The organism is Amycolatopsis sp. NBRC 101858 (genome assembly GCF_030269325.1).
GTDB lineage: Bacteria > Actinomycetota > Actinomycetes > Mycobacteriales > Pseudonocardiaceae > Amycolatopsis > Amycolatopsis ponsaeliensis.
In genome coordinates this window covers 744,828-800,177 of the sequence record NZ_BSTD01000001.1, presented here as the reverse complement: position 1 = coordinate 800,177, position 55,350 = coordinate 744,828, and the positions used below count along the sequence as shown (strand labels likewise).

General features: G+C 70.4%; 57 protein-coding genes, 1 tRNA gene and 1 pseudogene (2 of these 59 running past the window's edge). 39 read left to right on the top strand and 20 right to left on the bottom strand.

The genetic code is table 11. The annotated features are described in order from the left end of the window. Positions 1-569, bottom strand: partial view of an MBL fold metallo-hydrolase gene (locus tag QSK39_RS03810; RefSeq protein WP_285476266.1) — the 5' portion only. Its footprint begins 187 nt before the window's first position; 569 of the gene's 756 nt are visible here — the first part of the coding sequence; its start codon is at positions 567-569; the stop codon falls past the left edge of the window. 16 nt (positions 570-585) lie between these two features. Next, complete coding sequence (locus tag QSK39_RS03805; protein WP_285476265.1) at positions 586-1,371, bottom strand: alpha/beta fold hydrolase; 786 nt, start codon at positions 1,369-1,371, stop codon at positions 586-588. Between the two features lie 92 nt (positions 1,372-1,463). Here QSK39_RS03805 and QSK39_RS03800 point away from each other — a divergent pair, with 92 nt between their 5' ends. After that, positions 1,464-1,886 carry a MarR family winged helix-turn-helix transcriptional regulator gene (locus QSK39_RS03800; protein ID WP_285476264.1) on the top strand — a complete coding sequence of 141 codons (423 nt, stop codon included), beginning with the start codon at positions 1,464-1,466 and terminating at the stop codon, positions 1,884-1,886. A 335-nt stretch (positions 1,887-2,221) separates the two neighbouring features. Here QSK39_RS03800 and fxsT read toward each other — a convergent pair whose 3' ends face one another. Then, complete coding sequence (fxsT, locus tag QSK39_RS03795) at positions 2,222-4,414, bottom strand: FxSxx-COOH system tetratricopeptide repeat protein (protein ID WP_285476263.1); 2,193 nt, start codon at positions 4,412-4,414, stop codon at positions 2,222-2,224. A gap of 466 nt (positions 4,415-4,880) precedes the next feature. Further along, a tRNA-Arg gene (locus QSK39_RS03790) sits at positions 4,881-4,953 on the bottom strand. Between the two features lie 151 nt (positions 4,954-5,104). Here QSK39_RS03790 and QSK39_RS03785 point away from each other — a divergent pair. Further along, the gene (locus QSK39_RS03785) at positions 5,105-6,205 is read left to right on the top strand and encodes an epoxide hydrolase family protein (RefSeq protein ID WP_285476262.1); all 1,101 of its coding nucleotides are present in this window, start codon (positions 5,105-5,107) and stop codon (positions 6,203-6,205) included. On the opposite strand, the gene QSK39_RS03780 is transcribed toward QSK39_RS03785, so the two are convergent. After that, complete coding sequence (locus QSK39_RS03780) at positions 6,202-7,026, bottom strand: SDR family oxidoreductase (RefSeq protein WP_285476261.1); 825 nt, start codon at positions 7,024-7,026, stop codon at positions 6,202-6,204. The genes QSK39_RS03785 and QSK39_RS03780 overlap by 4 nt on opposite strands. A 105-nt stretch (positions 7,027-7,131) precedes the next feature. Here QSK39_RS03780 and QSK39_RS03775 point away from each other — a divergent pair, with 105 nt between their 5' ends. Continuing rightward, positions 7,132-7,551: a MarR family winged helix-turn-helix transcriptional regulator gene (locus QSK39_RS03775; protein WP_284744237.1), complete on the top strand. Its 420-nt coding sequence runs from the start codon at positions 7,132-7,134 to the stop codon at positions 7,549-7,551. Positions 7,552-7,705: 154 nt separating this feature from the next. Next, positions 7,706-8,626 (top strand): cation diffusion facilitator family transporter, encoded by a 921-nt coding sequence (locus QSK39_RS03770; protein WP_285476260.1) that lies wholly within the window; start codon positions 7,706-7,708, stop codon positions 8,624-8,626. Position 8,627: 1 nt separating this feature from the next. On the opposite strand, the gene QSK39_RS03765 is transcribed toward QSK39_RS03770, so the two are convergent. Continuing rightward, positions 8,628-9,350 (bottom strand): DUF305 domain-containing protein, encoded by a 723-nt coding sequence (locus tag QSK39_RS03765; protein WP_285476259.1) that lies wholly within the window; start codon positions 9,348-9,350, stop codon positions 8,628-8,630. Continuing rightward, a complete protein-coding gene (locus QSK39_RS03760; protein ID WP_285476258.1) occupies positions 9,347-10,171 on the bottom strand; it encodes a thioredoxin-like domain-containing protein in 825 nt (274 codons plus the stop codon). The genes QSK39_RS03765 and QSK39_RS03760 overlap by 4 nt, the downstream gene beginning before the upstream one ends. Positions 10,172-10,367: 196 nt before the next feature. Here QSK39_RS03760 and argS point away from each other — a divergent pair, with 196 nt between their 5' ends. The 8 genes from argS to prfA all read left to right on the top strand — a co-directional run bounded on the left by argS (position 10,368) and on the right by prfA (position 20,632). After that, entirely contained in the window at positions 10,368-12,029 is a 1,662-nt protein-coding gene (gene argS / locus QSK39_RS03755) for an arginine--tRNA ligase (protein ID WP_285476257.1), read from the top strand. Between the two features lie 3 nt (positions 12,030-12,032). Further along, positions 12,033-13,463, top strand: coding sequence for a diaminopimelate decarboxylase (gene lysA, locus QSK39_RS03750; RefSeq protein ID WP_285476256.1), 1,431 nt, complete (start codon positions 12,033-12,035; stop codon positions 13,461-13,463). 5 nt (positions 13,464-13,468) lie between these two features. Next, on the top strand, positions 13,469-14,782 hold the full coding sequence (locus QSK39_RS03745; protein WP_502873241.1) for a homoserine dehydrogenase: 1,314 nt from the start codon (positions 13,469-13,471) through the stop codon (positions 14,780-14,782). Then, a complete protein-coding gene (gene thrC, locus QSK39_RS03740; RefSeq protein WP_285476255.1) occupies positions 14,779-15,840 on the top strand; it encodes a threonine synthase in 1,062 nt (353 codons plus the stop codon). Before QSK39_RS03745 ends, thrC begins: the two co-directional genes overlap by 4 nt. After that, entirely contained in the window at positions 15,837-16,724 is an 888-nt protein-coding gene (gene thrB, locus QSK39_RS03735) for a homoserine kinase (RefSeq protein ID WP_285476254.1), read from the top strand. Before thrC ends, thrB begins: the two co-directional genes overlap by 4 nt. Positions 16,725-17,123: 399 nt before the next feature. Further along, positions 17,124-19,076 (top strand): transcription termination factor Rho, encoded by a 1,953-nt coding sequence (gene rho / locus QSK39_RS03730; protein ID WP_285476253.1) that lies wholly within the window; start codon positions 17,124-17,126, stop codon positions 19,074-19,076. A 182-nt stretch (positions 19,077-19,258) separates the two neighbouring features. Next, positions 19,259-19,489 carry a 50S ribosomal protein L31 gene (gene rpmE / locus QSK39_RS03725; protein WP_284744227.1) on the top strand — a complete coding sequence of 77 codons (231 nt, stop codon included), beginning with the start codon at positions 19,259-19,261 and terminating at the stop codon, positions 19,487-19,489. A gap of 72 nt (positions 19,490-19,561) precedes the next feature. Beyond that, a complete protein-coding gene (gene prfA / locus QSK39_RS03720) occupies positions 19,562-20,632 on the top strand; it encodes a peptide chain release factor 1 (RefSeq protein ID WP_285476252.1) in 1,071 nt (356 codons plus the stop codon). Here the strand turns inward: prfA and QSK39_RS03715 are convergent, their stop codons facing one another. Then, the gene (locus QSK39_RS03715; RefSeq protein WP_285476251.1) at positions 20,633-21,289 is read right to left on the bottom strand and encodes a TetR/AcrR family transcriptional regulator; all 657 of its coding nucleotides are present in this window, start codon (positions 21,287-21,289) and stop codon (positions 20,633-20,635) included. A 116-nt stretch (positions 21,290-21,405) separates the two neighbouring features. On the opposite strand from QSK39_RS03715, the gene QSK39_RS03710 reads away from it, so the two are divergent. Continuing rightward, positions 21,406-22,524, top strand: a complete 1,119-nt coding sequence (locus QSK39_RS03710) for a serine hydrolase domain-containing protein (RefSeq protein ID WP_285476250.1) — start codon at positions 21,406-21,408, stop codon at positions 22,522-22,524. Continuing rightward, the gene (locus QSK39_RS03705) at positions 22,521-22,943 is read left to right on the top strand and encodes a hypothetical protein (RefSeq protein WP_285476249.1); all 423 of its coding nucleotides are present in this window, start codon (positions 22,521-22,523) and stop codon (positions 22,941-22,943) included. Before QSK39_RS03710 ends, QSK39_RS03705 begins: the two co-directional genes overlap by 4 nt. A 158-nt stretch (positions 22,944-23,101) precedes the next feature. Here the strand turns inward: QSK39_RS03705 and wsfD are convergent, their stop codons facing one another. From wsfD to QSK39_RS03680, 5 genes and pseudogenes are all read right to left on the bottom strand, one after another. Continuing rightward, complete coding sequence (wsfD, locus tag QSK39_RS03700; protein ID WP_285476248.1) at positions 23,102-24,565, bottom strand: glycan biosynthesis hexose transferase WsfD; 1,464 nt, start codon at positions 24,563-24,565, stop codon at positions 23,102-23,104. Positions 24,566-24,583: 18 nt separating this feature from the next. Beyond that, a complete protein-coding gene (locus QSK39_RS03695; protein WP_284744222.1) occupies positions 24,584-25,015 on the bottom strand; it encodes a GtrA family protein in 432 nt (143 codons plus the stop codon). Continuing rightward, entirely contained in the window at positions 25,012-26,004 is a 993-nt protein-coding gene (locus QSK39_RS03690; protein ID WP_285476247.1) for a glycosyltransferase family 2 protein, read from the bottom strand. The genes QSK39_RS03695 and QSK39_RS03690 overlap by 4 nt, the downstream gene beginning before the upstream one ends. A 32-nt stretch (positions 26,005-26,036) precedes the next feature. Continuing rightward, complete coding sequence (locus QSK39_RS03685; RefSeq protein ID WP_285476246.1) at positions 26,037-26,825, bottom strand: TIGR03619 family F420-dependent LLM class oxidoreductase; 789 nt, start codon at positions 26,823-26,825, stop codon at positions 26,037-26,039. Further along, positions 26,825-27,430, bottom strand: a pseudogene (locus QSK39_RS03680) (alpha/beta fold hydrolase); the annotation flags it as partial. The gene QSK39_RS03685 and the pseudogene QSK39_RS03680, both read right to left, overlap by 1 nt. A gap of 117 nt (positions 27,431-27,547) precedes the next feature. On the opposite strand from QSK39_RS03680, the gene QSK39_RS03675 reads away from it, so the two are divergent. Both QSK39_RS03675 and prmC read left to right on the top strand, forming a co-directional pair. Further along, complete coding sequence (locus tag QSK39_RS03675; RefSeq protein ID WP_285476245.1) at positions 27,548-27,895, top strand: MerR family transcriptional regulator; 348 nt, start codon at positions 27,548-27,550, stop codon at positions 27,893-27,895. A gap of 96 nt (positions 27,896-27,991) precedes the next feature. Further along, positions 27,992-28,858 (top strand): peptide chain release factor N(5)-glutamine methyltransferase, encoded by an 867-nt coding sequence (gene prmC / locus QSK39_RS03670; RefSeq protein ID WP_285476244.1) that lies wholly within the window; start codon positions 27,992-27,994, stop codon positions 28,856-28,858. A gap of 46 nt (positions 28,859-28,904) precedes the next feature. Here prmC and QSK39_RS03665 read toward each other — a convergent pair whose 3' ends face one another. Further along, positions 28,905-30,878, bottom strand: coding sequence for a M6 family metalloprotease domain-containing protein (locus QSK39_RS03665; RefSeq protein WP_285476243.1), 1,974 nt, complete (start codon positions 30,876-30,878; stop codon positions 28,905-28,907). A gap of 192 nt (positions 30,879-31,070) precedes the next feature. On the opposite strand from QSK39_RS03665, the gene QSK39_RS03660 reads away from it, so the two are divergent. The 14 genes from QSK39_RS03660 to aroA all read left to right on the top strand — a co-directional run bounded on the left by QSK39_RS03660 (position 31,071) and on the right by aroA (position 43,145). Beyond that, positions 31,071-31,721 (top strand): L-threonylcarbamoyladenylate synthase, encoded by a 651-nt coding sequence (locus tag QSK39_RS03660; RefSeq protein WP_285476242.1) that lies wholly within the window; start codon positions 31,071-31,073, stop codon positions 31,719-31,721. Between the two features lie 74 nt (positions 31,722-31,795). After that, positions 31,796-32,953, top strand: a complete 1,158-nt coding sequence (locus tag QSK39_RS03655) for a glycosyltransferase family 4 protein (protein ID WP_285476241.1) — start codon at positions 31,796-31,798, stop codon at positions 32,951-32,953. A 48-nt stretch (positions 32,954-33,001) separates the two neighbouring features. Then, positions 33,002-33,445, top strand: coding sequence for a Cg1360 family ATP-synthase-associated protein (locus QSK39_RS03650; protein ID WP_285476240.1), 444 nt, complete (start codon positions 33,002-33,004; stop codon positions 33,443-33,445). A gap of 532 nt (positions 33,446-33,977) precedes the next feature. Further along, positions 33,978-34,778 (top strand): F0F1 ATP synthase subunit A, encoded by an 801-nt coding sequence (gene atpB / locus QSK39_RS03645; RefSeq protein ID WP_285476239.1) that lies wholly within the window; start codon positions 33,978-33,980, stop codon positions 34,776-34,778. Positions 34,779-34,833: 55 nt separating this feature from the next. Then, entirely contained in the window at positions 34,834-35,091 is a 258-nt protein-coding gene (locus tag QSK39_RS03640) for an ATP synthase subunit C-like protein (RefSeq protein WP_285476238.1), read from the top strand. A gap of 30 nt (positions 35,092-35,121) precedes the next feature. Continuing rightward, positions 35,122-35,679: a F0F1 ATP synthase subunit B gene (locus QSK39_RS03635; RefSeq protein WP_285476237.1), complete on the top strand. Its 558-nt coding sequence runs from the start codon at positions 35,122-35,124 to the stop codon at positions 35,677-35,679. Between the two features lie 6 nt (positions 35,680-35,685). After that, positions 35,686-36,510: a F0F1 ATP synthase subunit delta gene (locus QSK39_RS03630; RefSeq protein WP_285476236.1), complete on the top strand. Its 825-nt coding sequence runs from the start codon at positions 35,686-35,688 to the stop codon at positions 36,508-36,510. Positions 36,511-36,567: 57 nt separating this feature from the next. Further along, on the top strand, positions 36,568-38,205 hold the full coding sequence (gene atpA / locus QSK39_RS03625) for a F0F1 ATP synthase subunit alpha (protein WP_285476235.1): 1,638 nt from the start codon (positions 36,568-36,570) through the stop codon (positions 38,203-38,205). A gap of 11 nt (positions 38,206-38,216) precedes the next feature. Further along, complete coding sequence (locus tag QSK39_RS03620; RefSeq protein ID WP_285476234.1) at positions 38,217-39,155, top strand: F0F1 ATP synthase subunit gamma; 939 nt, start codon at positions 38,217-38,219, stop codon at positions 39,153-39,155. Next, positions 39,155-40,582, top strand: a complete 1,428-nt coding sequence (atpD, locus tag QSK39_RS03615; protein ID WP_285476233.1) for a F0F1 ATP synthase subunit beta — start codon at positions 39,155-39,157, stop codon at positions 40,580-40,582. The genes QSK39_RS03620 and atpD overlap by 1 nt, the downstream gene beginning before the upstream one ends. Before the next feature lie 114 nt (positions 40,583-40,696). Then, entirely contained in the window at positions 40,697-41,062 is a 366-nt protein-coding gene (locus tag QSK39_RS03610; protein ID WP_284744205.1) for a F0F1 ATP synthase subunit epsilon, read from the top strand. A 25-nt stretch (positions 41,063-41,087) separates the two neighbouring features. After that, on the top strand, positions 41,088-41,522 hold the full coding sequence (locus QSK39_RS03605) for a DUF2550 domain-containing protein (protein ID WP_285476232.1): 435 nt from the start codon (positions 41,088-41,090) through the stop codon (positions 41,520-41,522). Between the two features lie 53 nt (positions 41,523-41,575). Then, positions 41,576-41,896 (top strand): putative quinol monooxygenase, encoded by a 321-nt coding sequence (locus QSK39_RS03600; RefSeq protein ID WP_285476231.1) that lies wholly within the window; start codon positions 41,576-41,578, stop codon positions 41,894-41,896. A 10-nt stretch (positions 41,897-41,906) separates the two neighbouring features. After that, positions 41,907-43,145 carry a 3-phosphoshikimate 1-carboxyvinyltransferase gene (aroA, locus tag QSK39_RS03595; RefSeq protein ID WP_285476230.1) on the top strand — a complete coding sequence of 413 codons (1,239 nt, stop codon included), beginning with the start codon at positions 41,907-41,909 and terminating at the stop codon, positions 43,143-43,145. On the opposite strand, the gene QSK39_RS03590 is transcribed toward aroA, so the two are convergent. Then, complete coding sequence (locus QSK39_RS03590; RefSeq protein WP_285476229.1) at positions 43,142-43,717, bottom strand: cob(I)yrinic acid a,c-diamide adenosyltransferase; 576 nt, start codon at positions 43,715-43,717, stop codon at positions 43,142-43,144. The two genes, aroA and QSK39_RS03590, sit on opposite strands and share 4 nt — an antisense overlap. Before the next feature lie 61 nt (positions 43,718-43,778). Between QSK39_RS03590 and murA the strand changes: the two genes are divergently transcribed. Then, entirely contained in the window at positions 43,779-45,053 is a 1,275-nt protein-coding gene (murA, locus tag QSK39_RS03585; RefSeq protein WP_285476228.1) for a UDP-N-acetylglucosamine 1-carboxyvinyltransferase, read from the top strand. 1 nt (position 45,054) lies between these two features. On the opposite strand, the gene QSK39_RS03580 is transcribed toward murA, so the two are convergent. Continuing rightward, a complete protein-coding gene (locus QSK39_RS03580) occupies positions 45,055-45,648 on the bottom strand; it encodes a TetR/AcrR family transcriptional regulator (RefSeq protein ID WP_285476227.1) in 594 nt (197 codons plus the stop codon). Positions 45,649-45,742: 94 nt separating this feature from the next. On the opposite strand from QSK39_RS03580, the gene QSK39_RS03575 reads away from it, so the two are divergent. From QSK39_RS03575 to QSK39_RS03565, 3 genes are read left to right on the top strand one after another with little or no spacing between them, the layout of a single operon-like run. After that, on the top strand, positions 45,743-46,168 hold the full coding sequence (locus QSK39_RS03575; RefSeq protein WP_502873240.1) for a nuclear transport factor 2 family protein: 426 nt from the start codon (positions 45,743-45,745) through the stop codon (positions 46,166-46,168). Beyond that, positions 46,161-46,979, top strand: coding sequence for an NAD(P)H-binding protein (locus QSK39_RS03570; protein WP_285476226.1), 819 nt, complete (start codon positions 46,161-46,163; stop codon positions 46,977-46,979). Before QSK39_RS03575 ends, QSK39_RS03570 begins: the two co-directional genes overlap by 8 nt. Beyond that, the gene (locus QSK39_RS03565) at positions 46,976-48,166 is read left to right on the top strand and encodes an alpha/beta hydrolase family protein (protein ID WP_285476225.1); all 1,191 of its coding nucleotides are present in this window, start codon (positions 46,976-46,978) and stop codon (positions 48,164-48,166) included. The genes QSK39_RS03570 and QSK39_RS03565 overlap by 4 nt, the downstream gene beginning before the upstream one ends. On the opposite strand, the gene QSK39_RS03560 is transcribed toward QSK39_RS03565, so the two are convergent. Genes QSK39_RS03560 through QSK39_RS03550 form a run of 3 tightly spaced genes read right to left on the bottom strand, consistent with a single transcriptional unit; the run spans position 48,163 to position 50,081 of the window. After that, a complete protein-coding gene (locus QSK39_RS03560; protein WP_285476224.1) occupies positions 48,163-48,777 on the bottom strand; it encodes a LysE family translocator in 615 nt (204 codons plus the stop codon). The two genes, QSK39_RS03565 and QSK39_RS03560, sit on opposite strands and share 4 nt — an antisense overlap. Positions 48,778-48,834: 57 nt before the next feature. Then, positions 48,835-49,458: a LysE family translocator gene (locus QSK39_RS03555; protein WP_285476223.1), complete on the bottom strand. Its 624-nt coding sequence runs from the start codon at positions 49,456-49,458 to the stop codon at positions 48,835-48,837. Further along, entirely contained in the window at positions 49,458-50,081 is a 624-nt protein-coding gene (locus tag QSK39_RS03550) for a LysE family translocator (RefSeq protein ID WP_285476222.1), read from the bottom strand. The genes QSK39_RS03555 and QSK39_RS03550 overlap by 1 nt, the downstream gene beginning before the upstream one ends. Positions 50,082-50,429: 348 nt before the next feature. Between QSK39_RS03550 and QSK39_RS03545 the strand changes: the two genes are divergently transcribed. The 4 genes from QSK39_RS03545 (at position 50,430) to QSK39_RS03530 (ending at position 54,281) form a co-directional block, all read left to right on the top strand. Next, complete coding sequence (locus tag QSK39_RS03545) at positions 50,430-50,948, top strand: PH domain-containing protein (RefSeq protein WP_285476221.1); 519 nt, start codon at positions 50,430-50,432, stop codon at positions 50,946-50,948. 36 nt (positions 50,949-50,984) lie between these two features. Then, entirely contained in the window at positions 50,985-51,521 is a 537-nt protein-coding gene (locus QSK39_RS03540; protein WP_285476220.1) for a PH domain-containing protein, read from the top strand. A 63-nt stretch (positions 51,522-51,584) separates the two neighbouring features. Continuing rightward, positions 51,585-52,181 (top strand): hypothetical protein, encoded by a 597-nt coding sequence (locus QSK39_RS03535; protein WP_285476219.1) that lies wholly within the window; start codon positions 51,585-51,587, stop codon positions 52,179-52,181. 84 nt (positions 52,182-52,265) lie between these two features. Next, complete coding sequence (locus tag QSK39_RS03530; RefSeq protein ID WP_285476218.1) at positions 52,266-54,281, top strand: ethylmalonyl-CoA mutase; 2,016 nt, start codon at positions 52,266-52,268, stop codon at positions 54,279-54,281. On the opposite strand, the gene QSK39_RS03525 is transcribed toward QSK39_RS03530, so the two are convergent. Then, the gene (locus QSK39_RS03525) at positions 54,274-54,828 is read right to left on the bottom strand and encodes a cysteine hydrolase family protein (RefSeq protein WP_285476217.1); all 555 of its coding nucleotides are present in this window, start codon (positions 54,826-54,828) and stop codon (positions 54,274-54,276) included. The genes QSK39_RS03530 and QSK39_RS03525 overlap by 8 nt on opposite strands. Positions 54,829-54,899: 71 nt before the next feature. On the opposite strand from QSK39_RS03525, the gene QSK39_RS03520 reads away from it, so the two are divergent. After that, positions 54,900-55,350, top strand: partial view of a GlxA family transcriptional regulator gene (locus QSK39_RS03520; protein WP_285476216.1) — the start only. It continues 512 nt past the right edge of the window; 451 of the gene's 963 nt are visible here — the first part of the coding sequence; it begins with the start codon at positions 54,900-54,902; its stop codon lies off the right edge, out of view.

Here is a 55,350-nt window from a genome sequence, read left to right as displayed (position 1 = left end):
AGCCCGGCTGCTTCCTCGGCGTCCATGACCACCTGCGCGAGGTTCATCGGCCGGATGCACAGGCCGTTCGTCGGCAGGATGGCCAGGTCGACCGGGCCGAACCGGTCCGGGATGGTGTCGAGCTCCGGGACGCGCAGCGAGTCGCCGCCGAAGAAGACCGTGCGGCCCCCGGACTGGAGGACGAAGGTGACTTCGTGGACGCCGTGCTTGCCCGGGGTGGCGGTCACGGTGAGGTCGCCGACCTCGGCGGCTTCCCAGGCTTCGACGACGCGGATGTCGCGGAAACCCTTGTCCCGCGCGAGGGTCGCGACCGTGCCGGGGCCGATCAGCGGGGTGGTGAGGTCGAAGCCGCCGGTGACGAGGGCGTCGAGGTCGCAGTGGTCGTAGTGCTCGTGGCTGATGACGACCGCGTCGAGGCGGCCGAGGGCTTCGACGGTCGTGGTGACCGGTTCGCCCTGGTAGTAGGTCGCGGCCTGGGTGAACCACGGGTCGGTCAGGACGCGGATCCCGCCGATCTCGATCAGCTGGCAGGCGTGCCCGATCCGGGTCACGGTCAACGAGGTGCTCATGCCGGTCTCCTGGGGGTCAGTTGCCGAGGTCGAGCAGTGCGCCCAGCAGCTCTTCGGGCGTCTCGACCTGCGGCAGGTGGCCGGTGCGGGGGAGCAGGGTGAACGTCGCGAGCGGGATCGCGGCGGCGTAGGCCTTCCCGTAGCCGGGGTCGACGATGCCGTCGCTTTCGCCCCAGAGCACGTGGACCGGGATGTCGATGGCGCCGAGCCGGCCGGCGAGCGTCGGGTCGGCCATGGCCGGGCCGGTGTAGCCGATCAGGGCCTGGACGTCCGGGCTGGGCCCGGTGCCGCCGCCCGGCGGGACGGGCGCCTTGCTCGGGTCGTGGTAGGAGTGCGCGCGGAGCTCGGCGGGAGAGAGGCCGCTGACGTCGGTCAGCGGGTGGCCGTCGACCTCGATGCCGACCCCGTCGATGATCACCGCGCCGCTGACCCGCGGGCTCTTCCGCAGGGCGATTTCGGCGGCCAGCCAGCCGCCGAAGGAGTTGCCGATCACGGTGACGTCGGTGAGGTCGAGCTCGTCCAGCAGCGCGACGTACGCCTGCGCCAGTTCGGTGACGCCGGTCAGGCTGTCGTCCTTCGGCGTGCCGCCGAACCCGGGGTGGGTGGGCAGCAGCACCCGGGAGTGCGTGCGCTCGGCGAGCAGATCGGCGAAGCCGGCCATGGTGGCGACGCCGCCACCGCCGTGCAGGAGCAGGAACGGGCGGGTGCGGTCGCGGTCCTGGAGGGTCACCTCGACCGGGCCGAGGGTGCGGGTTTCAGTGCGGGTGGGCCGGAGGGAGCCGGCCGCGGGGAGAGTCGTCATGGGTCCTTCTCGGTCGTGAACTCGGTACCTAAGGAACCTTATATAAGGTTACTTAGATAAGCAAGCTGTCTCCGGTCGGTTAGGGTGTGCGCATGAAGTACCGCCCCGGTGATGTCTCGTTGGCCGTGAAGCGCCTGCAGTACCGCCACCACCGCGCGCTGAGCCGTGCCTTGGCGCCGCTGGGGCTGTCACTGGTGCAGTGGGACACGCTGCGGCACCTGCACCGCGAGCCGGAAGCGTCGCTGCATGACTTGGCGGTGCTGACGTTCCAGACCGACCAGTCCTTCGGTTCGCTGGCCACGCGAATGGCCGAGCGGGGTCTGATCGAACGGGTGCCGGGACCGGGCCGCGCGGTACGGCACCGGCTCACCGAAGAGGGGGCGCGCTTGCGCGCCGAGGGGCAGGGCTTGGTGGACGCCGTGGCCGAGTCTTCGTTCAGCGATCTGTCGGCGGCGGAGGTCGACCAGCTGGGCGAGCTGCTCGACCGGGCGCTCGGCCCCGACCCGACTGTTTGAGAGACCGACGTGACGGGTTCATGACTGCCCGCAACGCATTCGGCCCCTACCGCGTTCTCGTTGGTAGGGGCCGGTTTTGCGTTTTCTGAAGAGGGTGCCCTCGGCAGGATTCGAACCTGCGACACCTGCCTCCGGAGGGTTGCAGGCCGAGTGACCCAGTCCTGAGGTCTGACCTGCCAAAACATGGCCTCTCGGTCGCAAGCGGCGCTGCGGTTGAGAACGCATTGGGAAGTCGCTGCTGCTCCGTCGTGCCATCGGCTGCTGTTTGGCAGGCGAAGTAGGCCGTGATGAGCTCGACCTTCGCCGTGCTGCTGGGTGAGCTTCAGGCGGCCGCTCTAGACGCCGTTGCCGCGACGAGCTTCGGTGAGATTGCCGCGGACCGTGTCCGTTATAGGGTGAGCAGGCCCCAGCACTCGCTCGCATGCGGCGAGGTTCTGTTCGTGGAGGGTGATTGCCTCATCCAGCCGTCCCGCCGACCGGTAGGCGCTGGCGAGGTTGTTCCGTGAGGTAAGGGTGTCCGGGTGCTCGGCTCCGAGTACTCGTTCTCGATCGGCGAGGTTCTGTTTGTTCAGGGTGATCGCTTCGTCCAGCCGTCCCGCGGAGTCGTAGGCGCTGGCGAGGTTGTTCCGTGAGATAAGGGTGTCCGGGTGCTCGGCTCCAAGCACTCGTTCTCGATCGGCGAGGTTCTGTTCGTGCAGGGTGATCGCTTCGTCCAGCCGTCCCGCGGTGTCATAGACGCCGGCGAGGTTGTTCCGTGAGATAAGGGTGTCCGGGTGCTCGGCTCCAAGCACTCGTTCTCGATCGGCGAGGTTCTGTTCGTGCAGGGTGATCGCTTCGTCCAGCCGTCCCGCGGTCTCATAGGTGCTGGCGAGGTTGTTCCGTGAGATCAGCGTGTGCGGGTGCTCGGCTCCCCGCACCCGTTCGCTTACGGCGACGTTCTGTTCGAGCAGGGTGATCGCCTCTTCTAGCCGTCTCACCGACCGATAGGCGTAGGCGAGATCGCTCTGCGAGGTCAGGGTGTGCGGGTGCTCGGCTCCCAGCATCCGCTCCCAATCGGCGAGTGTCTGCTCGAACAAGGGTATGGCGCGGGTCAGGTCACCGGCGTGCTCCAGCAGCCCGGCGATCCACTTGGCCTGAGTGAGCAGGAGCGGCGACGGATCGTCGGTGTGGCCGCGTACAGCGTCGAGGTGGGCGGTGAGTTCGTCCAGCTCACCGCGGCGCAGCGCGACCTGGTGACGGGGGAAACGGCTGGTGAGTGCGTCCAACAGCTGAGTCGCCGTCTCCAGCGCGGCCGCCTGGTCATCACCAGGAGCTCTGCTGGCCTCGTACCGGACCACTAACGCAGTGAGCCGGTGTACCGCGACGACTCGGCGGTCTTCGCCGTAGGAGCCCGCTTGGGCATCACCGCCGAGAGTGACCAGCGAAGCCTCGAGCAGGGCATTGATGGTCGGCCACACGCCACCGTGCAAGCCAAGGTGCTGCTCAGCCTGCACCAGCTGGTCCCGGCTGACTCCGTCGGGCGATAGCAGCGACAGCACGCGCAGCAGCCGGGCGGTGTCCCCGCTGGGGTCGGCCCTGGCGAGCCCGGCCAGGCTGAGCTGGGTTGCCTTCAACACCCCAGGGTGATCGGCCCCGGCCTGTTGACGCAATGTCTCATCCAGGTCTTGACGCCGCAAGAGTTCCGCGTACTCGGTGTAGGACATCTCGGTCCGTGCGATGAACGCTGCCGCCTGAGCCAGCCCCAGCGGTAGCCAGCCCAACTGCTCACCTAACCGCGCCCCATCGCCGACGGGGTCCAGTCCGGTTGCGCGGGCCAGGAATGCCGCTCCCTCGGTGGGGGTGAACATGCTGACCTCGACCACGGCGATCCCGCCCATTGTGGTGAACTCTCGCCTGTTGGTGGTGATCAGCACCTTCGTCGACCCGGTCGTCGGGAGGTACTTGCGCAGTGCGTCCGGATCGTCGACGTTGTCGAAGACCAGCAGTCGCCGGGCCTGGCCGTCCCGCTCCAGCCATCGGCATACCGCCGTCGCGGCCTGTTCCGGCGCTGTCTCCGTCACTCCCTGCAGGTCGAGATAGGCCGCTAGCGCCGCTAGTTCGGGGACCGGTCCGGATTCGGTGTTGATCCAGGCGACCAGGTCGTAGCCCTGATTGAGGCACCAGCGGGCGTACGCTGCAGCCAGCTGAGACTTACCTGCACCCCGTGCCCCCGGCAACGCGACCAGCGCGGCCCGGCCCCTCCGACCCAGCGCCTCCCGCACTGCCTTTTCCTCCTGCAGCCGTGGCTGCCACTGCCACGCCTGGCGCGGGAGCGCCCCGAACACCTGTGACTGCACCCCGACTGAACCCAACTGCGCCCGGACCCGTTCAGCCCGGTGCCGCACCGCCTCCAGTGCCAGCGCCCCGACTGCTAGTACCCCCAGCGCGGCGAACACGCTCGGACGCCACCACCACTGCTCCACCTCAATCAGGTTCGTGGCCAGGTTGCCCACCAGCGCAAGAACCAGACCCAACAGCGCCAGTGTCACCGGTGACGGCACCCACCGTCGCCCATTACCCATAACCAGCCTCCGGACAGCCGAGACATAACCCCTTCACTGCGGGTCCGTGACCAAGGTCGAACACCACAGACGTGGCGTTACGGTCAGATCCATGCTCAACACGGTGAGCACGCAAACCTGCGAGGGCGTGAACCCAGCACGCTTTCCAAGTCTGCCCACGCTGTTCAGCTCGGTTGGCCTGCTGTTCGAGGTGTATGCCGCGTTCCTTGAGGGGGGAGGAGGGCAACCGAGCCCGGATCGAGAAGGTCCTTAGCCACAGGCCGCAGGGCGGCTCGGAGGGCTGATCGACGGCGCACGGCCCGTTCCCGTGGGAACGCATTGGGAAGAGACACCCGTGTTTGGCCGTGAATGGCCGTAGCCAGCCGGAGGACGGGAAGAACCGCTTCAAGCGTGAAAGCGCTGGTGAGGAGCGGTTTTCCCGCTCCCGTGGGAGTGCCCTCGGCAGGATTCGAACCTGCGACACCTGCCTCCGGAGGGCAGTGCTCTATCCCCTGAGCTACGAGGGCCCATCGCTGGGCGACTCCGAAAGCTTAGCGCATCCCGCGGCCCCCTCGCGGGCAGGTGGCCCCAGTAACGGATCCGCTGGTCAGCGCTATAAAAGTTGATCCTTTCACCGGGACGTCGCTAGCGTGGGAGGCCCACCTGAAGGAGCCCGAAATGGTCAAGCCGTTCCAGGTGTCTCTCGATGAGGCCGATGTTGCGGACCTGCGGGAGCGGCTTCGGCGGACTCGGTGGCCCGAGGCCGAGACCGTCGGGGACTGGTCGCAGGGTGTTCCGCTCTCCTACGTGCGGGAACTCTGCCGGGACTGGGGTGAGGAGTACGACTTCGGGTTCGCCGCGCGGCTCAACGCCTTCCCGCAGTTCCGGGCCGAGGTCGACGGGGTCGGGCTGCACTTCGTGCACCTGCGGTCGCCCGAGGCCGATGCGCTGCCGCTCGTGCTCACCCATGGGTGGCCCGGGTCCGTTCTCGAATTCCTCGACGTCTTCGGGCCGCTCGCCGATCCCGCGAAGTACGGCGGCGATCCCGCCGATGCCTTCCACGTCGTCGCTCCGTCGCTGCCCGGGTACGGGTGGAGCGACAAACCCGCGCTGAAGATCGCGCGGGTCGCCGAGCTCTTCGACCTGCTCATGCAGCAGCTCGGCTACGACCGCTACGGCGCTCAGGGCGGTGACTGGGGTGCCGCCGTCACGAACGCCCTCGCGCGGTCCGGGCGGGTCGCCGGGGTGCACGTCAACTTCGCGCCCGTGCGGCTGGACCTGGACGATCCGACGCCCGCGGAGCGGCGGGCCCGCGCCGACCTCGAAGAGTTCCGGCGCTCCGGGGCCGGCTACTCCGCGCAGCAGGGCACCCGGCCGCAGACGCTCGGCTACGGCCTCACCGACTCGCCCGCCGGCCAGGCCGCCTGGATCGTCGAGAAGTTCTGGGCCTGGACCGACAACAAGGGCCACCCGGAGGACGCCGTCGACCGGCAGAAGATCCTCGACGACATCTCCGCCTACTGGTTCACCGCGACGGCGGCGTCGTCGGCTCGGATGTACTGGGAGAACAACGACCGCGACCTGTCCACAGTGGACGTTCCAGCCGGGGTTTCGGTGTTCCCCAAGGAGATCGTGCGGCCGTCACGGCGGCAGGCCGAGCAGCGCTACACCGACCTGCGGTGGTTCGAGGAGCTGCCCGTCGGCGGGCACTTCGCCGCACTCGAACAGCCGGAACTGTTCGTCGAGCAGGTCCGCGGCTTCTTCCGGCTGGTGCGCTAGGCGAGCCAGCCGGTCGTCAGCCGCTGCACGGCCGAACCGTCGCGGTCGGCGAACTTGAGCCCGACGAACTCCTCGGCCTGCTTCGACGTCTGGATGCGGAACGCCGGCGCGTCGGCCGTCATCGCGTCCAGGATCACTTCGGCGACCTCGTCGGACGTCTGGGCGCCCTCGAACGACTTCGTGACGTTCGCGATGTACTTCTGCAGGGACTCCGCGTAGGGGCCGGCTTCGGCGAAGAGCTGCTCGCCGACGCCGATGTTGTTCACGAACTCCGTCGCGACCGCGCCCGGCTCGACGACGCACACCGTGACGCCCTGGGCCGCGGCGACCGGCGCGAGGGACTCCATCAGCCCTTCGACGGCGAACTTCGCCGCGCAGTAGGCCTCGTTGAAGGGCTGGCCGACGGCGCCGCCGATGCTGGTCACCGTGATCACGCGGCCGCCGCTCGCGCGCAACGCCGGCAGCGCGGCCTTCGTCGTCTCGGCGACGCCGAAGAAGTTGACCTCCATGGTCTCGCGCACCGCCGAGACCGGCTCCTGCTCCAGCGTGCCGACGTGCCCCGCGCCGGCGTTGTTGACCAGCACGTCGAGCCGGCCGTAGTCGGCGAGGACACCCTCGACCGCCGCGCGCACGGACGCGGGATCGGTGACGTCCAGCGGGCGGATGTCCAGGTCCACGCCGGCTTCGCGCAGGCCGTCGGCGCGGGCGGGATCGCGCAGCGTGGCGACCGTCCGGAAGCCCGCGCGAGCCGCGCGGACCGCGGTGGCGAGGCCGATCCCGGTGGACGTGCCGGTGATCAGGGCGACGCGCTCGTTGCTCATTTCGGACCTCGATGTGATTCAGAGAGATGATGGTTAATGCAGTGAACTAAAATGACTATAGGCATGGATGGTTCATGCAGTCAACTATCGGCTTACACTCACCGGATGAGCGCTGACCCGATCACCGACGACGTCGTCGCCCTGCTCGCGCGGATCGTCGACCGGTTCGTCGACTCCTACGAGTCCGCGGCGGCCGCCCAGGGGCTGACGACGGTGCAGGCCAAGGTGCTCGGCGCGCTCCGGGAGCCGCTGCCGATGCACCGGATCGCCGAGAAGCTGAACTCGGAGCGCTCGAACGTGACGGGGATCATCGACCGGCTCGAGGCCCGCGGCCTGGTGGAGCGCCGGCCGGACGGCCGCGACCGGCGGATCAAGAACATCGTGGCCACGCCTGCGGGTGCCGTGCTGGCGCGGAACTTCCAGCGGGCACTGGGTTTCGCGGCCGAACCGCTCGCGGCGCTCGGGCCGGACGACCGCGTGCAGCTGCGCGACCTGCTGAAGCGGATGGTCGACGCCGAAGCGTGACGAGTCCGCCTGGCGGGAAACCCCTCCTGGTGGATTGGTCGCGATCGAGGCGCGGAGTAGCTTTCGGGTGGGTGAACTTAGGCTGCCCTCTGTTGCACATATGCGCATCCGACTATATGTTTGGCCTCGACGGTGAACCGCGAACGGAGGCGGAATGGGACACGGCCACGGACACGGGCAGGCGGTCGCGCCGGCGAGCGCGTCGGGCCGGTACGTGCGGAGCCTGACCATCGCCCTGGGCATCGGCGCGGGCTTCATGGTGCTCGAGTTCATCGTCGGCTTCACGACCGGCTCGCTGGCCCTGATCTCCGACGCGGCGCACATGTTCACCGATGTCCTCGGGGTCGGCATGGCGCTCGCCGCGATCATCCTGGCGCGGCGCACGGGCCCCACGGTCAGCCGCACTTTCGGCCTCTACCGCGCGGAAGTGCTGGCCGCGCTGGCCAACGCGGTCCTGCTGTTCGGTGTCGCGGGGTACGTCCTCGTCGAGGCCGTCGGCCGGATCAGCGACCCGCCCGCGGTGCCCGGCCTGCCGGTGCTGCTGGCCGCCACGGCCGGCCTCGCCGCCAACATCGTGTCGTTCGCCGTGCTGCGGTCGGGGGCGAAGGAGAGCCTCAACGTCCGGGGTGCCTACCTCGAGGTGCTGGCCGACCTGATCGGCTCGGTCGGCGTGCTGCTCAGCGGCGCGCTCACGCTGCTGACGGGCTGGCGCTACGCCGACCCGATCATCGGTGTCGCGATCGGGCTGTTCGTGCTGCCCCGCACGTGGACACTGGCCCGGCGCGCGCTGCGCATCCTGTTCCAGCACGCGCCCCACGGCGTCGACGTCGGCGCGATCAACGCCGAGCTGGCCGCGCTGCCGGGGGTCGCGGACGTGCACGACCTGCACGTCTGGACGCTGACGTCGGGGATGGAGGTGGCCTCGGCGCACTTGACGCTGGCGCCGCCGGCGCAGCAATCGGACGTTTTGACGGAGGCTCAGAACCTGCTGGCTTCGCGGTACGCGATCGAGCACGCGACGCTGCAGGTGGAAGCGCCGCACTGCGCGCGGCGGTGCCAGGAACTCAGCTGGTAGCTCAGGCCGGCAGCGGCTGGGCGCCCCGGCCCGAAAGCATCAGCTTGATCTGGTCCATCTCCGCGCCCTGCGACGCCAGGATGCTGTTGACCAGCGCCTTCAGCGCGGGCAAGGACGAATGCGCCGCCGCGTACTGGGCCATCGACGTGCCGCCCTGGTGGTGGCGGAGCATCAGCTGCAGGAAGTAGACGTCGAACTCGCGGCCCGACAGCGAGCGCAGCTTCTTCAGCTCGGTGTCGGAAGCCATGCCCGGCATCAGCGCGCCGCCCGCCGGGTTGACCGACGACGGCGCCATCGACATCCCCGGCATGTCGCCGTGGCCCGCCATCGGCTCCGTCATCCACTTCATCGGCGCGCCGATCGCCTGCTCGGGCTGGTCCCACAGCATGAGCCAGCCCTTCATGCGGCCGACCTGCTCGAGCTGCGTGCGCTCGATGTCGAACGAAAGCTGCTTGATCTCCGGGTCGGTGGTGCGGTCGCGGGCGATGCCCGCCATCGTCACCGCCTGGAGGTGGTGCGTCGACATGTCCTGGGCGAAGCCGACCTCGACCGACCCGGCGGCGGGGGTGGCCGCCGCCGGCTCGTCGGCGGCGCGGGTGAGGAACATCCCCGCCGTCGCGCCGATCAGCAGGACCGCGAGGAGCGTCCCGCCGATGATCACCCAGCGCGACCAGGTCGGCTGCTCGGTGACCTCTTCGGTGTCGAGGTCGGCTTCCGTGCTCACTTGGTCGGCGTCGCCGAAGCGGGGGCCGAGGCCGGAGCGGAGGAGGCCGGCGCCGACGAAGCCGGCATGCCCTGCTCACCCTGCGCGGCCGTGCTGCCCTTGTAGTCCATCGGCTTCGCGTCGGGACCCGGCTTGGACGGGTCGAACGGCGGCGGGTTGTCCGGGTCGAACTGGCCCGGGACGGCGTCGCAGGACGCGCCGACCTCGGGGTAGACGCCGTTCGGGTTGCTCCGCAGCGCCGCGATGAACTCGTCGATGCGGGGGTCGTCGGCGCTGTCCAGCTTCAGCTGGTGGCCCCAGGACTGCAGCGAGATCGGCTTGTCGAGGCCGGGGTACGGCGACAGCATCGTGAACGGCTTGTCCTTGGCGCGGACGCTCAGCAGGTTCAGCGCGTCACCGGAGATCTGCTGCGGGTTGTAGGCGATCCAGACCGAGCCGTGCTCGAGCGCGTGCACCATGTTCTCGGTGCGGACGGCGGTCGGGTACACGATGCCGGTGCAGGTGGCCCACGTCTGGTCGTGCGGGCCGCCGAACGGCGGCGAGTGGTCGTAGGCGACGCGCTCGGTCGGGAGCACGTGCACGCTGCCGGTGTAGGTCGCGGTCACCACACCGGGGATGCGCTTCGAGGGGTCCGGGTCCTGCGCGGTCGGCGCGAACGAGGCGGCGGCCGCCTCACGGTCGGCCTGGTCGCGCTTCGGCGCCGACTTCACCATGTAGTAGGTGATCACGGCGGCGAGCAGGGCCACGATGGCCACGACGGCGATGATCGTGCCCCACGGCGTGCCCTTCTTGCTCACCACGGAACCGCGGGCGGCCTTCACCGCAGACCCCTTTTTCCGAGTTGTCCCGTTCGCCATGGCTCCCGCGTTCTCCCTCTGGTGGCTGCGGACGGATTCCCGCCCGGGCCAGTGTAGAGACCGGCCGTCTGATCACCGTTAACGCCTCACGGGGATGCCCGCCGTGACGTGGCCGAGACCGATGCGAGCGCCCGACCTGGGCACACCTAGAATTCGCGGAGTGACTCCCGCCGCTCTCGCCGACCTGGTCCGCAGCTCCGCCGTGCAGGTGCTCGCCGCACGCGGCATCGACGACGCCGTGCTGCCGGAGCAGGTGACCATCGAACGCCCGCGCAACCCCGACCACGGCGACTACGCGACGAACCTCGCCCTCCAGGTCGCCAAGAAGGCCGGGCTGAAGCCGCGCGACTTCGCCGAGGCGCTCGCCGAAGCGGTCTCGGCGGACGACGGCGTCGACTCCGCCGAGGTGGCCGGCCCCGGCTTCCTCAACTTCCGGCTCGCCGCGGCCGCGCAGGGCGACATCGTGCGCCAGGTGCTCGAGGCCGGCGCCGCGTTCGGCCGCGGGGACGCGCTGGCCGGCACGAAGATCAACCTCGAGTTCGTCTCGGCGAACCCGACCGGCCCGATCCACCTGGGCGGCACCCGCTGGGCCGCGGTCGGCGACGCGCTGGGCCGCGTGCTGGGCGCGCAGGGCGGCGAAGTCACCCGCGAGTACTACTTCAACGACGCCGGTGCCCAGATCGACCGGTTCGTCCGGTCCCTGATCGCCGCCGCGAAGGGCGAGCCCGCGCCGGAGGACGGCTACGCGGGCGGCTACATCAACGACATCGCCGCCGAGGTCATCAAGGCCGAGCCGAGCGCGCTGTCGCTGCCGGAGGAGCAGCGGCACGAGACGTTCCGCCGGATCGGCATCGAGCTGATGTTCACCGAGATCAAGGACAGCCTGCACGAGTTCGGCACCGACTTCGACGTCTTCTTCCACGAGAACTCGCTGCACGAGTCGGGCGCGGTCGACGCCGCCGTCCAGCAGCTGAAGGACTCCGGGAACCTCTACTTCGCCGACGGCGCCTGGTGGCTGAAGTCGTCGGAGTACGGCGACGACAAGGACCGCGTCGTCATCAAGCAGGACGGCAACCCGGCCTACATCGCCGGCGACCTGGCCTACTTCAAGGACAAGCGCAACCGCGGCTTCGACCTCTGCATCTACATGCTCGGCGCGGACCACCACGGCTACACCGCCCGCCTCAAGGCCGCGGCCGCCGCGTTCGGTGACGACCCCGCGACGGTCGAGGTCCTGATCGGCCAGATGGTCAACCTGGTCAGCGACGGCAAGCCGGTGCGGATGTCCAAGCGCGCGGGCACCGTGATCACCATGGAGGACCTCGTCGAGGCCGTCGGCGTCGACCCGGCCCGCTACGAGCTGATCCGGTACTCCGTCGACTCCACTTTGGACGTCGACCTGGACCTGCTGCGCAAGCACTCCAACGACAACCCCGTCTACTACGTCCAGTACGCCCACGCGCGCCTGTGCACGATGCTGCGCGGCGCGAGCGACCTCGGCCTCAAGTCCACTGGGGACGTCGACCTGGGCCTGCTGACGCTGCCGGTCGAGGGCGACCTGATCCGCACGATCGGCGAGTTCCCCGAAACGGTGCGCCGCGCCGCCGAAATGCGGGAACCGCACCGGGTCGCGCGCTACCTGGAGGAGCTGGCGGGCGCGCTCCACAAGTTCTACGCGGTCCGCGAGGCCCGCGTGCTGCCCAAGGGCGACGAGGAGGCCACGCCGGCCAACCACGCCCGGGTGGCGCTTTGCGAGGCGGCGCGCGTGGTGCTCGCCAACGGCCTCGCGCTGGTCGGTGTTTCTGCTCCGGAACGGATGTAACCCATGGCTCACCCCGCGGGCCCCAGGCACGCCGACGTCTACCCCCACGCCGACACCTCCGGGCTCCAGCCGTCGGGGGTCGAGGAGCTCGACAAGCTGCCGGCGAAGGTGTGGCCCCGCAACACCTTCCGCGCCGCCGACGGCGTCGTGCGGATCGCCGGGGTCGACGTCCGCGAGCTCGCCGAGAAGCACGGCACGCCCCTGTTCGTGGTCGACGAGGCCGACTTCAAGTCCCGCTGCGCGGACTACGCCGAGGCGTTCGACGACCCGTCGCTGGTGCACTACGCGTCGAAGGCGTTCCTGTCCATCGAGATCGCCCGCTGGGTGGCCGAGCAGGGGCTGAGCCTCGACGTCTGCAGCGGCGGCGAGCTCGCCGTGGCGCAGCGCGCGAACTTCCCGGCCGAGCGGATCACCTTCCACGGCAACAACAAGTCGCCCGCGGAGCTCGAAGCCGCGGTCGTCGCCGGCGTCGGCACGATCGTGCTCGACTCGTACTTCGAGATCGCCCGGCTGGCCGACCTCGCCGCGCGCCACGACGTCGTGCAGGCGGTGCTCATCCGGGTCACCGTCGGCGTCGAGGCGCACACCCACGAGTTCATCGCGACCGCCCACGAGGACCAGAAGTTCGGGTTCTCGCTGGCTTCCGGCGACGCGGCCGAGGCGGTGCGCCGGGTGCTCAACGCGCGTTCGCTCAAGCTCGTCGGCCTGCACAGCCACATCGGCTCGCAGATCTTCGACGCCGACGGCTTCGAGGTCGCGGCCCGCCGCGTCGTCGGGCTGCTCGCCGACCTCGCCAAGGAGCACGGCCCCGAGCTGCTCGACCAGCTGAGCCTGGTCGACCTCGGCGGCGGCTTCGGCATCGCCTACACCGAAAAGGACAACCCGCCGCCGCCGGCGCAGATGATCACGCAGATCCGCGAGATCGTCCGCAAGGAGTGCGCGTACGCGGGCCTGCCGGTGCCGCGCATCGCCGGCGAGCCCGGCCGCGCCATCGCCGGTCCCGGCACGGTCACGCTCTACGAGGTCGGCACCATCAAGGACGTCTCGCTCGGTGACGACCTGTCGCGCCGGTACGTCAGCGTCGACGGCGGGATGAGCGACAACATCCGGACCGCGCTCTACGACGCGGTGTACGACGTCCGGGTGGTTTCCCGGTCCGCGGGCGACAACGAGCAGCCGGTGCAGGCCGTGCTGTCCCGGGTCGTGGGAAAACACTGTGAGTCCGGCGACATCGTCGTACGAGACTGCTGGTTGCCCGACACGCTGGCTCCCGGCGACCTGCTGGCGGTCGCGGCGACCGGTGCCTACTGCTACTCGATGGCGAGCACGTACAACCGGCAGCCGCGCCCGGCCGTGGTCGCCGTGCGCAACGGCGGCTCCCGGCTGCTGCTGCGGCGCGAGACGACCGACGACATGCTGCGCCTGGAGGTCTGAACACTGTGGCTGCCCCAGAGGAAAGGCGAGCCGTCAAGGTCGCCCTGCTCGGCTGCGGGACCGTCGGCGGCGAGGTCGCCCGGCTGCTCACCGAGCAGGCCGGTGAGCTGGCCGCGCGGGCCGGCGTGCCGGTCGAGCTGGCCGGCATCGCCGTCCGCCGCCCGGACAAGCACCCCGAGCTGCCGCCGGAGCTGCTGACCGCCGATGCGGAGACGCTAGTGACGAGCGACGACGTCGACGTCGTGGTCGAGCTGGTCGGCGGCATCGAGCCGGTGCGCGGCTGGCTGCTCGCCGCGCTGAAGGCCGGGAAGTCCGTCGTCACGGCGAACAAGGCCCTGCTCGCCGAGCACTCCGCCGACCTGTTCGAGGCGGCCGACGCCGCGGGCGCCGACCTCTACTTCGAGGCCGCGGTCGCCGGCGCCATCCCGCTGCTGCGCCCGCTGCGCGAATCCCTCGCGGGCGACCGGATCACGCGCGTGATGGGCATCGTCAACGGCACCACGAACTACATCCTGTCCGCGATGGACTCCACCGGCGCCGGCTACGCGGAGACGCTCGACGAGGCCAGCCGCCTCGGGTACGCCGAGGCCGACCCGACCGCCGACGTCGACGGCTACGACGCCGCGTCGAAGGCCGCGATCCTCGCGTCGCTGGCCTTCCACACCCGCGTGACGGCTTCGGACGTGCACCGCGAGGGCATCGCCGACGTCACCGCCGCCGACCTCGGCGCGGCCCGGATGCTCGGCCGCACGGTCAAGCTCCTGGCGATCTGCGAGCGCGTGACCGACGACGACGGCGTCGAGTCGGTGTCCGCCCGCGTGCACCCGGTGATGATCCCGCGCAGCCACCAGCTGGCCGGGGTGGGCGGTGCGTTCAACGCCGTCTACGTCGAGGCCGACGCCGCCGGCGAGCTGATGTTCTACGGCCAGGGCGCGGGTGGCGCGCCGACCGCGAGCGCGGTGCTCGGCGACCTCGTCGCGGTGGCCCGCAACCTGGTGGCCGGCGGCCGCGGCCCGCGCGAGTCCGCGCACGCGGCGCTGCCGGTGCGGCCGATGGGCCAGACGCCGACCCGGTACCACGTAAGCCTTTCCGTGGCCGACCGCGCCGGCGTGCTCGCCCAGGTGGCGCAGGCGTTCGCCGGGCACGGCGTGAGCATCGCGGCCGTGCGGCAGAGCGACGTCGGCGACCGCGCGAGCCTGGTCGTGGTGACCCACCAGGCCCCGGACGCGGCCCTGCAGTCCACTGTGGACGAGATCGCGAAGCTCGACGTCGTCCACGAGGTCGTCAGTGTCATGCGGGTGGAAGGCGAAGACCAGTGATCAGCCAGCCCTGGCCGGGAATCATCGAGGCGTACCGGGATCGCGTCCCGGTCCCGGACGGGGCGCAGGTCGTCACGCTCGGGGAAGGCAACACGCCGCTGCTGCCCGCGCGGCACCTGTCCGAGCTGACCGGCTGCGAGGTCCACCTCAAGGTCGAAGGCGCCAACCCGACGGGCTCGTTCAAGGACCGCGGGATGACCGTGGCCATCACGCACGCGCTCGCGAGCGGGCTCAAAGCGGTGATCTGCGCGTCGACCGGCAACACGTCCGCCTCGGCCGCGGCCTACGCCGCCCGCGCCGGCCTCACCTGCGCCGTGCTGGTGCCCCAGGGCAAGATCGCACTGGGCAAGCTCGCCCAGGCCGTGCTGCACGGCGCGCGGATCCTGCAGGTCGACGGCAACTTCGACGACTGCCTCGAACTGGCCCGCAAGACCGCGGCCGACTACCCGGTCACCCTGGTCAACTCGGTCAACCCGGTGCGCATCGCCGGGCAGAAGACCGCGGCCTTCGAAATCTGCGACGCGCTCGGCGCGGCGCCGGACATCCACTGCCTGCCGGTCGGCAACGCGGGCAACATCACCGCCTACTGGGCGGGGTATTCGGAGTACGCGGCCGACGATGTGGTGAAGAACACGCCGCGGATGTTCGGCTTCCAGGCGGCCGGCGCGGCGCCGCTGGTGCACGGCGAGCCGGTGGCGGACCCGGAAACGGTCGCGACCGCGATCCGGATCGGCAGCCCCGCGTCGTGGACCGCCGCGGTGAAGGCGAAGGACGCCTCCGACGGGCTCTTCGAAGCCGTCACCGACGAGAAGATCCTCGAGGCGTACCGGCTGCTGGCCGGGCGCGAGGGCGTGTTCGTCGAGCCGGCGTCGGCCACCAGCGTGGCCGGCCTGCTGGCCACGGCCGCGGACGGACGGCTGCCCCGCGGGTCGCGCGTCGTCTGCACCGTCACGGGCCACGGCCTGAAGGACCCGCAGACGGCCCTGGCGGGCAACGTCGAGGTCGAACCCCTCGCGGTGGACCCCACGGCGGTCGCGGCGGCACTGGACCTGCGATGACCAGCGCGTTCAAGGTCACCGTCCCGGCGTCGACGGCGAACCTCGGGCCCGGCTTCGACGCCTTCGGCATGGCACTGGGCCTGTACGACGTCGTCGAGGTGCGGGTGCTCGACACCGGGCTCAAGGTCGAGGTCATCGACGCCGGTGCGGGCGGGGTCGAGGACGTCCCCACCGACGAGACTCACCTCGTCGTGCGGGCCATCCGGCGGACCTGCGCGCACCTCGGCATCGAGCCGCCGGGCCTGCACCTGCGCTGCTACAACGCGATCCCGCACGCGCGCGGGCTCGGCTCGTCGGCGGCCGCGGTGGTGTCCGGGGTCGCCGCCGGGTACGCGCTGGCGGGCCGGGAGCTCGACGACTTCGCCGCGCTGCAGCTGGCCGCCGGCTTCGAAGGCCACGCCGACAACGCCGCGGCGAGCCTGTTCGGCGGGCTCGTCCTGGCCTGGTGCGAAGGGGCGGAGTTCCGCGCCGAGCGGCTGCCGCCGCACGCGTCGATCCGGCCGGTCGTGGCGGTGCCGTCGGTGCGCTCGGCCACCGCGACCACGCGCGGCCTGCTGCCGGCGACCGTGCCGCACGCCGACGCCGCGCACAGCGCCGGCCGCGCCGCGCTCGCCGTGCACGCACTGACGGCGAAGCCGGAGCTGCTGCTCGCGGCCACCGAAGACCGCCTGCACCAGCACTACCGGGCCCCCGCGTACCCGGCGAGCGGCGAGCTGGTGGCGACGCTGCGTGCACGCGGAGTCGCGGCCGCCGTCTCCGGCGCGGGTCCCACGGTGCTCGCGCTGACCACGACGGGAATACTGCCGCCGGGGATCGACGTTGCAGGTTTCGACGTCTTCGAGCTGCCCGTTGATCTCACGGGTGTGCAGGTTGCGGCTCAGTAAAGGCTGGGTCACGTGGCCGCAGCCCTGCCCGCCACGCGGGGGGTGGTTGTTGCACCCGGCACCGCCGCGGTCTACCCTCGGGGGCGTTCGATCACCGTGCGTTTCCGCACCCGATGCCGGTCCCCGGATCGCATCCTTCGTTGATCCGCCGAATCCGCACCGCCTGGCAAGCGGGGTAACGCGGAGGAACGTAGGCGGGTTTCCGGTTTCGGCGGTGCCGAATTCCGTGTCCTCCGAATGGAGGACGCAAACCCCTGTGGTGGAGGCGCTCCAGCTGTGTTTCGCACGGCCGAAGAGCTCATCTCCCGTATCGGGGGGCAGATACGCCGGTTCGCGATCAGAAGCGAGCGGCAGTCCGCTGATCCGCCTGGAGGCGTGGATCGGTCAGGAAGGACATGTGTGAGCAACACCGATCTTTTGAGCGACGTGGGTAGCAGCGCCGCGGAGTCGAACGGCACCACCCCCGCTCCCAAGAAGACGGTCGGCGGGTTGACCGGGAAGACCGTGGCGGAACTGCGTTCGCTGGCTGGGGAGCTCGGCGTCGGTGAGACGACGGGCATGCGCAAGGGCGATCTGATCGCCGCGATCCGTGAGCGTCAGGGCAAGTCTCGCAAGCGTGCGGCTGCCGAGACCCTGCCGCTGGAGGGCGTCGGCGAGCCGGTCAAGGCCCCGAAGCGGGAGCCGAAGGCCGAGGCGCCCGCGGCGCCGGCCGAGACCAAGCCGGAGCCGAAGGCCGAGGCCCCGGTGGCGAGCGCGCCGGCGGTGGACGCTCCGCCGCAGGAGCGCCCGCAGCAGGACAAGCAGGACGGCCAGCAGGGCCAGGACGGCCAGCCCGAGGAGGGCGGCCGCGGCCGGCGTCGTCGTGGCTCGAACCGGGCCGCCGGTGCGCCCGACGGCCAGGGCGGCGGTGACCGCCAAGGCGGCGGCGACCGCCAGCAGGGTGACCGCCAGCAGGGCCAGAGCGGTGGCGGGAACAACCGCGACCAGCAGCGCCAGGGCGGCGGCCGGGGCGACAACCGCCAGGACGGCAACCGCCAGCGCAACCAGCAGGACGGTGGCAACCGCGGCGGCCAGGACAACCGCTCCCAGCAGCCGGACGACGACGAAGAGGGCGGCCGTCGCGGCCGTCGCTTCCGCGACCGCCGTCGCCGGGGCAGTGGCGGTGGCCAGCGTGAGGCCGGTTCGCCGGACACCGAGATCCGCGAGGACGACGTCCTGCTGCCCGTCGCGGGCATCCTGGACGTGCTCGACAACTACGCGTTCGTGCGCACTTCCGGCTACCTCGCCGGCCCGAACGACGTGTACGTCTCGCTGTCGCTGGTCCGCAAGTACGGCCTGCGCCGCGGTGACGCCATCACCGGCGTCGTGCGCCAGCCGCGCGAGGGCGAGCAGCAGCGGCAGAAGTTCAACCCGCTGGTGCGCGTCGACTCGATCAACGGGCTGGAGCCGGACGAGGCCAAGCGGCGTCCGGACTTCACCAAGCTGACCCCGCTGTACCCGAACGAGCGGCTGCGCCTCGAGACCGAGTCGCACAAGCTCACGACCCGCGTGATCGACCTGATCATGCCGGTCGGCAAGGGGCAGCGCGCCCTGATCGTGTCGCCGCCGAAGGCCGGTAAGACCACGATCATGCAGGACATCGCGAACGCGATCTCCACGAACAACCCCGAGTGCCACCTGATGGTCGTCCTGGTCGACGAGCGTCCGGAAGAGGTCACCGACATGCAGCGCTCGGTGAAGGGCGAGGTCATCGCCTCGACCTTCGACCGGCCGCCGTCCGACCACACGTCGGTCGCGGAGCTGTCGATCGAGCGGGCCAAGCGCCTGGTCGAGATGGGCCACGACGTCGTCGTGCTGCTCGACTCGATCACGCGGCTCGGGCGTGCGTACAACCTGGCGGCCCCGGCGTCCGGCCGGATCCTGTCCGGTGGTGTCGACTCGACCGCGCTGTACCCGCCGAAGCGGTTCCTGGGTGCGGCGCGCAACATCGAGAACGGCGGCTCGCTGACCATCTTCGCCACGGCGATGGTCGAGACCGGTTCGACGATGGACACGGTCATCTTCGAAGAGTTCAAGGGCACCGGCAACGCGGAGCTCAAGCTCGACCGCAAGATCGCCGAGCGCCGGGTGTTCCCGGCCGTCGACGTCAACCCGTCGGGTACTCGCAAGGACGAGCTGCTGCTCTCGCCGGACGAGCTGGCGGTCACCGTGAAGCTGAGCCGGGTGCTGCACGCGCTCGACTCGCAGCAGGCCATCGACCTGCTGATCTCGCGGCTGCGCAAGACGAAGACGAACGTCGAGTTCCTGATGCAGGTCTCGAAGACCGCCCTCGGCGGCGGCGAAGACGACTGAACGTGCTCATCGGAGGCCTCCCCGCTTCGCCGCGGGGAGGCCTCCGGCACGTTCGGAATACCAGGTCAGCGGGGTGCGTTCCAGTCACCGTCAGCCTGTCTGGCAGAATTACCCGCTGAAGTCCGGCGCCGGTTCACCCCGCGAGAACGACTGGGGACCCGGAGCCAACGAGAGAGGACACCATGAAGAGCGGTATTCACCCCGAGTACGTGGTCACGAACGTGAACTGCGACTGCGGCAACAGCTTCACCACGCGCAGCACCAAGACCAGCGGCGACATCCACGTCGAGATCTGCTCGAACTGCCACCCGTTCTACACGGGCAAGCAGAAGATCATGGACACCGGTGGCCGGGTCGCGCGCTTCGAGGCTCGCTACGGCAAGCGTCAGAAGAAGGACGCCGACGCCAAGTAGCTTTTTCCACGGCGCCCACCCGCACGCGCGGGTGGGCGCCGTTGTTTGTCTTGAACCGGAGAGGTGGCACAGGTGGACTCGAGCTCGCTCAAGGGGTTGCTCGCCGAACACGCGGAGCTGGAGTCCCAGCTCGCGGACCCGGCGGTGCACGCCGACCAGGCGCGCGCCCGCAAGCTCGGCCGCCGCTACGCGGAGCTGACGCCGGTGGTGCGTGCCGTCCACGAGCTCGACACCGTCCGCGACGACCTCGCGGCCGCGAAGGAGATGGCCTCGGAGGACGCGGAGTTCGCCGCGGAAGCCGAGGAGCTGAGCGCGCGGATCCCCGACCTCGAGTCGAAGCTCACCGAGCTGCTGCTGCCGCGCGACCCGTACGACGGCTCCGACGTCGTGATGGAGATCAAGTCCGGTGAGGGCGGCGAGGAGTCGGCCCTGTTCGCCGGCGACCTGCTGCGGATGTACCTGCGCTACGCCGAGCGGCACGGCTGGAAGGCCGAGGTCCTCGACTCGGTGGACTCCGACCTGGGCGGCTTCAAGGACGTCACGCTCTCGATCAAGACGAAGTCGGCGGTCGTCGACGGCGTCTGGTCCCGCCTGAAGTTCGAGGGCGGCGTGCACCGCGTGCAGCGCGTGCCGGCGACCGAGTCGCAGGGCCGGATCCACACGTCGGCGTCCGGGGTGCTGATCTACCCGGAGCCGGAGGAGGTCGAGGTCGAGATCGACCCGAACGACCTGCGCATCGACGTGTTCCGGTCGTCTGGCCCGGGTGGCCAGAGCGTCAACACGACCGACTCGGCGGTCCGGATCACCCACCTGCCGACGGGCATCGTGGTGTCGTGCCAGAACGAGAAGTCCCAGATCCAGAACCGCGCGCGGGCGCTGCAGGTGCTGCAGGCCCGGCTCCAGGCGATCGCGGAGGAGGAGGCGGCGGCGAAGGCGTCCGACGCCCGCAAGTCGCAGGTCCGCACGGTCGACCGGTCGGAGCGGATCCGGACGTACAACTTCCCGGAGAACCGCATCTCGGACCACCGGGTGAACTACAAGGCGTACAACCTGGACCAGGTCCTCGACGGGGACCTGGACGGCGTCCTGGACGCGCTGGCGACGGCCGACCGTGAAGAGCGCCTGGCCCTTTCCGCCGGCTGACTAGCGCGGGATCCCGGCCTCGATTTGAGCGAGCTGGGCGGCGAGCAGCTCTTCGAACGCGGCGCGGCGGTCCGCCCCGAGCGGGCGCACTTCGCGCGCGAAGTGGGACAAGACCGGGAAGCGCTCGGGGTCGGCGCCCAGCACCGCGACGCGGAACTGTTCCATGCCCTGCTCGTGCTCGGTGGGGGTGACGGTGCTGACCCCGGCCTCGGAGGCGATCAACGCGGCGATGAGGATCGCGAGCCGGTGGTAGCGCGCCGGGATTTCTTCGTCGGGCAGCCCGGACGTGCGCAGGGCCTGCAGCACCTCTTCCATGACGAGCCGAGACCCGGCGCCGCCTGACGCGTAGCGGCCCCAGATCGCGGCGATCTGCGGATGTTGGCCGAAGGCCTCCCGCAAGCGCAACGCCGTGGCGGTGAGGCGCTGCTTCCAGTCGCCCTCGGGACGGTAGCCGTCCATCGCGGACACCAGGATCCGGTCGGCGACCGCGCGCAGCAGCTCGGTCTTGTTGCGGAAGTGCCGGTACAGGCTCGACGAGTCGGTCCCGAGCGCCGCGGCGAGCTTGCGCACGCTGAACGACTCCGCGTCGCCGGTGCGCAGGAGCTCCGCTGCCGTGTCCAGGATTTCTTCGGTCGACCAGCGCCTTCGGCCTGTCATCGTGCCCCTCTCGTCCGACGTCAGTCTAGCTTATGCACTTGCTGTTGCACGCGGTGCGTGCATAATGAGGACACATGACTGGGGGGAGCTCGCTCCCATGGAGGAAGGACACCGTTGTGCCGAAATCACTGGACCACACCGAACTGGACGCCGCCCTCGAGAACGTCTGCCGAGCCGGGATGCCGGGCCTGTTCGCCGAGGTCAGGGCGGGTGACGACGTCTGGCGCGGTGCCGCCGGGGTCGCCGACGTCGAGACCGGCCGTCCGGTCACCGCGGACCTGCGGCACCGCGTCGGCAGCATCACGAAGACCTTCACCGCCGCCGCGGTGCTGCGGCAGGTCGAGAACGGCGAGATCGGGCTCGACACTCCGATCGGCCACTACCTGCCGCGGCTGGTCCCCGGCGAACGCGGGGACGCGATCACCGTCCGGATGCTGCTCGACCACACCAGCGGGCTCGCCGAATACCTGCCGTACGCCTATCCCTCGCTCAGAGCGTTCCCCGACCTGGCGAAGACCGGACCCGAGAGCTTCGACGACCACCGGTTCACGCACTTCGACCCCGTCGACCTGATCGGGATGGGGGTCGCCGCGCCGGCCGTCGGCACCCCGGGTGGCGCGCCGGGGCTGTACTCGAACACCGGCTACCTGCTCCTGGGCCAGCTCCTGGAGCACGTCACCGGCACGGCGGCCGAGAAGCACATCACCCAGGACGTCATCGAGCGCGCCGGCCTCCGGCACACCGGATTCCCGGAGGGGACGCACGTCGACGGGCCGCACTCGCGGCTGTACGAGTCGTGGTTCGGCATGATCGACCCGCCGCGCGACTACAGCGTCTTCGACATGTCGTGGGTGGGGCCGTCGGCTTCGCTGGTCTCGACGGTCGCGGACCTCAACCGGTTCTACCGCCTGCTGCACGCGGGCGAGGTCGTCAGCCGGACGTCACTCGAGCAGATGCGGCGCACGGTCCGGGTGATCTCTCAGGAGGGCAAGCTGATCGACTACGGCCTCGGCCTGCACCCGGTGGAGGCGCCGGGCCAGGCGAGGTTCTGGGGCCACGGCGGCACGGTCTGGGGTGGTGGCGCGCTCGCCGCGATCCGCGCCGACGGCGAGCGGCAGCTGGCGGTCGCGATGAACTTGCAGCGGTGGAACCGGCTCGACCCCGCGGGTGCGCCGCAGCCGCACCCGATCGACCGGGCGCTCGCGGCGTTCCAGCAGGTGGCGATGTACGGATGACCGCGACACTCCGGGCGCTGCGGGCCGGGCTCGTCCTGACGGTCTTGGCGGCGGTGGTCCCGTTCGCGGCCGCCGGCTTGCTGGCCGACCACCTGCGCGCCGGTTATCCCGGCTACACGCCGGCGCAGATCGGCTCGGCCGTCGCCACCTACCAGGTCGTGCTGTCGGTCGTGGGCGGTCTGGGCGCGCTGTTGTGGCTCGCGACGATCCTGGCGGTGAGGGCAGGCAGGCGGTGGGCCCGCGCGACCGCGACGGTGGGGCTCGTGCTCGGCGTGAGCGTGGCCCTGACCGGGCTGCTCATCCGGGACACGTCCGGCGACACCGGCCTGCCACCGGCACTGGGCTGGGCCGGGCTGGTGCCCTGCCTGGCCGGAGTCCTGGCGGTCGCCTGGCTGTGGACGAGGCCCCGCCCGGCGTGACAGCACGCCGTGTCGACTCCCCAATCACGCGTGTCGGCTTCCTGATCACGCGTGTCGACCCTTCCCGCACACCACCGGCGGGGCCGCGCCGTGATCCGGGCGCCGACACGCGTGATTGCGGGGTCGACACGCGTGATCTGAGGGTCGACACGGCGTCGTCAGCGGACGGCGGGCTGCTCCGGTTCCTTGAAGGCGTCGAAGACCTCGGTCACCGGCTCCTCGTCGGAAGCGGCGGCTTCCTCCGCCACCGGCCGGGGCGGGCGCGGGAAGAAGCTCAGCACCGCGAACGCGAACGCCAGGAACGTCGGGAACAGCGTCAGCAGCTGGTGCTTCACGCCCTCGACGCCCTCGCCCAGCGCGGACAGCCCGAACTGGCCCACCGCGAACAACAGCAGGAAGAACACTACGACGCCGTACTCGCGCGCGCGGCGCCGGAACGCGCGGACCCCCGCCCAGCCGATCAGCAGCCAGAACGGCACCAGCACGAACAGCCCCAGCGATGCGGCCAGCGCGGACAGTCCGGAGAACACCGGCACGCGGTACTCCTGGGCCATCTTCGGGAACCCGGCCGACTCGGCGAAGCTGCCCAGCCGGGACGGGCGCGCCGTCAGGGTGTCGACCGCGCCCTGCTGGAGGATCTGGACCGTGCGCGCCGGGTGGGACGCGTAGTACTGCACGACGTTGCGGCGGCTGATCTTGTCGCGGAAGCCGTTGTAGTCCGCGTCCGTCCACGGGTGCGCCGCCCACCAGCCCGTACCGATGAACTTCTTCGCGCTCTGGGGCAGGCCCAGCGCCGCGAGGTCGGCGTCCGTGTCGTGCTTGCCGTCCACGATGCTGTCGAACACCACGTGGTACATGTTCGCTTCGCGGTACTCGGCGTTGGCCGGGTCGCCGTGGGACTGCACCGCCGCCGTCCCCGCGCCCACGACCACCAGCACGCCCAGCGGCAGCAGCCACCGGCCCCAGCCGCGCTTGCCCAGCGGCCGGAGCAGCGCCAGCGCCACCACGAACAGCGGGATCAGCAGCAGCGTCTGCGACTTCGCGTTGATGCCGATCAGCGCGCCCACCACGGTCAGCGCGGCACCCCAGTACCGCGCCGCGCCCGTGCGGTTCATCAGCAGCAGGCCGCCCGCCATCAGCAGCATCCCGACGAACCCGGCACCCTCGCTGAGCACCGAGGCGAAGTAGCCGAAGAACGCCGAATCGGCCATCACGAGCAGCAGCAACACGGCCGCGACGACCTGGTTGCGGCGACTCAGCTCCAGGCCGAGGACCGTCGCCGCGATGCCGGCCGCGACCAGCACGCACGTGATCGCGCCGAGCACCAGCAGGTTGAGCTCCGCCGACGAGCCGAGCACCTTGCCCAGCTTGCTCGCGAACCAGTCGAGCCACGCCTGGCTCGAGATGTAGTCGCTCTTGCAGGCCGACCCCGGCCCGTAGCTGAAGTGCACGTAGAACTCGGAGCTGAGCTCCGGGTGCCGGCCGCCGAGGTCGCACAGCAGGCGCCAGCCGTCGCCGTTGTCCGCCATCCCGACCGGCCTCGGCACGAGGAACCGGACCAGCAGGACGCCCAGGGAAAGGACGAAGACGCCCAAGCCGAAGCGGAGTTCACGGAATCGCACTCGGAACAGCGTACGAGATCACGCAGAGTCGGCGGGCGCTGCACCGGGAACGGGCGAAACGGGCCGGTGCCGGAAGACCACGTAGTGGTAGAGCAGGTAGTTCCAGAACAGTCCGACGACGATCGCCGCACCCTTCGGCACCAGCAGGTTGATGCCCGGGAACAGGCGGCTCACCAGCGTGATGACGCCGAACTGGACCACCCAGAGCCCGAACGCCGTCACCCCGAAGAACAGCAGCGCCTGCTTCCGGATGTCGCCGTCCTTCGCCCGGAACGTGAAGTTCCGGTTCAGCGTGAACGACAGCAGCATGCCCGCCGTCGTGGAGAGGAAGTTGGCGACGAACGTCGGCACGCCCAGCGTCGCGAGCAGCGCGTAGCCCAGCGCGTCGACGAGCGTGTTGCCGATCCCGACGATCCCGAAGCGCACCTGCGTGGCCGTGACGAACCTCATCGGGCGGCGCTCCGGTTGTCCTGGGCGGTCTCGGGGACGCCGGTGCGCACCGAGGCCACCGTGTACAGCGGCCGGTTCTGGACCTGCGAGTACGTGCGGCCGATGTAGCTGCCCAGCACGCCCAGCATGATGATCTGGATGCCGCCGAGGAAGAACATCGCGATGGTGATGAACGCCCAGCCGGGCACCGCCGTCTCCGGCGCGAACAGCTTCACGCCGACGACGTAGAGCACGCCGAGGAAGCTCAGCAGCGAGATCAGGTACCCCATCCGCGTGATCATCCGCAGCGGCGTGGTCGAGAACCCGAGGATGCCGTCGGCGGCGAAGCGCAGCATCTTCGTCAGCGGGTAGCCGGTGACGCCGGCGTGGCGCTGGTCGCGGTCGAACAGCACCGCCGTCTGCTTGAACCCGACGTAGCTGACGAGGCCGCGCAGGAACCGGTCGCGCTCGCGGTACTTGCGCAGCTCGTCGACGACCTTGCGGTCGACCAGCCGGAAGTCGCCGGTGTTCTTCGGGATCTCGACCGCGGCCATCTTCTGCAGGAACCAGTAGAACGCGCTCGCGGTGAACCGCTTGAACGGCGAATCCCGGCGCGACCGGCGCTGCGCGTAGACGACCTCGTAGCCCTCTTCCCACTTCTCGAGCAGCTCGAGCGCGACCCGCGGCGGGTCCTGCAGGTCGCTGTCCATGATGATCGTGGCGTCGGCGTCCACCAGGTCGAGCCCGGCGGTGACGGCCATCTGGTGCCCGAAGTTGCGGGACAGCTCGACGACCGTGACCCGGGCGTCGCGCGCCCCCAGCTCGGTGAGCCGCTCCAGGGACGCGTCGCGGCTGCCGTCGTCGACGTAGATGAAGCTGAAGTCGTACCGCCCGGCCAGCGGCGCGGTGACCTCGTCGACCGTGCGGTGCAGCAGGTCGATGTTCGCTTCCTCGTTGTAGATGGGGAAGATGAACGCGACCCGGTGGCGCGTGGTCGGCTCGGTCGGCACTGGCGCTCCCGGGGGTCGGCGTCTCGGGCATCCTAGGGTCCGGCGACGGCCTCGGCGAACGTGGTCATCCGCTGTTCGCAGCCTTCGGCCGGGCCGAAGTGGACGGCCACCGCGTCCGCCCCGGCCAGGATATACGCCTCGAATCGCGCTTTCGCCGCCCCGAGATCGCCGCCGTGCCATTCCATTCTGGCGGTGACCCGTGTTTCGCGGCCGTTTGTCATGCCGGTGAGTTTTCCGGCGCGCTCGCCGACTTCTTCGGGGGAGAGGCCGGCGCTCATCCAGCCCGAGCCGATCCGCGCGGCCCGGCGCAGCGCGACGTCCGAGTTGCCGCCGACGGTGATCGGCACCGGCCCGGCCGGGCGCGGCTCGAAGTACCCGCCGCCGGGGCCGCGGCCGGTGCGAAAGAGCTCGGCGAGCAGGTCGAGGGTGGCGTCGGTCCGCTTGCCGCGGCTCCCGAAGTCCGCGCCGACCTCGGCGAACTCGGGCTCGTTCCAGCCGGTGCCGACACCGAGGTCGAACCGGTGCCCGGAAAGCGCGTCGAGCGTCGCGACCTGCTTGGCCAGCGCGAACGGCTCCCGCAGCGGCACGATCAGCACCGACGTCCCGAGCCGGATCCGGTCCGTGCGGGCGGCGACGTGGGCGAGGGTGACCAGGGGCTCGTAGACCCCGCCGAAGACGTCGCCGAATGCACCGGGCGGGATGAGGTGGTCGGGCAGCCAGGCGGCGCGGTAGCCGAGGTCCTCGGCTCGGCGCGCGAGCTCGGCGGGACGCGCGGGGTCCAGGTCCGGGTGCTCGTTCGGGAGCACGACTTCCAGGTCCATCAGAGACCTCCGAGGAACTTTTCGATGGCGGCGAGCCATTCGTCAGGGGCTTCGGCGCCGATGTTGTGGCCGGCTTCGATTTCGACGAGCCCGGCGCCGGGAATGCCGTCGGCCAGCTCGCGCGACAACGCGGGGGAGGCGAGCCCGTCGAGCGTGGTCGCGACGACGAGCGCGGGCACGGCGATCGCGGCCAGCTCGGCGCGGGTGTCGACCTGCGCGACCAGGCCGACCTGCTCGGGGCTGCCTTCCGGGATGAACGCGGCGAGCCCGTCGACGGCCCGTTCCAGCTGCTCCGGCGTCCAGGACTCCAGGTGCGGGCCGCCGGTCGCGACGAGCGTGAGGAACTTCGCGAGCAGCCGCGGGTCGTCGTGCAGGAGCGCGGCCCAGACGTCGGCCGCGAGCCGGATCCGGTTGTCGAGGCGGGCGAACCCGCTGGTCAGGACCAGGTCGGTGACGCGCTCCGGGTGCCGGGTGGTGGCGCGGACCGCGGCCGCCGTCCCGAGCGAGTACCCGAGGATCGCGAACCGCTCCAGCCCGGCACCGACGGCGATCGAGACCAGTTCATCGGCGACCTCGTCCAGGTCGAGCGGGGTTTCGCTGCGCGGCGTCGCGCCGGAGCCGGGCCGGGCCCGGTGCCCCGGACGACGTGGCGGAAATGTTCGGTCATGCCGGCGACGTTAGGTCTTCACATCGGTGTGAAGGTCAAGTCGCCAGGGGGTCGGATGCGGATCGGCGAGCTCGCGGGACGCACGGGCGTCAGCACGCGGCTGCTGCGCTACTACGAGGAACAGGGCCTGCTGGCCGCGGCGCGCGACGGCAACGGCTACCGGGCCTACGACGAGGACGCCGTCGTGCGCGTGCGGCAGATCCGGCGGCTGCTCGGGGCCGGGCTGACCACGGAGGTCATCGCGTCCGCGCTGCAGTGCGCCCGCGGGGAGGAGGCCCACCTGGACCTGTGCCCGGAGCTGGCCGGGCTGCTGCACCGCGAGCTGACCGCGATGGACGACCGGATCGGGGCGCTGCAGCGGCGCCGGAGCGCGCTGGCCGGGTACTTGTCCGCCGAGGGGTGAGGGCGCCTCGATACGCTGGACGGCGTAGGACCGGCGCGTGTCCTCACGGGGGAGTTCCGCCTGGTGTGCCAGGCTTGACGAGGTGAAGGACGACGAGTGAATCGGCAGCCGCTGCGCCTGGCCATCATCGAGGCCACCCGGATTCTCGAACGCGCCGGCGTCGCCTCGCCGCGGTTCGACGCCGAGGTGATCGCGGCGCACGTGCTCGGGGTCGAGCGCGGCCGGCTGCCGATGGTGCCGCTGGTCGACCCGCCGGTCATCGAGGCCATCGGCCAGCTCGTCCAGCAGCGCGCGAAGCGGATCCCGCTGCAGTACCTGACCGGCTGGGCCGCGCTCGGGGAGATCACGGTCGCGGTCGGCGCGGGGGTGTTCGTGCCGCGGCCGGAGACGGAGCTGCTGCTCGAGTGGTGCGTCAAGTTCCTGCAGGGGCGCGAGTTCCCGGTGGTGGTGGACCTGTGCACCGGCTCGGGGGCGCTGGCGCTGGCGGTGGCGCACGCCCGGCCGGACGCGGTCGTGTACGCGGTCGACGTCGACCCGCAGGCGCTGGCGTGGGCCCGCCACAACGCGGACGTCCACGCGGACGCGGGCAACACCCCGATCCGCCTGTATTCCGGTGACATCGGCGACCCGACGATGTTCGCCGAGCTCGACGGCCTGGTCGACCTGGTGCTGTGCAACCCGCCGTACGTCCCGGAGGGCACACCGGTGCCCCCGGAGGTCGCGGAGCACGACCCACCGCGCGCGGTGTTCGCGGAGGAGAGCGGGCTGGCGGTGATCCGCCACGCGATCGCGGCGGGAGCCCGGTTGCTGCGCCCCGGGGGTGGGCTGGCGATCGAACACGACGACACGCACGGATCGGCGGTGCCGGCGCTGGTGCGGGCCCGGCGGGTGCTGACGGGGGTCGAGGACCACGCGGATTTGACGGGGCGGGCGCGGTTCGTCACCGCTCGCCGGCTGGGCTGAGCCGTGTCCGGAGGGGACTCATCGCGAGCCCCCTCCGGACCAGGCGCTAGAAGCCGAACGCCGTGCAGCTCGCCGACGCCGTCTTCGACGGGTCGCTCACCGACGTCGCCGTCAGCTTCACCCGGGCCGCCAAATCACCGCCCGCCCCGCGCTTCGCGTACGCCGGCACCTTCACGTGCCCGCCGAACTTCGCCGTTGCCAGCTCGTTCGGGAGCCGGACCTCCCAGCCTCGCGCGTCCGTCGACACGCTCAACCGGTACGTGTCCGTGTCGTACGGTGCCTTCGCCCCGCGGGCCGACCCCGTGTTCAGCACCCCGAAGTCGCAGGTCGCGAGGCCGCCGCGGGCGAATGCCGGCAGTGCCGGGGTCACCGCCGCGCCGCGTGCCTGGCTGCCCGCGCCGTCCAGCGAGGCCACCGTCACCGTGTACGACAGCACGCCGCGGCGGTCCCGGGTCAGGTCGGTGATCAGGAACTTCAGCCGGTTCGCCTGGTCGGTGTACTCGTACGGGCTCGCCGCCTCCGTCCCCGCCTTGAACAGCGCGTCGTTGAGCTGGCGGTAGTCGCCGATGGTGATCTTCACCGGCGTGCCGTCCGCCTTCGTGTAGTCGGTGATGCCGATGTCCTGCGGGTTCGCGTCGATCACCCACTCGAACGGCGCGTTGTCCTTGTCCTTCGTCTTCGCGATCAGCACGCCCGAATCCGGCGAGAACGAGTCCGCGCCCATCCGGTCGACGACCTCGACCGTGTAGTTGTCGTACCCGCCGCCGTCGCAGAACGGGTCCGTCGCCTTGTCGCACTTCGGGCTCTTGTCGCCGCCGGTCAGCTTGATGTTCAGGCCGGTGAACGCCCCCGGCTGCGCCTCCGCCTCGCGCGCGGTGATGCGGGCCGACACCGGGCCGGAGGACGCCAGTGCGGTGCGGTCCAGTTGCAGGACGTCGGCCGGGTCGACGATGCCGAGCTTCATCTTGTTGCGCAGCATGTGCTGGGCACCCATCGAGCTGCCCTGCGTCGCCGGGATCTGCCAGCGGGTGTGCGGGCCGCCCGGACCGTTGAACGTGCCGCGCGACAGCATCTCCCAGGCCCCGGAGTAGTCGCGCCACGGCGGGATCCCGAACGGGTTGTTGTAGTTGTCGCCGATGCCCAGGATGTGGCTGAACTCGTGGGCGTAGGTCGACTGGCCGGAGCTTTCGGCCTGCACCGAGCTGCCGTTCCCGGCGTTCGGCCAGATGCTGGCCGCCGAGGCCCACGACGTCCAGGGCACGTACCGCGTCGCCGCGTAGTTGGGCAGGTCGTGGTTCGGCGGGCCGAACGCGTCGGGCACGTTCTCCTTGGTCCCGAACTTCATCTCGCCGAACTCCTGCCAGGTCGAGCTCTCGTCCTGGCCCGCCGACAGGTAGAAGACGAAGTCGAACTGGTTCGCCGTGTCGCCGACGTCGGCGCGCCAGGCGTTGCCGGCGTCGGTGCGGATGTCCCGGTTGCAGTTCGCGGACGGCGGGCACGCGTTCGGCTGGAACTCCATGCCGTACTCGTAGGACTGCCCGGGCATCCGGTACGGCCCGAACGCGGTCAGCTGCACGCCGAAGCGGCCGCCGGAGTCCTCCATCCAGTACTCGTTGATCGTGTGCCCGTTGTTGAGCGCTTCGGGTTTGTTGAGGAAGTCCTGGTAGTACTGCGCGACGCCGGCCCGCGGGATGTTCGCGGCGGCGGGGCCGGGGTTGCCGAAGATCGTCGAGTTCGCCGGCTTCGTGACGACGAAGTCCTGGTCGGGGTAGTCGGCGAGGACCACCGCGCCCTTGAAGGTGCGCTGCGTGGGCTTGAGGGAGGGGTCGGCCCAGTTCGTGCCGGGCACCTTCTTGTAGTCCGACCAGGTCATGTGGTCCTGGTTCTCCCAGTGCGCGGCGTCGATCGGCGCCGGCCAGCCGCGGGTCAGCGGCTCGGCGGCGGCGGTGCCCGCGCCGAGCCCGGTGAGGACGGTGACCGCGGCGAGCAGGGCGAGCGCCTTCGGGGTTCTGGAACGCATCTGCGGCTCCTTCACTGGGAACCCACGGGGGTGGTGGTTCCCAGTGATCGACCGTATTGAGCCCCGCTGTCCCGGTTCTGCCTCGCGGTGAGGTTTACCCGCTTGCCCCACGACGAAAGTCTGGCCGGTTGTCAGCGCGCCGGTGTGACGCGGCGGACGCCCGCTCCGGCGGCGGGACTACTCTTGGCGCTCATGAGCGTGGTCTACGACTGCAGCAAGCGGGAGTCCCGGGCCGACGGACTGGCGGCGGCCGCGGGCGCGGTGCGGTCGAGCAGGCTGGTCGTCCTGCCGACCGACACGGTCTACGGCATCGGCGCCGACGCGTTCGACGCGGGCGCGGTCCAGGCGCTGCTGCGCGCGAAGAACCGCGGCCCGGACATGCCGGTCGGCGTGCTCGTCGGCTCCTGGTCCACTGTGGACGGCCTGGTGCTCGGCGTGCCCCCGCAGGCGCGCGCGCTCATCGAAGCGTTCTGGCCGGGCGATCTGTCCATCGTGCTCCCGCACGCGCCGAGTCTGCAGTGGAACCTCGGCGACGCCCGCGGCACCGTGATGCTCCGGATGCCGCTGCACCCGGTGGCCCTGGAACTGCTGCGCGACGTCGGCCCGATGGCCGTGTCGAGCGCGAACGTCTCGGGCCGGCCGCCGGCCAGCACCGCGCAGGAAGCGCAGGAACAGCTCGGCGACTCGGTCGCGGTGTACCTCGACGGCGGGTCGAGCGGCGCGCCCGTCGCGTCGAGCATCGTGGACCTCACCGGTACCGAACCGGTGGTGCTGCGCGAGGGTGCGGTGACCAAGGACGCCATCGCGGAGGTGCTCGGTGTCCCCGCGGAATCGTTGGCGTGAAGCCGGATCAAGGCGTTTTCCGCGGCACGATAGCGTGTCGCGGGTGACCCCGACCCCGCGAGCGTGACGCACCCGTGCCGCCCACATCCGGTCTTCTCCCCATCCGGGAATACATCCTCGTCGCGCTGACCGCGACGGCCGTGACCTACCTGCTCACCGGCCTCGTGCGCCGGCTCGCGATCCGCGTCGGCGCGATCGCCAACCCGCGGGCGCGCGACGTCCACGTCGCCCCGATCCCGCGGATGGGCGGGATCGGCATCTTCCTCGGCGTCGCGGGCGCGATGGGCCTGGCCCACCAGCTGCCCGCGTTGTCGCACGGCTTCGACGCGTCGTTCGACTCGGTCGGGGTGCTGCTCGCGGCGGGGGTCATCTCGCTGATCGGCGCGCTCGACGACCGGTTCGAGCTGGACGCCTGGACGAAGCTGGCCGGCCAGGTCATGTGCGCCGGGATCCTGGTCATCTTCGGCGTGCAGTGGGTGTCGTTCTGGGTGCCGTGGGGCGGGCAGGGCGACTCGTTCGGGTCGGTGCTGGTGCTCGACAAGAACCAGGGCGCGCTGCTCACCGTCGTGATGGTCGTGGTGATGGTCAACGCGATGAACTTCGTCGACGGCCTCGACGGGCTGGCGGGCGGCCTCGGGTTCATCGCGGCGGCGGCGACGTGCGCGTTCTCGCTGGGCCTGCTCGACAGCTCCGGCGGCGACGTCGGCACGTACCCGCCCGCGCTGATCGCGGCGACGCTCGCCGGCGCGTGTCTGGGCTTCCTGCCGTACAACTTCCAGCCCGCGAAGATCTTCATGGGCGACTCCGGGTCGATGATGATCGGCCTGATGCTCGCGGGCGCGACGACGTCGGCGTCCGGGCGCGTGCCGTACCCGCAGTTCAGCGGCAAGGACGCGATCGCGCTGCTGTCACCGCTGGTGGTCGTGGCGGCGGTGCTGTTCGTGCCGCTGCTGGACCTGATCATGGCGGTCGTCCGGCGCACGCGCCGCGGCGAGAGCCCGTTCGCGGCGGACAAGATGCACCTGCACCACCGGCTGCTGGAGATCGGGCACTCCCAGCGCCGCGCGGTGCTGCTGATCTACTTGTGGGCCGGGATCCTGGCGTTCGGCGCGGTGTCGGTGACCCTGTTCGACGACGCGGCGGCGCTGTGGATCATCGGGGTCGGGCTGGTGTTCGCGGTGGTCGTCTCGATCGTCCCGCGGCTGCGTTCGCGCAACCAGCCCGGAACCTGACCAGGCGCGTTCTCTACACTCGGAAGCCGAACCGAGCAGGGAGCAGCTGTGAGCGAGACCGAAACGCCCGAGCAGGAGAACCCGCACGCCAAGGTGGTGCTGCAGGCCGCCCGTGCCATGACGAAGGCTTCGCTGCTCATCACCCCGCCCGCGGTGATCGTCTGCATCGCGCTCTTCAGCATCCTCAACGGCATGCCCGGGTTCCTGGGCTCGCTCGTCGGGGGTGCGCTCGCCATGATCGCGTCGCTGTCCACGCTCGGCCTGATGCGGTTCAGCGCCGGCCAGGACCCGATGTTCGTCATGGTCATCGCGCTCGGTGGGTACGTCGTGAAGGTCGTGCTGCTGTTCGGCGCGCTCACCCTGCTCAAGGGTGTCACCGCGCTGCACCCGATGTCCTTGGGCATCACGATGATCGTCGCCATCCTGCTGGCTGCCGCGGCCGAGTTCGCCGCCTTCCGCAAGACCAAGATCCCGACGATCATCCCCTCCTGACGCCGTCCGGTTTGCCGCGGACGTCCATTACTCACGGTGACTCGGCCTGCGGCCGCCCGAGTGTGACCGGGACCACAAAAGTGCGCCTTCGTGCGCCCCGGGAAAAGCCGCCGGGACCCGTCGCCTGCGGCGTTCCGGAGCCGGTCCCGTCCGGTCCCGGACCAGGGTCCCGGGTCGACCCGGGACTTAGGTCCTGGGCTGATCGGTGGGTATGGAGTACGCGTGTACGGCACTGATTGACCTGCTGGTATGGTCCGCGTCAAGGGTGGCGGCCTCGGCCGCACGCTCCCTAAGACGAACCGCGATCAGCAGTGTGGCGACCGTGTAGTTCCGCCTCTTCGCCGCTGGTCCGAAGTAGACCGCAGGGCAGTGTTCACGCGAGACAACCCCGTGTGCAGAACGTGAAGCCGTGTTCATCGCACAGTGGGGCAGCCGCCTCCGGCGTCCCGATGCGTATCGGGTACGTTAAGTCCAGATCGTGACGATTCCCCCGGCGGAGTGAACGCCGGCCGGGAGAACCGGAAGGAGCCCAGTGGGCGCGCTGGTACTGACCGAGGGTGAGACGTTCAAGCCCCCCGGTGTGGCGGACTTCAACCTGCCGCCTCTTTTCGGCTCCGGGTACTGGGGCAGCTTCACCAAGCCGATGCTGCTCGTGGTGATCTCGCTGATCATCATCATCGCCTACTTCGTGCTGGCGTCCCGGAAGCTGAAGGTCGTCCCCGGCAAGTCGCAGTTCATCGCCGAGTCGGTCTACAACTTCGGCCGCAACAACATCGCGCGGGAACAGATCGGCTCGAAGGACTTCAAGCCGTTCATCCCGCTGGTCCTCGGCCTGTTCACCTTCGTACTGGTGAACAACCTGTTCGGGATCATCCCGTTCTTCCAGTTCCCGACCATGGCGCGGATCGGATTCCCGCTCGCGCTTTCGGTGCTGGTCGTCTACCCGGTCTACCACTACGTCGGCTTCAAGCGCTTCGGCTTCAAGGGTTACTTGAAGAAGGAGCTCGCGCCGGCCGGAGTCCCGGGCTTCGTGATGCCGCTGTTCTCGACGATCGAGTTCGCGCAGAAGTTCTTCATCGCGCCGGCCACGCTCGCCATCCGAGTGTTCGCCGCGATGTTCGCCGGTCACCTCATCATCATGGTGTTCACCCTCGGCGGCAGCTTCCTGCTGACCGAGACCGACGGATTCGGGCTGAAGCTCGTTTCGCCGGTGGCGTTCATCTTCGCGATCCTGATGACTTTCCTCGAGGCCTTCATCCAGGTGCTGCAGGCCTACATCTTCGCCCTGCTGTCGGCCGGGTACATCGGCGCCGCGCTGGCGTCGGAGCACTGAGAACACAAGCCCCCGATCCACGCGAGCGCGTGGACCGAAGTGAAGGGAAACGCACGTGAGCAACATCGTTCTGGCCCAGCAGGCCGCCGAGGCCGCCAGCATCAACCCCGGTCTCGCCGCCATCGGTTACGGCCTGGGCGCGATCGGCCCGGGCATCGGTGTGGGTCTGATCTTCGCCGCCGTCATCAACGGCACCGCCCGTCAGCCGGAGGCGCAGGGCAAGCTGCAGGGCATCGGCTTCTCGACCTTCGTTCTGACCGAGGTGCTGGCCCTGATCGGTATCGTCATCTACTTCATCGCCTCCGCTGCCTGAGTTCGCCAGCTCATCGCTTAAGGAGACGACGTGCTGAAGACTGAATTGGTGTTGGCCGCCGAAGAGGCGCCCAACCCGATCATCCCGCACATTCCCGAGGTCATTCTCGGGATCGTCGCCTTCGTGATCCTGCTGCTCGTTCTGAAGAAGTACGTCGTTCCTCGTTTCGAGGCCGCGTACGAAGAGCGCGCCCAGATGATCGAGGGCGGTATCGAGAAGGCCGAGCGGGCCCAGGCCGAAGCCGAAGACGCGCTGGCCAAGTACAAGGCGCAGCTGCAGGAAGCCCGCAGCGAGGCCGCGAAGATCCGCGACGACGCCCGGCTCGAAGCCGAGCAGATCAAGGCGGAGCTGCGGGCCGAGGCGGAGGCCGAGTCCCAGCGCATCGTCGCCCAGGGGCACGCCCAGCTGCAGGCCCAGAAGGCGCAGATCATCGCCGAACTGCGGGCCGACATGGGCCGCAACGCCGTGGAGCTGGCCAGCCGGATCGTCGGCGAGTCGCTCGAAGACGAGGCGCGCCGTCGTGGCACCGTCGACCGGTTCCTCGCGGAGCTGGAGACCGCCGGTGCCGCTGGTGGAGCGGGGAAGTAGACCAGGATGACGCTGCATGCTGCGAGCCGTGAAGCGCTCGGCCTCGCCGAGGAACGCCTCGGCGAGGTTCTGGCCGACGCGGGCGCCGACGCGGCCACGGTCGGCGACGAGCTGCTCTCGGTCGTCGACCTGCTGGACCGGGAAATCGGCCTGCGCCGGGCGGTGAGCGACGCTTCGGCGACGCCGGAGGCGCGCACCGCGCTGGTGCGCCGGCTGTTCGACGGCAAGCTGTCCGAACCGGCCCTGAAGGTGCTCGACGCCGTGGCGGGCAGCCGCTGGTCCAGCCCCCGTCAGCTGACCGACGGGCTCGAGGAGCTCGGCCGCTCGGCGCTGCTGACCGCGGCCGAGAAGACCGGGAACGTCGACACCGTCGAGTCCCAGCTGTTCCAGGTCGCGCGGATCGTGGCCGGCGCCCCGGAACTGGAGGCCGCGCTCTCCGACCTGGCCGGTCCCGCCGACGCCAAGCGCACCCTGGTGCGCGGGCTGTTCGCCGACAAGGTGGACGTGGTCACCGAGACCCTCGTCGAGCAGGTCGTGCGCCGGGCCAAGGGCCGCGGCGTCGGCGTCGGGCTCGACAAGCTGGTCAAGCTGGCCGCGGAACGCCGTCAGCGCTCGGTCGCCTACGTGACCAGCGCGAACGCCCTGACCGACGAGCAGACCGCCCAGCTGGGCGCGAAGCTCGACGACATCTACGGGCGGCCGATCGCGCTGCACGTCGAGGTCGACCCGCGGCTCGGCGGCGGGCTCGTCGTCCGCGTCGGCGACGAGGTCATCGACGGGAGCGCGGCGGGCCAGCTGGCGGCGCTGCGCAGGCGGCTGGCCAGGGCATAGCCCCAGGTCACACAAGACTTTGCATACTGGCAAGAACGAAGCGAGAGCGGGAAAGACATGGCCGAGCTGACGATCTCCTCGGATGAGATCCGTAGCGCGATCGAGAACTACGTCTCGAGTTACGCCCCGGACGTGAGCCGGGAAGAAGTTGGCACCGTGGTGGACGCCGGCGACGGCATCGCCCACATCGAGGGCCTGCCCTCGGCCATGGCCAACGAGCTGCTCGAGTTCCCCGGCGGCGTCCTGGGCGTCGCACTGAACCTGGACGCGCGCTCCATCGGTGCCGCGATCCTCGGTGACTTCGAAAGCATCGAAGAGGGCCAGCAGGTCAAGCGCACCGGCCAGGTCCTGTCGGTGCCGGTCGGCGACGGCTACCTCGGCCGCGTCGTCAACCCGCTGGGTGCCCCCATCGACGGCCTCGGCGAGATCGAGACCACCGACCGCCGCCCGCTGGAGGTCAAGGCCGCTTCGGTGGTCGAGCGCCAGCCGGTGTCGGAGCCGCTGCAGACCGGCATCACCGCCATCGACGCGATGACCCCGATCGGCCGCGGCCAGCGCCAGCTGATCATCGGCGACCGCAAGACGGGCAAGACGGCCGTCGCGGTGGACACGATCATCAACCAGAAGTCCAACTGGGATTCCGGCGACGAGAAGAAGCAGGTCCGCTGCATCTACGTCGCGATCGGCCAGAAGGGCTCCACGATCGCCGCGGTCAAGAAGTCCCTCGAGGATGCGGGCGCGATGGAGTACACCACCATCGTCGCCGCGCCGGCTTCGGACTCCGCCGGCTTCAAGTGGATCGCGCCGTACACCGGCTCGGCCATCGGCCAGCACTGGATGTACGAGGGCAAGCACGTCCTCATCGTGTTCGACGACCTGACCAAGCAGGCCGACGCGTACCGCGCGATCTCGCTGCTGCTGCGCCGCCCGCCGGGCCGCGAGGCGTTCCCCGGCGACGTCTTCTACTTGCACTCCCGCCTGCTGGAGCGGTGCGCGAAGCTGTCGGACGAGCTGGGTGCCGGCTCGCTGACCGGGCTGCCGATCATCGAGACGAAGGCCAACGACGTGTCGGCCTACATCCCGACGAACGTCATCTCGATCACCGACGGCCAGTGCTTCTTCCAGTCGGACCTCTTCAACGCCGGCCAGCGCCCGGCCATCGACGTGGGCATCTCGGTGTCCCGCGTGGGTGGTGCCGCGCAGGTCAAGGCGATGAAGTCGGTTTCCGGTTCGCTCCGGATCGACCTGTCGCAGTACCGCGAGCTGGAGGCCTTCGCGGCCTTCGCTTCGGACCTCGACGACGCGTCGAAGGCGCAGCTCGAGCGCGGTGCCCGCCTGTACGAGGTGCTCAAGCAGCCGCAGTACTCGCCGATCCCGGTCGAGGAGCAGGTCTGCACGGTGTGGCTGGGCACGAACGGCCACTACGACTCGGTCCCGACCGAGGACGTGCGCCGCTTCAACCACGAGTTCCTCGAGTCGGCCCGCCGCAAGCACGACGACGTCCTGGGCGCGATCCGCGACTCCGGGAAGTTCGAGGACGAGACCGCCGACAAGCTGGTCAACGCGGTCAACGAGTTCAAGAAGGAGTTCACGACCTCCGAGGGCAAGCCGCTCGAGGAGAACGCGGACGCCATGGAAGCCGACAAGGTCGGGCAGGAGACCGTCAAGGTCAACAAGCCCGCCCCGAAGAAGTGAGCTGGTAGCTCATGGCCGCACAACTCCGGGAACTCCGGTCGCGCATCAAGGCGACCAAGTCGATCGGCAAGATCACCAAGGCGATGGAGCTCATCGCCACCGCGCGCATCACCAAGGCGCGGGCGAAGGTCGCCGCCTCCCGGCCGTACGCGGACGAGATCACCAAGGTGCTCTCGGCGCTGGCCGGCGCGGCCGCCAACCTCGACCACCCCATGCTGGTCGAGCGCCCGAACCCGAAGCGGGCCGCCGTCCTGGTCGTGACCAGTGACAAGGGGCAGTGCGGTGGCTACAACTCCAACGTCCTGCGCGCGACCGAGGAACTCCTCGCCCTCCTGCGTTCGGAGGGCAAGGAGCCGCAGGTCTACGTCACCGGCAACAAGGGGCTGAACTACTACCGGTTCCGCAACCGCGACGTCGTCGACGGCTGGACGGGCTTCTCCGACCAGCCGGGCTACGCCAACGCGGTCGCGGCCGGCGACGCCCTGGTCGAGTCGTTCATGCGCGGCGTGGACGACCAGCACGGCAACGCCGACGGTGTCGAGGGTGTCGACGAGATCCACATCGTCTACACCGAGTTCGTGTCGATGCTGACCCAGCGCCCGATCGCCAAGCGCGTCGCGCCGCTCGAGGTCGAGTACTCCGAAGGGGAAGAGGAGAAGCCCGCCGGGCTGCTCCCCAGCTACGAGTTCGAGCCGAGTGCCGACAAGCTGCTGGACGCGCTCCTGCCGAAGTACATCAACACGCGGCTCTACGCGGCCCTGCTCGAGTCCGCCGCGTCCGAGCTGGCTGCCCGTCGCACCGCGATGAAGGCCGCGTCGGACAACGCGAACGACCTGGTCGGCAACCTGACGCGGGAGATGAACCAGGCCCGCCAGGCGCAGATCACCCAGGAGATCTCCGAAATCGTCGGTGGCGCGAACGCGCTCACCGCAGCAGGAAGTGATGATTGATGACCAGTACTGAAGCCCCGCGCGCCAAGGGGCGCATCGTGTCGGTGACCGGTCCGGTCGTCGACGTCGAGTTCCCGCGCGGTTCCGTGCCCGACCAGTTCAACGCCCTCAAGGTCGAGATCGAGTTCGAGCAGCTCCGCAAGACGGTGACCCTCGAGGTCGCCTCCCACCTGGGTGACAACCTCGTCCGCACCATTTCGCTCCAGCCGCAGGACGGCCTGGTCCGGGGCGCCGAGGTCACCGACACCGGCAAGCCGATCACCGTGCCGGTGGGCGACAAGGTCAAGGGCCACGTCTACAACGCCCTCGGCGAGTGCCTCGACGAGCCCGGCTACGGCGACGACCTCGAGCGCTGGGGCATCCACCGCAACCCGCCGTCCTTCGACCAGCTCGAAGGCAAGACGGAGATGCTGGAGACCGGCCTGAAGGTCGTCGACCTGCTCACCCCGTACGTCCAGGGTGGCAAGATCGGCCTGTTCGGCGGGGCCGGCGTCGGCAAGACGGTGCTCATCAAGGAGATGATCACCCGTGTCGCCCGGAACTTCGGTGGTACGTCGGTGTTCGCCGGGGTCGGCGAGCGCACCCGTGAGGGCAACGACCTCTTCCTGGAGATGAGCGAAGACGGCGTCATCAACGACACCGCCCTCGTGTTCGGCCAGATGGACGAGCCGCCGGGCACGCGCATGCGCGTCGCCCTGTCCGCGCTGACCATGGCGGAGTACTTCCGCGATGTGCAGAACCAGGACGTGCTGCTGTTCATCGACAACATCTTCCGGTTCACCCAGGCCGGTTCCGAGGTGTCGACCCTGCTGGGCCGCATGCCTTCGGCCGTGGGTTACCAGCCGACGCTGGCCGACGAGATGGGCCAGCTGCAGGAGCGGATCACCTCGACCCGGGGTCGCTCGATCACCTCGATGCAGGCGATCTACGTCCCCGCGGACGACTACACCGACCCGGCCCCGGCCGCGACGTTCGCCCACCTGGACGCCACCACCGAGCTCTCGCGTGGTGTCTTCCAGAAGGGCATCTTCCCGGCGGTGGACCCGCTGGCGTCGACGTCGACGATCCTCGACCCGGCCATCGTCGGTGAGGACCACTACCGGGTGGCTTCCGAGGTCATCCGGATCCTGCAGAAGTACAAGGAGCTGCAGGACATCATCGCGATCCTCGGTATGGACGAGCTCTCGGAAGAGGACAAGCTCACCGTCCAGCGCGCCCGCCGGATCGAGCGCTTCCTCTCGCAGAACATGCTGGTCGCGGAGGCGTTCACGCAGATCCCGGGCTCGACGGTGCCGCTGTCGGAGACCATCGAGTCGTTCGACCGCATCTCCAAGGGTGACTTCGACCACTACCCGGAGCAGGCGTTCCTGGGTATCGGTGGCCTCGAAGACCTCGAGAAGAAGTACAAGGAAATCACCAAGAAGTGACGTCCTGAGCGCGGCGGGGGCTGTGTCCATTGTGGACTCGGGCCCCCGCCGTTCTCATAGAGCGAGTCCGACCTATTACACTCGGTGGCAACACCCCGAGTTAAGGAGTGCTACGTGGCCGAGATGTCCGTGGAGCTGGTGGCTGTCGAGCGCCGTCTCTGGTCGGGTACCGCCACTTTCGTGGTGGCCCAGACCACCGAGGGCGAGATCGGCATCATGGCCGGCCACGAACCCGTGCTCGGGCAGCTCGTCGAGGGTGGCGTGGTCAAGGTGACGACCACCGACGGCGAGACGGTCTGCGCGGCCGTGCACGGCGGATTCCTTTCCGTGACCGGTACCGGGGTGAGCATTCTCGCCGAGAGCGCCGAGCTGTCCGACGAAATCGACGTCGACGCGGCGAAGGCGGCACTGACCGCCGACGACGAGACCGAGCGGACGAGGGCCACGGCCCAGCTCCGCGCGGCAGGTCAGTCGGCCTGAGCGGGAGACGGGCAGGAGCCGGGCCGTGAAGATCACCGTGGTCGTAGTCGGGCTCCTGATCGTGCTCGCCGTGCTGGTCGCCTGGTACGGCCAGCGCTGGATCCGGATGCGCCGCGGCGGGGGCGTGAGCGTCGCGCTGCGGTGGCGTCCGGACGCCGCGCGGTCCAGCTGGCACCTGGGGCTGGGCCGCTACGAAGGCGACGAGTTCGTCTGGTACCGCGTGTGGAGCCTGCGGACCGGCCCGGACCGCGTCTTCCAGCGCGAAAGCATGCAGATCGCCGACCGGCGCGACCCGTCCGGGACCGAGGCCTACGCCGTTCCCGAAGGCTCGACCGTGCTGCGCTGCGAGTCAGAAACCCAGGAAGCGATCGAGATCGCGATGGGGCCGGGCGCGCTCACGGGCTTCCTGTCCTGGCTCGAATCCGCCCCGCCCGGGCGCCGTCTGCCGCGCGCGTCCTGACTGTCTCAAACTGGGACAGCCACGGCCGGCGGTTTTGGCCTACGGTTGAGCGCATGATCTTCATCGTGGTCAAGTTCCCGGTCAAGCCGGAGCACGCGGAAGCCTGGCCGGACATCGTCGCGGACTACACCAAGAACACTCGCGCCGAAGCGGGTAACCGGTTCTTCGAGTGGTCCCGCAGCCTCGAGGACAAGAACACGTACGTGCTGGTCGAGGGCTTCGAAGGCCAGGACGCCGCCGTCGCGCACGTCGGCTCCGACCACTTCAAGTGGGCGGTCGCGAACCTGGGCGCCTACATCAGCGACAACCCGCAGATCATCAACGTCCAGGACGCCTCCGACTGGGGCCCGATGGCCGAGATCTCACCCCACTAAACTGGGGGCCGTGACTCTCGTCGAGATCCCCGGCTCCAAGTCCGTCACCGCCCGTGGCCTGTTCCTGGCCGCCGCCGCGCACGGCACCACGACCCTCGGCCGTCCGCTGCATTCGGACGACACCGAGGGCTTCGCCGAGGGGCTCGTCAAGCTCGGCTACCGCGTCGACCGGCAGCCGGGCGCGTGGACCATCGAAGGCCGTCCCGAGGGCCCGGGCGTCGCCGAGGCGGACGTCTTCTGCCGCGACGGCGCCACGACGGCCCGCTTCCTGCCCGCGCTGGCCGCGGCCGGCACCGGGACGTTCCACTTCGACGCCTCCGACCAGATGCGCCGGCGCCCGCTCGGCCCACTGACCGACGCACTGCAGGAGCTCGGTGTCGACCTGACCTTCGAGGGCGAGCCTGGCCACCACCCGCTGACGATCCGCGCGAACGGCGTCAAGGGCGGTGCGCTGACCCTCGACGCGGGGCTGTCGTCCCAGTTCCTGACGGCGTTGCTGCTGCTCGGGCCGCTGACCGCGGAGGGGCTGCGGATCACGGTGACGGACCTGGTGTCGGTGCCGTACGTCGAGATCACGCTGGAGATGATGCGGCGCTTCGGCGTCGACGTCCGGCGCGAAGGCAAGACCTTCGTGGTGCCGCCGCAGCCGTACCAGGCGTGCGAGTACCCGGTGGAGCCGGACGCGTCGACGGCCAGCTACTTCCTGGCCGCGGCGGCGGTCACGGGCCGCACGGTGACCATCCCGGGGCTGGGTTCGTCGGCCCTGCAGGGTGACGTCCAGTTCGTGTCGGTGCTGGAACGGATGGGTGCGCACGTCGAGCTGACTCCCGATTCGGTCACCGTGGCGGGTCCCTCGGACGGCTTGCGCGGGATCACCGTGAACATGCGCGACATCTCGGACACGGTCCCGACGCTGGCGGCGATCGCGCCGTTCGCTTCGGGCCCGGTGCGCATCGAGGACGTCTACAACACGCGCATCAAGGAGTGCGACCGGCTGGACGCGTGCGAGGAGAACCTGCGTGCGCTCGGCATCGAGGTCGAGACGGGCCGCGACTGGATCGAAATCCAGCCGGGCACGCCCACCGGCGCGCTGGTCAAGTGCCGCCGCGACCACCGGATCGCGATGGCGTTCAGCATCACGGGCCTGCGGACGCCGGGTATCACCCTGGACGACCCGGAGTGCGTGAAGAAGACGTTCCCCGGCTTCCACCAGGCACTCGGGTCGCTGCGGGAGAGCTGGGGGATCTAGGAGGGCTGCCCGCCCGGCTGCCACAGCACGTCACCCTCGGGGTTCGCCAGCCGGGCGAGGATGAACAGCAGGTCCGAGAGCCGGTTCAGGTACTTCACCGCGATCGGGTTCGTCGCCTCCGGCTCGGCCTCGTGCAGCGCCCACGCCGACCGCTCCGCGCGCCGGGACACCGTGCGCGCCTGGTGCAGGAAGGCCGCGCCCGGCGTGCCGCCCGGCAGGATGAACGACGTCAGCTTCGGCAGGCGGTCGTTGAACTCGTCGCACCAGCCCTCGAGCCGCTCGACGTACTTCTCGGTGATCCGCAGCGGCGGGTACGGCGGGTCGTCGGAGATCGGCAGGCAGAGGTCCGCGCCGACGTCGAAGAGATCGTTCTGCACCGCACGCAGCACGTCCGTGATTTCGCCCGGCAATCCGCCGACCGCGATCGCCAGCCCCAGCACCGAGTTCGTCTCGTCGGTGTCGGCGTACGCGCCCAGGCGCGGGGACGTCTTGGGCACGCGGGACCCGTCGCCGAGCGCGGTCGTGCCGCTGTCGCCGACCTTCGTGTAGACGCGGTTGATGCGAACGACCATGAACCCACCATAGCGGCCCCCGCCCGGGCCGAATCCGGGCGAGAGGGCATGATTGGCGGCCATGAGCGAGCACTTCGACGTGCATGGCGGAGCCCGGCTGGTCGGCGAGGTCGACGTGGTCGGCGCCAAGAACAGCGTGCTGAAGCTGATGGCCGCGGCCCTGCTGGCCGAGGGCACCACGACCATCACGAACTGCCCGCAGATCCTCGACGTCCCGCTGATGGGCGACGTGCTGCGGAGCGTCGGCTGCGAGGTCGTGATCGAGGGCGACACCGCCACCATCACGACGCCGGCCGAGCTGTCGCACCGCGCGGACTCGGCTGCGATGGGCAAGCTGCGCGCGTCCGTCTGCGTGCTGGGCCCGCTGGTCGGGCGGCTGAAGCAGGCCGTCGTCGCGCTGCCGGGCGGCGACGCGATCGGCTCGCGCCCGCTGGACATGCACCAGAACGGCCTGCGCAAGCTGGGCGCGACGAGCACCATCGAGCACGGCTGCGTCGTCGCGAAGGCCGAGACGCTGGTCGGCGCGCAGATCTGGCTCGACTTCCCGAGCGTCGGCGCGACCGAGAACATCCTGATGGCGGCGGTTCTCGCCGAGGGCACCACGGTCATCGACAACTGCGCGCGCGAGCCCGAGATCATCGACATCTGCACGATGCTCATCGAGATGGGCGCGAAGATCGAGGGCGCCGGGACGTCGACGCTGACCGTGCACGGCGTGGAGCAGCTGCACCCGACCCAGCACAGCGTGATCGGCGACCGGATCGTGGGCGCGACCTGGGCGTTCGCGGCGTCGATGACCCGCGGCGACATCACGGTCCGCGGCGTCAACCCGCACCACCTCGACCTGATCCTGAACAAGCTGCAGCTGGCCGGCGCGGACGTCGAGACGTTCGGCGACAAGGGCTTCCGCGTGGTCCAGCCGGAGCGCCCGAAGGCGGTCGACTGGGTGACGCTGCCGTACCCCGGCTTCGCGACCGACCTGCAGCCGTTCGCGGTGGCGCTCTCGGCGGTGTCCGAGGGCACGTCGATGATCACGGAGAACGTCTACGAGGCCCGGTTCCGGTTCATCGAGGAGATGATCCGGCTCTCGGGTGACGCCCGCACCGACGGCCACCACGCGGTGGTCCGCGGTGTCGAGCGGCTCTCCAGCGCGCCGGTCTGGGCCTCCGACATCCGCGCGGGTGCCGGCCTGGTGCTGGCGGGCCTGTGCGCGGACGGCGTCACCGAGGTCTGGGACGTCTTCCACATCGACCGCGGCTACCCGCACTTCGTGGAGAACCTGAACCGCCTGGGCGCGAACATCAAGCGCGTCAGCGGCGAGCCCGAGCGGGCTTGAGTCACGCGCCCTGCGCGCCGAGTGCGCGCAGGGCGAACTCCACCAGGCGGTCCACGTAGTCCGGCTCCGCCGGGGCCAGGCGGACCACCAGGCGCCAGTAGATCGGCGCCGCCAGGGTGTCGAGCGCCAGTTCCATGTCCAGGTCCGCGGGTAGCTCGCCGCGGGCGATCGCGCGGCGCAGCATCGCCTCGCCGACCTCGCGGCGGGGGCCGCCGATGGCCTCGCGCAGGCCGCGGCCCTGGTCCGGGTTGCGGGCGTCCTCCGCGACCAGGTCCGGCAGGATCCGCGAGAACAGCGGGTGCGTGAGCCAGTCGATCAGCGCCTGCATCGTCTCGTGCAGGTCGCCGCGCAGGGAGCCCGTGTCGGCCTCCGCCGCGCGGGTCACGCTGAACTCCGTCACGACGGAGGCGATCATGTGCTCCTTCGACACCCACCGCCGGTACAGCGCGCTCTTGCCGACGCCGGCGCGTTTCGCCACCGCCTCCATTGACAGCCGCCCGTAGCCCTGCTCGGCGAGTTCCCACATGACGGCGTCACTGATCGCCTGCGTGACCTCGGGCTGGAGGACCGCGGCGCCGGTCGGGGTGCGTGCCATGGAGCGCAGTGTAGCGGGTGGACGGGACGGTACCGTCCCGTCTAACCTGACGTCGGGACGGTACCGTATCGTCCAAACGTCCAAGGAGGTTCCGATGGGGCTGCGCGACCTCGTCGATCAGGGGATCGACCTGCTGCTCAAGCACGACATGGCCGGGTTCGCCGGGCTGTGGGCACCCGACGGCGTCCTGGAGTTCCCGTTCGCCGGCCCGGGCTGCCCGAAGCGCGTCGAGGGCCGTGACGCGATCCGCGACTACCTGCGCGACTACCCGAACCTGCTGGACATCCGCGAGGTCGTCGCCAAGACCGTGCACGAGACGACCGACCCGGCGGTGGTCGTCGCCGAGTTCACGGTCGCCGGGGTCGTCGTGGCCACGGGGAAGCCGTACGAGCTGTCGTACATCGCGGTGATCACCGTCGAGGACGGCGAAATCCGCCACTACCGCGACTACTGGAGCCCGCTGGCCGCGGCCGAGATCCTCGGCGGCGTCGACGAGCTGACGGCGGCCTTCGGTGGCTGACGTCCTGGTCCTCGGCGGCACCGGCACCACGGGCCGTCGCGTGGTCGCGGGCCTGCGTGACGCGGGGTTCGCCGCGCGGGCGGCCACGCGCAAGCCGGGCGAGCCCGGGCAGGTCCGGTTCGACTGGACCGACCGCGCGACCCACGCTGACGCGCTGCGCGGCGTCTCCGCGGTGTACCTGCTGCCGCCGATCGGCGAGGCTTCTCCGGCGAAGCTGGTGTCGCCGTTCCTCGACGACGCCCTGGCCGCGGGCGTCCGCCGGGTCGTGCTGCTCAGCTCGTCGGCCGTCACGGCGGACACGCCCGGGCTCGGCGACCTGCAGCGGCTGGTGCGCGCGGCGCCGGAGTGGGCCGTGCTGCGGCCGTCCTGGTTCATGCAGAACTTCACCGGCGAGCACCTCGTCGCCCGGGGCGTCCGCGACGGCGAGATCGTCACCGCCACCGGGGACGCGCGGGTCGCGTTCGTCGACGCCGGCGACATCGCGGCGGTCGCCGTCCGCGCGCTGACCGATCCCGAACCGCACAACACCGAACACGTGCTCACCGGTCCTCGTGCGGTGCGTTATTCCGAAGCCGCGTCGATCATCGCCGCGCACACCGGCCGTCCGGTGCGGCACCGCGCGGTGGGCACCGCCGAATTCGCGGCCCGGCTGACCGCGGCCGGAATCCCGGCGGAGTTCTCCGCCGTCCTCGCCGCGCTCGACGAGGACATCCGGCGCGGCGCCGAAGACCGCGTCACCCCGGCCGTCGAAGAGGTCACCGGCCGTCCTGCTCGCCCGTTCGAAACCTTTGTGGAGGAAGAGATCCGATGAAGCAGCTCATGTTCACCGAAGACCCGCAGTTCTGGTTCGAGACGCTGCGCCTGTTCGGTCACGCGGCCTACGGCGGTTCGGACTTCGGCGAGGTGCTCGCGGCCGCGTCGACCGTGACGGCCGGCGACTACGACAGCTGGCACGACGCCTACCGGGCCCTGGCCGACCGCCTGTACGCCGAGGCCGCCGACGCGGGCCCGGTCACCGCGCGGGACCTGCTGCTGCGCGCGTCGACGTACTACTTCTCATCCGAGTTCTTCCTCCACGGCGACCCGGCCGACCCGCGGATCGCGGCGGCCTACGACCGCAGCGTCGAGTGCTTCCGGCGGGCGGGCGTCGCGGAACCGGTCGAAATCCCTTATGAGGGAACGGTTCTGCAGGGGTACTTCTACCGCGCGCCGGGTGCCGGCCCGAAGCCGGTGCTGATCATCCACAGCGGTTTCGACGGCAGCGCCGAGGAATGCCACTTCATGGGCGCGGCGACGGGAGCGGAGCGCGGCTACCACGTGCTGACGTTCGACGGCCCGGGCCAGCCGAGCGCGATCCGGCGCGACAAGCTGGTGTTCCGGCCGGACTGGGAGCACGTCGTCACGCCGGTGGTGGACTTCGCGCTGGAGCTGGACGGCGTGGATCCGTCGCGGGTGGCGCTGCTCGGCATCAGCCTCGGCGGCGTGCTCGCCCCGCGCGCGGCGGCGTTCGAATCCCGCTTGGCGGCGGTCGTCGCGGTGGACGGGGTGTACGACGCGGGGTCCGCGGTGACTTCGATGCTGCCGTGGCCGCGCGAGGAGATCGTCCGCCGGGCGCGGGCCGCGGAGGACCCGGAGTTCGACGCACTGCTGGCGGCCGGCCGCGAGGCCAACTCGACACTGCGCTGGGCGTGCGACCACGGCCGGTACGTCCTGGGCGCGGCGACCGACCGCGAGTTCATCGCGAAGTACCTCGAGTACACGCTGGAGGACGGCGTCGCGGAGAAGATCACGTGCCCGACACTGGTGTGCGAAGCGGCGGACGACCTGTTCTTCGCCGGGGAGGCGGAAACCGAGCCGCGCCGGCTGTACGACCACCTGAACGCCCCGAAGACGCTGATGACGTTCACAGCGGAGGAGGGCGCGGACGCGCACTGCCACGTCGGCGCCCAGCGGCTGGCGGCCGGCCGGATCTACGACTGGCTGGACCGGACTCTCTAGTTCTCCAGCGCCAGGGCCGCTCCGAAGCCGAGCAGCGCCGTCCCGGTTGCGCCGTCCATCGCGCGGCGCACCCGGCGGCGCTGCAGCCACGCCCGGATCCGGTGCACCCCGGCGACGATGACGAGCTGCCAGAGCGTCGCGAGCACCCCGACGGTGGCGGCGAGCAGCAGCGACTCGGCGACGGTGGACCGCGGGGTCAGGAACTGCGGCAGCATCGACAGGTAGAAGACGAGGACCTTCGGGTTGGTCAGGTTGCAGAGAAAACCTTCACGCCAGCGCCGCCCGCCGCCCGGCTTGGTCGCCTCGAGCGCGGAGTAGTCCCCGCGCCAGGCGGCGACGAGGGCTTTGACGCCGAGGTAGCCGAGGTACCCGGCGCCGGCCCACCGCAGCGTGAGGAACACCGGCTCGGACCGCACGATGACGGCGCTGAGCCCGAGCGCGGCGGCGACACCTTGGACCAGGTTCCCGGACCCGATGCCGAGCGCTGTCAGGGACCCGCCGCGCTTGCCGCCGGCGAGGGAGTTCTTGAGCACCAGGGCGGTGTCCGGCCCCGGGACCACCAGCACGAGCAGGACGAAGAGCACGTACGTGCCGTAAGTTCCCCAGGTCATGACGTCAGGTTAGGACGGTGGCGTGACCCGGTGCCGCGAGTTCCGGATCGTGGTGGGTCAGCCTTCGAAAGCCAGCGCCGCCCCGAAGCCCATCAGGGCCATGCCCGTCGCGCCGTCCATTGCGCGGCGGACCCGGCGGCGCTGCAGCCACGCGCGGACCCGGTGCACGAAGAACAACAACGCCACCTGCCACACCACGCCCAGCGCCGCCACCGTGTACGCCAGCAGCAGCGAGTCACCCAGCGTCGACGCCGGGGTCAGGAACTGCGGCAGCACCGACAGGTACAGCACGATCACCTTGGGGTTGGTGATGTTCGACAGGAAGCCCTCCCGGAACCGGCGGCCCCGGGACGCGCGAGCGCGGCGGACGTCGTCGAGGGCTTCGTAGTTCCCGCGCCACGCGCCGCGCAACGCCTGGATTCCCAAGAACACCAGGTAGGCCGCGCCCAGCCACTTCACCGTCTCGAACAACGGCCGGTAGCGCGTGATCACCGCGCCCAGCCCGAACGCCGCCGCCGTGCCCTGCAGGAAGTTCGCGACGCTGATGCCCGCGCACGCCCAGCCACCGCCGCGGGCGCCGCCGGTCAGGGCGTTCTTCAGCACGACCATCGTGTCCGGGCCCGGCATCATCGCCAGGAACGCCATCGTCCCGGCGAACGCCAGGTAGGTGCTCCACGTCATCAGGACTCCAGGGCGAGGGCGGCGCCGAAGCCGAGCAGCGCGGTGCCGGTGACGCCGTCCAGCGTACGGCGCACCCGGCGGCGGCCCAGCCACGCGCGGACGCGGTGCACGAACAGCAGCAGCACCAGCAGCCACAGGCCGCCGAGCACCGCGACGGTGTAGGCCAGCACCAGCGAGTCCCCGATGCTCGACTGCGGCGTCAGGAACTGCGGCAGCACGGACAGGTACAGCACCAGCACCTTCGGGTTCGTGATGTTGGAGAGGAACCCTTCGCGGAACCGCCGGAACCCACCGCCGCGGCGCCGCTGGACCTGCTCGACGACGTCGTAGTTCCCGCGGAACGCCCCGCGCAGCGCCTGGAAGCCGAGGAAGACGAGGTAGGCCGCGCCGACCCACTTGAGCGCGAGGAACACCGGCTGCGACCGCGCGATGACGACGCCGAGCCCGAGCGCCGCGGCGCTGCCCTGGACGGCGTTGCCGCTGAAGATGCCGAGCGACGCGAGCAGCCCGCCGCGGAACCCGCCGGACAGCGCGTTCTTCAGCATCACCATCGTGTCCGGGCCCGGCGCGAGCACGATCAGGGTCACGATGACCAGGTAACTTCCGTAAGCACTCCACGTCACGGCTGCCCACGCTAAACGACGGGTGCGGGTCCGGTCTCGCGGATTTCCGTCACACCGTTCGCCGTGTGGCAGCCGACCGCGTTGTTCCTGCTCGGCCTCGGCGTGACCGGGTGGTTCGTGCTCGATGAGGATCTCACGGCCCGCGGTCGTCGCGATCGCCGTCCGCACCGACGAAGACGGTGCTGAAGACCGGAGCCCGCACCGGATCGTCCCCCTCGACAGGCTAGGTCTCGCGGATTTCCGTCACACCGTTCGCGCCCGGGGTACCCGGGGGCACGGAGAGTGCACGAGCACGCGCAGCGCGCTCGGAACTCGGCACGGCGAGCGTCCGCAGAGTAGTGTTCTGCCATGTCAGCAGGGGAAATCGATCTTCTACCCGGTGAGCGCGTGCTCTGGGCCGGGGAGCCGGTCCAGCGCCCGTTCTACGTCGCCGCGGACGGGGTGATCGCCCCTGCCGGACTCATCGTCGCCGTGGCCGCGCTCTGGTTCCTGCTCGCGAAGCAGCCCAGTGGCGGCGCCATGGCCGGTGCCGTCGTCGTGCTGGTGATCGGGTTGTACGGCGCCGTCGGCCGGTCCGCCGTGCGGTACCTCGCGCTCGGGCGCACGACCTACGCCGTGACCGACAGCCGGATCATCGCGCGTTCGGGCCTGTTCCGGCAGAAGGAACGCGCCAGCGAACTGGCCGGGCTGCCGGCGCCGGTCCTCAAGCCGGGCCCGTCCCGCACCGGCACCATCACCGTCGGATCGGGCGAGGTGACGCTGATGGGCGTCGGCGAGCCCAAGCGCGTCCGCGACCTGCTCACCAAGGCCATCGACGAGGCCAAGGCTCGCCAGGCCCCGCCGGAAACGGACACTTCGGCCGCCTGAGGGCAACCGCGGGGCCTGCCCGAGCGTGCCCGGTGCATGAGTGAAGAGGTGCTGTGGACGGGCAAGCCGGTGATCCGGCGGCTGTTCCACCGCTACGACCACTTCGCGGCCATGCTGGTCCTGGTCGTCTTGCTCGGCCTGTTCGGGCTCGCGTCCGCCGCGGACACCCGGCCTGCCCTCCAGGCGACGGCCGTGGGCGGTGGCCTGCTGCTCGTCCACGCCGGCGTCCGGTTCCTGCAGCTCAGAGGGCTGACCTACGTCGTGACCGACCGGCGGGTGCTCGTCGACGCCGGCGTGGTGTGGCGGCGGACGACGACCGTGCGCCTCACCGGCCTGGCCGCGCCGGTCGTGCTGCCGGAGCGCGGCGGCACCGGGACCATCACCTTCGGCCCGGTCGAGCCGCACCTCGTGGCGGCCGCGAGGTACGGCGCCCACCGGAACAAGTCCGGGCAGCTCCCCATCGTGCTGGCCGGCATCGCCGAGCCCGCGCGGGTGCGGGCGCTGCTCGCCAAGGCGATCGGCGCGGCGCACCGGCGGCGCGCCGCCGGCGAACCGGACGATTCGCTCTTCTGACCCGGATCGGGGCAACCCCGTGGCGGTGTCGTGCGTGAGCCGGGCAAAGACAGGGGAGGCTCGATGACCGATGAGCGTGACGATGTCGCCGCCGAGGAACGCGATCGGGCCGGCGTCGACGCGGTCCTCTTCCCGGGGGAGCACGTGCTGTGGTCGGGACGGCCCCGCCGGCACCCCTTGCACATCGAGGAGTGGCTCTGGCTGGGCGTGGCCCTGGTCTGGGCCGCGCTGATGTCCCTGATCTTCACCGCGTCGCTCGTCCGGCACAACCCGATGGCCTACTTCGTCCTGCCGATGCCGGTGGTCGGGTTCCTGCCGCCCGCCGGGTTGATCTTCGTCCGGCAGCGGATGGCGCGCTCGACTCGCTACTTCCTCACGACGCTGCGGGTGCTCGCGATCCACGAACGGCCGTGGTACCGCGTGCGGTGGGAGTACCTGGCGCAGGTGCCGGCCCCGGTCGTGCGGATCGGCCGCGCGGGCACCGGCACGCTCTCCTTCGGCTGGCCCGACCCGATCGCCCGGATCGGGGCGTTCTTCTCCCCTCCGGCGTGGGGGCCGCCGCCGGACGGGGCGCTGTCCCTGCGCCGCGTGGAGTTCCGGGGGATCGAGGACTTCGAGCAGGTGAGGGACCTGATCGTGCGGGCACAGGGCCCGCGCTGAGTCACCCGGACGTGTCCGATTCCACTGCCACCTTAAGTTACCGGTCGGTACACTCCATGAAACGTCCACCGCCGGAGGTGCCCAGTGCCGTACCCAACGGACCGCGAGCGAGACCGACCGTGGGTGATGCGGACCTACGCGGGCCACTCCTCCGCGGCCGCGTCGAACGAGCTCTACCGGCGCAACCTCGCCAAGGGCCAGACCGGCCTCTCGGTCGCCTTCGACCTGCCGACGCAGACCGGCTACGACCCGGACCACCAGCTGTCCCGCGGTGAGGTCGGCAAGGTCGGCGTGCCGATCTCGCACATCGGCGACATGCGGCGGCTCTTCGACGGCATCCCGCTCGCCGAGGCCAACACGTCGATGACGATCAACGCGCCCGCCATGTGGCTGCTTGCGCTGTACGTCTCCGTAGCGCGCGAGCAGGCCGAAGCCGAGGGCCGCGACGTGGACGAGGTCCTCGCGAAGCTCACCGGCACCACGCAGAACGACATCATCAAGGAGTACCTGTCCCGCGGGACCTACATCTTCCCGCCGGGCCCGAGCCTGCGGCTGATCACCGACATGATCGCGTGGACCGTGCACCACGTGCCGAAGTGGAACCCGATCAACATCTGCAGCTACCACCTGCAGGAAGCCGGCGCGACGCCGACGCAGGAGGTCGCCTACGCGCTGTGCACCGCGATCGCCGTGCTCGACGCCGTCCGCGACTCCGGGCAGGTCGAGCAGGCCGACATGGCCAAGGTCGTCGCGCGGATCTCGTTCTTCGTCAACGCCGGCGTCCGGTTCGTCGAGGAGATGGCCAAGATGCGCGCGTTCACCGCGCTCTGGGACGAGCTCACGCGGGATCGTTACGGCGTAACGGATCCGAAGGCGCGCCGCCTGCGCTACGGCGTCCAGGTCAACTCGCTGGGGCTCACCGAAGCCCAGCCGGAGAACAACGTCCAGCGGATCGTGCTGGAGATGCTCGCGGTGTCGCTTTCGCGCGGTGCTCGCGCCCGCGCGATCCAGCTGCCCGCCTGGAACGAGGCGCTCGGGCTGCCCCGGCCGTGGGACCAGCAGTGGGCGCTGCGGATGCAGCAGGTGCTCGCGTTCGAGACCGATTTGCTGGAGTACGAGGACATCTTCGACGGCTCGCACGTCATCCAGGCCAAGGTCGACGAGATCATGACCGGCGCGCGCGAGGAGATCGCCCGCGTGCAGGATCTCGGTGGCGCGGTCGCCGCCGTCGAGAGCGGCTACATGAAGTCGCAGCTGGTCGGCTCGCTCGCCGAGTACCGCCGCGGGATGGAGAACGGCGAGCGCGTCCTGGTCGGCGTCAACAAGTTCGCGACGACCGAGCCGTCGCCGCTGCAGGCCGAGGGCGCGAAGGCGATCGAGACGATCGACCCGGCCGTCGAGAAGGCCGCCGTCACCGCGATCGAGGAGTGGCGCACCCAGCGCGACGACGCCGCCGTCGAGCGGTCGCTGGCCGCATTGAAGGAGCGCGCGCAGACCACGGAGAACCTCTTCGAGGCCACTGTGGACTGTGCGCGGGCCGGCGTGACCACCGGCGAGTGGTCCGGCGCGCTGCGCGAGGTGTTCGGCGAATACCGGGCGCCCACCGGGGTTTCCGCGACCGCGGGCGGCGGGGGCGACCCGGAGATCGAGCGCGTCCGCGCCCGGGTCCGGGAAACCGAAGCGGAACTCGGCGAGCGGCTGCGCATTCTGGTCGGCAAGCCCGGCCTCGACGGGCATTCCAACGGCGCCGAGCAGGTCGCCGTCCGGGCTCGCGACGTCGGCTTCGAGGTCGTCTACCAGGGCATCCGGCTGACGCCCGAACAGATCGTCGCGGCCGCGGTGCAGGAGGGCGTGCACGTCGTCGGGCTCTCGGTGCTCTCCGGCTCGCACCTGGAGGTCGTTCCGCACGTCGTCGACGGCCTGCGTGCCGCGGGCGCGGGCGACGTCCCGGTGATCGTCGGCGGCATCATCCCGCCGGACGACGCCGCGCTGCTCACCGAGCGCGGCATCGCCCGCGTGTTCACGCCCAAGGACTACGAGCTGACCGACATCATGGACGGCATCGTCTCGCTCGTCCGGGAGCGTCACGGCCTCAGCTGAGGCCGGCCAGGATCTCCTTGGTGGACTTCACGGTGGCGAACTGGTTCGCCAGGTTCGCCGCCGTGACGCGGTACAGCTCGTCGGCGGTGACGACATCGCCGTCCACGCCCGGCAGGTCGAACGTGAACGTGGCGTCGAGCGCGAAAGTCACGTCGTAGCCGAGGTTCCCGCCCATCCGCGCGGTGGTCTCGCAGCAGAAGTTCGTCTGGATCCCGGCCAGGACGAAGCTCGTGATGCCGCGCTTGCGCAGCCACGCGTCGAGGTCGACGTCGCCGATGAAGGCCGAGTTGACCTTCTTGCCGAACACGAGGTCGGGGCGCGCGCCGTCGAGCTCGGGCTTGAAGTCGTTGCCGGGCTGGCCGGGCCGCAGCGACGACGTCGGCCCGGTCGAGTCGTGGTGCACCAGCACGACCGGCAGCCGCCGGTCCTGCCACGCGTCGAGCAGTGCCTTCATGTTCGCTTCCGCGCCGGGGTTGTTGCGCGGTCCCCAGCCGGGCTCGTCGAACCCGCGCTGGACGTCGATCAGGATGAGTGCCGTTTCGGTCATGACGTCGAGTTTCGCGGGGTTCTCCGGCTCAGGGGAGTGGCAGAAGACGCGCGATGCGGTACTTTCCTGCCATGCGCACGATCGGCGTTCTGCTGCTGCCGGGTACCCGGATGTTCGACCTCGCGGTGATCGGCGAGGTCTGGGGCCAGGACCGGACCGACAGCGGGATCGGCCCGTTCACGCTGCGGTTGTGCAGCCAGGGCCGGGTGCGCACGGCCGTCTCGCCGTTCGGTGACGTCGCGGCCACGCACGGCCTGGCCGGGCTCGTCGGCTGCGACCTCGTGCTGGCGCCGGGCCGCGACGATCCGCTCGCGCCGGTCTCGCCGGCCGCGGTCGCGGCACTGCGGCGGGCGCACCGGGCGGGGACGACCGTCGCCGCGTTGTGCTCGGGAGCGTTCACGCTGGCGGCCGCCGGCCTGCTCGACGGCCGCCCGGCGACCACGCACTGGCGCGACTTCGACGCCTTGACCGTCGCCGCACCGCGCGCCGACCTCCAGCGCGACGTGCTCTACACCGACGACG

Coding starts and splice junctions, on each gene's coding strand:
- QSK39_RS03525 (WP_285476217.1), bottom strand. CDS start 54,828: ATGACCGAAACGGCACTCATCCTGATCGACGTCCAGCGCGGGTTCGAC.
- QSK39_RS03800 (WP_285476264.1), top strand. CDS start 1,464: ATGAAGTACCGCCCCGGTGATGTCTCGTTGGCCGTGAAGCGCCTGCAG.
- QSK39_RS03565 (WP_285476225.1), top strand. CDS start 46,976: ATGAAGCAGCTCATGTTCACCGAAGACCCGCAGTTCTGGTTCGAGACG.
- QSK39_RS03685 (WP_285476246.1), bottom strand. CDS start 26,825: ATGGACCTGGAAGTCGTGCTCCCGAACGAGCACCCGGACCTGGACCCC.
- QSK39_RS03590 (WP_285476229.1), bottom strand. CDS start 43,717: ATGGTCGTTCGCATCAACCGCGTCTACACGAAGGTCGGCGACAGCGGC.
- QSK39_RS03575 (WP_502873240.1), top strand. CDS start 45,743: ATGGGGCTGCGCGACCTCGTCGATCAGGGGATCGACCTGCTGCTCAAG.
- QSK39_RS03630 (WP_285476236.1), top strand. CDS start 35,686: ATGACGCTGCATGCTGCGAGCCGTGAAGCGCTCGGCCTCGCCGAGGAA.
- QSK39_RS03600 (WP_285476231.1), top strand. CDS start 41,576: ATGATCTTCATCGTGGTCAAGTTCCCGGTCAAGCCGGAGCACGCGGAA.
- QSK39_RS03705 (WP_285476249.1), top strand. CDS start 22,521: ATGACCGCGACACTCCGGGCGCTGCGGGCCGGGCTCGTCCTGACGGTC.
- QSK39_RS03665 (WP_285476243.1), bottom strand. CDS start 30,878: ATGCGTTCCAGAACCCCGAAGGCGCTCGCCCTGCTCGCCGCGGTCACC.
- QSK39_RS03675 (WP_285476245.1), top strand. CDS start 27,548: ATGCGGATCGGCGAGCTCGCGGGACGCACGGGCGTCAGCACGCGGCTG.
- murA (WP_285476228.1), top strand. CDS start 43,779: ATGAGCGAGCACTTCGACGTGCATGGCGGAGCCCGGCTGGTCGGCGAG.
- QSK39_RS03785 (WP_285476262.1), top strand. CDS start 5,105: ATGGTCAAGCCGTTCCAGGTGTCTCTCGATGAGGCCGATGTTGCGGAC.
- QSK39_RS03775 (WP_284744237.1), top strand. CDS start 7,132: ATGAGCGCTGACCCGATCACCGACGACGTCGTCGCCCTGCTCGCGCGG.
- QSK39_RS03695 (WP_284744222.1), bottom strand. CDS start 25,015: ATGAGGTTCGTCACGGCCACGCAGGTGCGCTTCGGGATCGTCGGGATC.
- atpA (WP_285476235.1), top strand. CDS start 36,568: ATGGCCGAGCTGACGATCTCCTCGGATGAGATCCGTAGCGCGATCGAG.
- QSK39_RS03780 (WP_285476261.1), bottom strand. CDS start 7,026: ATGAGCAACGAGCGCGTCGCCCTGATCACCGGCACGTCCACCGGGATC.
- QSK39_RS03545 (WP_285476221.1), top strand. CDS start 50,430: ATGTCAGCAGGGGAAATCGATCTTCTACCCGGTGAGCGCGTGCTCTGG.
- QSK39_RS03770 (WP_285476260.1), top strand. CDS start 7,706: ATGGGACACGGCCACGGACACGGGCAGGCGGTCGCGCCGGCGAGCGCG.
- QSK39_RS03540 (WP_285476220.1), top strand. CDS start 50,985: ATGAGTGAAGAGGTGCTGTGGACGGGCAAGCCGGTGATCCGGCGGCTG.
- rpmE (WP_284744227.1), top strand. CDS start 19,259: ATGAAGAGCGGTATTCACCCCGAGTACGTGGTCACGAACGTGAACTGC.
- QSK39_RS03660 (WP_285476242.1), top strand. CDS start 31,071: ATGAGCGTGGTCTACGACTGCAGCAAGCGGGAGTCCCGGGCCGACGGA.
- QSK39_RS03580 (WP_285476227.1), bottom strand. CDS start 45,648: ATGGCACGCACCCCGACCGGCGCCGCGGTCCTCCAGCCCGAGGTCACG.
- lysA (WP_285476256.1), top strand. CDS start 12,033: ATGGCTCACCCCGCGGGCCCCAGGCACGCCGACGTCTACCCCCACGCC.
- QSK39_RS03620 (WP_285476234.1), top strand. CDS start 38,217: ATGGCCGCACAACTCCGGGAACTCCGGTCGCGCATCAAGGCGACCAAG.
- atpD (WP_285476233.1), top strand. CDS start 39,155: ATGACCAGTACTGAAGCCCCGCGCGCCAAGGGGCGCATCGTGTCGGTG.
- QSK39_RS03805 (WP_285476265.1), bottom strand. CDS start 1,371: ATGACGACTCTCCCCGCGGCCGGCTCCCTCCGGCCCACCCGCACTGAA.
- QSK39_RS03560 (WP_285476224.1), bottom strand. CDS start 48,777: ATGACCTGGGGAACTTACGGCACGTACGTGCTCTTCGTCCTGCTCGTG.
- thrB (WP_285476254.1), top strand. CDS start 15,837: ATGACCAGCGCGTTCAAGGTCACCGTCCCGGCGTCGACGGCGAACCTC.
- QSK39_RS03715 (WP_285476251.1), bottom strand. CDS start 21,289: ATGACAGGCCGAAGGCGCTGGTCGACCGAAGAAATCCTGGACACGGCA.
- QSK39_RS03535 (WP_285476219.1), top strand. CDS start 51,585: ATGACCGATGAGCGTGACGATGTCGCCGCCGAGGAACGCGATCGGGCC.
- QSK39_RS03555 (WP_285476223.1), bottom strand. CDS start 49,458: ATGACGTGGAGCACCTACCTGGCGTTCGCCGGGACGATGGCGTTCCTG.